Genomic DNA, 57,671 nt, shown 5'->3' with positions numbered 1-57,671 from the left:
AGGCCATGATGTGGCTCGACGACGTAGCAACCATTCAGGCCTCACGCGGCTTCCGCAAGGTGCTCGAAGCCCAGGCCGACTCCCCCGAAGGACGCGACGCCGTCAGGCAGTTGTCGCTGTTGGATAATGCCTGAATCTGGCCATCTCCATCGCGACCACGGTCGCTCCTACACATTGGCGGTGCCCCATTTTCCTGTAGGAGCCGCCGTGGCGGCGATCCGGCCGTCAGGCCGGCTTAGGTGGCCCATTCATCGCGCCCACGGGCGCGCCTACACATTGGCGGTGCCCCATTGTTCTGTAGGAGCCGCCGTGGCGGCGATCCGGCCGTCAGGCCGGCCTGACGGCCGGATCGCGCAGAAAATCTGCGCTCCCACCCACCCCCGCAATGTTCCAATGTCGTGGGAGCGCAGCTCCGCTGCGCGATGACGTTGGCGCCATTCGAGAATGCCGGCATTACCCCAGAAACCTCCGCCCGCGGCGTAGATACGCTCCCTTCGGTTCGCTGATTGGCGCTTCGGTAGTCTCCAACGCCTCTTTGCGCAGCCAGCCGCGCTCGGCCAGCCATGCCGCTAGACACTCAGGCTCGAAACCTCGCTCCAGTTCCGCTCCGCTTGCGTCTACCAATACAGGGATCCGTTCACCGTAGCGCGCCATCAGGGCATCGTCGTCAGCGATTTCGACCCGTTCGAGGATGACCTCAGCCACACTCAAGCTGGCGAGATGGTGCTCGAGCTCGTCGCACAGATGGCAGCCCAAGGTGGTATACAGCGTCAGTCGGATCATGTCGCCTCTCGGTGGCGAATCAGGAAGCAATGATGCAGGTTGGGGCGGCGCGTGAAATCCGGATCGAAGGTCTTCGCCGAGATATCCTCCACCACGTAGCGCTCGACAAGCGCGTCATCGAGCTTGAAACGCCGCTGGTTATTGGAGAACACCAGCGTCCCGCCAGGAGCTAACCGAGCCATGGCCAGCTCGACCAAGCGAATGTGATCGCGCTGGATGTCCAGGGTTCCCTCCATGCGCTTGGAGTTGGAGAAGGTCGGCGGGTCGAGGAAGATCAGATCGAACTCGCTGCCGGCGGTTTCCAGCCAGTGCAGGCAATCGTCGCGCACCACGCGATGGCGGCTGGGGTCGAGCCGATTCAGGGCGATGTTGTCGCGCGCCCAGTCCAGATAGGTATTGGACAGATCGACACTGACACTGTCGCTGGCCCCCCCTTGCTGCTCGGTTCCCAGTGCCGCCTGGACGGTGGCGGCACCGGTGTAGCAGAACAGATTGAGAAAACGCTTGCCGGGAGCCATCTCGGCCAGCATCCGGCGCACCGGGCGGTGGTCGAGGAACAATCCAGTGTCCAGGTAATCGCGTAGGTTGACCCACAGCTTTGCCCGCCCCTCGCGCACCTGGTAACGCTCTCCACTGGTGGCCTGCTTCTGGTACTGCGCCTTGCCGGCCTGGCGCTCGCGCTGCTTGAAGTGGACGTGCTCGGCCTTCACGCCGAGCACGTCGGGAATCACACCCAAGGCATCGAGCAGGCGGCGCTGTGCCTGCGAAGGGTCGATCGATTTGGGTGGCGCATATTCCTGGACATGCACGCGGTCGCCATAGACATCGATGGCCAGGGCATACTCCGGCATGTCGGCGTCATACAGCCGATAGCAGCTCTCGCCGGATCGCTCGAGCCACTTCTTCAGGCGCTTGAGGTTCTTCTCCAAGCGGTTGGCGAACATCTGCGCTCCTTCCGAGCGCGCTGGCCGGGACGGAGCCTCGTGGTCCGCTTTAGCGGCCGGCTCGCCACCTGCATCGGGAATCTCGATCAACAGCAATTTGCAATCGAGCGGGCCGTTCTTGAAGGCGTACTGCTTGTCGGCACGCAGCCCGGTGCGATGACCAAGATCCGGGTTACCGGTGAACAGCGCCAGCCGCCAGCCGGGAAAATGTTGCCTCGTTCGAGCACCCAGATCGGCATACAGCGGCACCAGCCCCGGCAATTCCCCCAAGCGCTCGCCGTAGGGCGGATTGGTGATCAGCAACCCGTGGGCATCGGCGGGCAGGCTCTCGGGGCGTGTCAATTGCGCCACTGATGCTCCCTCGAGTTTGATCAGCGCCGGAATCCCCGCGCGCATGGCATTGGCCTTGGCGGCGGCGATCGCTTGCGGGCTCTGATCGAAGCCATAGAGACGCGCCTTGCAGCGCTTGCGACCGATGCTGGCTCGCGCCTCGGCCTCGCGCTTGAGCTCATGCCACAAAGCCGGCTCATGACCGGCCCAGCCGTGGAAACCGAAGCGCTGACGGGCGATATTGGGAGCCATGTCGGCCGCCATCAGCGCCGCTTCGATCAGCAGTGTCCCGGAACCGCACATGGGGTCGATCAATGCCTCGCCGGCCTTGGCACGCTCTGGCCAGTCGGCGCGCACCAGCAGCGCTGCGGCAAGATTCTCCTTGAGTGGCGCATGACCCAGTTCACGCCGGTAACCGCGCTTGTGCAGGCTATCGCCGGAAAGGTCGATGCCCAGCATCAGGCGCCCGCGATGCAGGTGAGCATAGAGCCGCAGGTCGGGATGGCGGGGGTCGATATCGGGACGCGCCCGCCCAGCGGCGCGCAGACTGTCGACCACCCCATCCTTGACTACCTGGGCACCGAAGCGGGTATGACGGATATGGTCCGACAAGCCATGAAAGTCCACCGCCATAGTGGTACCAGGACGCAAATGGTCGTGCCAGTCCAAGGACTGAGCGACATCCTTCACCTGTTCGGGCCGCTCCACCCCTTCCTCACGAGCCAGACACAGGATGAAGCGATTGGCCAGGCGTGACCAAAGACAGGCGCGGTAGCCGACCTCGAGAGTGGCCTGGAAGTGAACTCCTGCCACTGTGGTCTTGGTGGTCGTGCCACCCAAGCCTTCCAGCTCCGTGGCCAACAGCGTTTCGAGACCCTTGGGGCAGGTGGCGAAAAACGCCATGGAATCAGTCAATTGCTCATCACTCATAAGATTTTCGATCGGTGCGCACGCCTGACATATATCTGTAACTTCGTTTTGATAATGCCCTTATGCCAAATCGCTTGTCGACAGCAAGTGGCATTTTGCGCTAGATGTAAAAGGAGTAGCTACTAGTAACGCATGCGTATGATGTCCGCGGACGCCTCAGGTGGGCGAGGAGCAAGTGCTGCCGCTTGTTCGCCGTGTCACCTGCTTTCCAAAAACTGGTTTAGATACAACTGGTTCGTCAAAGAGGTCATCCGATGAAACGACAGAAACGTGATCGCTTCCAGCGTGCTTATGTTCACGGCTACAAAGCCGGTATTAGTGGCCGTTCCCGAGATGACTGCCCTAGTCAGGATGTCAATCTACGAGAATACTGGATGAGCGGTTGGCGTGAAGGTCGTGGGGATCAATGGGCCGGCATGACGGGTGTCTCCGGCATTCACAAGAACCCCATGGTGATGTGACCCTCGGCTCACCTTTCACCAATTTCTTTTGGTGAAGCCCCTCAAGGCCCGTGTCCCCCACGGGCCTTTTCAATTCCTTCCCGAATGTTCGTCCAGAACCTGGCGCCCTTCCAGCGCTTCGTGCTCCATACGTGCTGTCGCGTGCAGCGCCCGTGCGCACTCCCTGACCAGCGCAGGACCGCGATAGACAAAGCCCGAATAGAGCTGAACCAGGTCAGCACCCGCCTGACACTTGGCCACGGCGGTCTCGCCGCTTTCGATGCCGCCCACGCCGATGATCGGCATACTCGGCAGGTGACGGCGCAACTCGCGGATCACTGCGTTGGATGCCTCGAAGACCGGCGCGCCGGAAAGCCCGCCTTGCTCGTCGGCATGCGGCAAACCGGCCACGGCTTCACGCGAGACGGTGGTGTTGGTGGCGATCACGCCATCGATGGCGTTGGCATTGAGCGCGCGGGCGACCAAGACGACTTCGTCGGCGGTCATGTCCGGGGCGATCTTCACCGTCAAGGGCACTCGTCGCCCACTATTCCGATCCAGCCGCGAGGCTTCCTCGCGTAGCGCGCCGAGCAGCTCATCCAGATGCTCGCCGAACTGCAGGTTACGCAGCCCCGGCGTATTGGGGGAGGAAATGTTCACGGTAATGTAGTGAGCATGCGCATGTACCCGGTCAAGACAGATCAGGTAGTCGTCCACCGCCCGTTCCACTGGTGTGGTCAGGTTCTTGCCGATATTGATACCGATCACGCCGTCATAGCGACTTTCTCTCACCCGCGCGACCAAGTGGTCGACGCCGGCATTATTGAAGCCCATGCGATTGATGATTGCCCGGCGTTGGGGTAACCGGAACAGCCGCGGCCGAGGATTGCCATCCTGAGGCCGGGGGGTGACGGTACCGACCTCGACGAAGCCGAAACCGAGCGCCCCCAGCGCATCGAGATGGTCGGCGTTCTTGTCCAGCCCCGCCGCCAGCCCCACCCGGTTGGGAAAGCGCAGCCCCATCAACTCAACCGGGTCGTCGACCCGCGTGCCTCCAGCCAAACGCGCGACCAGTCCCAACCGGTGAGCCGTATCCAGCGCGGAGAGCGTCACGCCATGGGCGGTTTCCGGATCGAGTCGAAACAGTAGGGATCGGGCCAGGGCGTACATGGGACTCCTCAAAGATGGGGGACGGCAAAGCGTAAGCATGGGGCGGCGATTATAGCGCAAGCCAGCCCTCAACGACGAACTCCGCCATGCGGCGGAGTTCATCGTTCCCGGTGAGAGGGACGAAGGTTCAGCCTTCGCTATCGCTTTCAGCCAGATCGACCAGTTCGCGAATGGCCACGGCGAACAGCGGGTAGCTGCCCTGGGTACCGGAACGCAGCTCGGAAAGCAGGCCACACCAGCGCCGATAGAGGACGCTGTGGCGCTCGATCCAGTGCTCGACGCGAGCTTCCACCTCGCGTGGCGCATCGTCGAGCTTCAGCACGCCCACGGTCAGCGCCAACTGCTGGCGGTCGAGATCGTCGCGGAAGGTTTCTCGCGCCTGTGCCTGCCAACTGTCGCGCACCTCCAGCAAATTGATCCGCTCGATCACACCCGGCAGCTCGAGACGATGACCGACCTCGTAGAAGACCTCGGCGACCCGTTGGATCTTCTCGTCCGACTGCTTGGCCGCTTCGATGATCCCGAGCCCCGCGTACAAGCTGTTGGTGGAGGCCACGGCGCTGGCCAATGCCTCGGGTACACCGGCCGCGGTGAGCTGGTCGCGGCGAGCGTCCCACGCTTCGCGCTCGTCGCCACGCAGGCGCTTGCCGAGACTTTCCTGGAGCTGGGCCAAACGCGGTGCGAAGTGACCGATGCAGTCCTTGACGGTCATGCCGGCACGGTGGCGCAGGAACCAGCGCGTCGCTCGGCGCAGCAAGCGCATCAGATCGAGCATCATACGGTATTGGATGCGACTGTCGACTTGATTGTCGAGCGCTTCGATCTGCTGCCACAGGCTGCTCAGATTGAAGCTGTCGCGAGCGATGATATAAGCTCTGGCGATCTCCGCCCGGCTGGCCCCGGTAGTGTCGATCAGGCGACGCGCAAAGACGATGCCCATATGATCGACCATGTCGTTGGCGATCTGGGTAGCGACGATTTCGCGCCTGAGGCGGTGCTCGTACATCTCGGTCTTGAAGCGTTCGACCAGCACCTTGGGGAAGATGCGTTCGAGATGCTGCTGGATGTAAGGGTCGTCGGGCACGTCGGAGACGATCAAGTCACCCTTGAGCACGCTCTTGGCGTACGAGATCAGTACCGACAGTTCGGGCAATGTCAGCCCTTCACCAGCATTACTGCGCTCCAGTAGTTCCTCGTCGCTGGGCAGGAACTCCAACTCGCGATCGAGCTGCCCGTTGGCTTCCAGCTCGTTGATGAAACGCCGATAGGGGCCCAACCCTTCCTTGGAAAGGATCTCCGATAGCGACAGCGCCTGGGTCTGGCGATAATTACTGATCAGCACCAGCTTGGCGACATCGTCGGTCATCCTGGCCAGCAGTTGATTGCGCTGCTTGTCGGTCATGTCGCCACGCTTGACGATATCATCGAGCAGGATCTTGATGTTGACCTCGTGGTCGGAGCAATTGACGCCTCCGGCATTGTCGATGAAGTCGGTATTGACGCGCACCCCCTTGCGGGCGGCTTCCATACGACCACGCTGGGTCAAACCGAGATTGCCCCCCTCGCCGACCACCCGGCAATTGAGATCGACGCCGTTGATACGCAGCGCGTCGTTGGCCTTGTCGCCGACCTCGGCATCGGTCTCCTCCGTGGCCTTGACGTAGGTGCCGATGCCGCCGTTCCAGATCAGATCGACCCGCGACTTGAGCATGGCTCGGATCAAGTCGTTGGGCGCAAGCTTATCTTCCTTGATGTCGAAGACAGCCTTCATTTCCGGGGAAATCGGAATCGACTTGGCACTGCGCTTGAAGATTCCACCGCCCTTGGAAATCAGCTTGGTGTCGTAGTCCTCCCAACTGGAGCGCGGCAACTCGAACAGACGCTTGCGTTCGGCGAAGGACGCGGCAGCGTCCGGATCGGGATCGACGAAGATATGCAGGTGGTTGAAAGCGCCCACCAGACGAATCTTGTCGGACAGCAACATGCCGTTGCCGAACACGTCGCCCCCCATGTCGCCGATGCCCAGTACGCTGAACTCGTCGGCTTGGGTATTGATGCCCATCTCGCGGAAGTGACGCTTGACCGACTCCCAGGCACCCTTGGCGGTAATGCCCATCTTCTTGTGGTCGTAGCCATTGGCGCCGCCTGACGCGAAGGCGTCGCCCAGCCAATGCCCGTACTCCAGCGAGATCTCATTGGCGATATCGGAGAATGTCGCGGTGCCCTTGTCGGCGGCGACCACCAGGTAGGGGTCGTCGTCGTCATGGCGCACCACGGCCTTCGGCGGCACCACCTCGCCCCCCTCGAGATTGTCGGTGACATCCAGCAGGGCGCGAATGAAGGTCTTGTAGCAGGCGATGCCCTCTTGCTGGATGGCATCGCGGTCGCCGCCTTCCGGCAGGCGTTTGCAGACGAATCCGCCCTTGGCCCCGACCGGCACGATCACCGCGTTCTTGACCTGCTGGGCCTTGACCAGGCCAAGGACCTCGGTGCGGAAGTCCTCGCGGCGATCCGACCAGCGCAGGCCACCACGGGCAACCTTGCCACCACGCAGGTGTACCCCTTCCAAACGCGGTGAATAGACGAAGATCTCGTACATCGGGCGCGGTTTGGGGATATCCGGCACGCGTGCGGGGTCGAGCTTGAAGGCGAGATACCCCTTGAGCTCGCCGTTGGCGTCAGGCTGATAGTAGTTGGTTCTCAGTGTCGCCTGGATCAATTCGATGTAGCGGCGTATCAGCAAGTCGTCGTTGAGGCTCGCCACACCATCGAGCTGGCGATGCAAACGCTCGAGACAGCCCTCGATTTCGGCATCGCGGTTGCTTTGCTCCGGATCGAAGCGCAACTCGAACAGGGTCACCAGTTCGCGAGTGATCTCGGGATGCTCGGCCAGGGCGGTAGCGATGTAGAGCTGCGAGAGCCCGAAACGAATCTGCTTCAGGTAACGGGCATAGGCACGCAGCATGGCGACTTCACGCCAGCTCAGGTTGGCGCCGATGATCAGCCGGTTGAAGGCGTCGTTTTCCGCCTCGCCGACCCAGATGCGCTTGAAGGCGTCGACGAAGGATTCGCGCATCTCCTGCAGGTTGACGATCTCATTGGCATGATGCTCGAGATCGAAGTCGTGGATCCAGTAGCTTCCGTCACTGCGCTCGACCTCGTAGGGGCGTTCGCCGATCACTCGCAAACCAAGGTTCTCCATCACCGGGAGTACATCGGAAAGCGGAATAGGGCTGCCCCTGTGGAACAACTTGAGGTTGACGCCGTCGGCCTCTTCCTCCACCAGACGGTACAACGACACCGCCACCGGCGCACCATCGTCCAGCTCGCTGATATGGTGGACATCATAAACGGCGGTGCGAGCCGAGAAATCCTCGCGATAGCCAATGGGGAAAGCGTCGCGGTAGAGATCCATCAAGCGATTGGCCTGTTCCTCGCCGAAGCCCTCGACCATCGCGTTCTGCAGGTCATCGCGCCAGTTGCGTGCCAAGTTGGCGACTTTCTGCTCGATGCGCTTGAGGTCGTATTCAACCGGTTCGTCGCGATTGAAACGCAGGATCAATTGGATGCGTGCCAGCACCGACTCCGACAGATAGGTATTGAAGTCGCCGAAGGTCGCATCGAGTTCCTCGCACAACAGGTTCTGGATACGCACGCGCAGATCGGTGGAGAACACATCGCGCGGTACGAATACCAGGCATGAATAGAACTTGCCGAAGCGGTCCTCGCGAACGAATAGCCGCACCCTGCGCCGCTCGCGAATATTGAGAATGCCGATCGCCGTGCGCGTCAATTCGTCGGTGGGTGTCTGGAACAGGTCATCGCGCGGATAGACATTGAGGATCTGCCGTAGCTGGTTGGCGTCATGTCCATGCGGATTGACCCCGGCGGCCTCCATGACCGCCTGGATCTTGCGCCTGAGCAGCGGAATGTGACGCGGCGAATCGTTGTAGACATTGGCGGAATACAGCCCAATGAAACGCCGCTCACCGATCACACGCCCCTTGTCGTCGTAACGATCGATGGAAATGTAATCCGGATAGGTGGGGCGATGCACCCGGGCATGGTAAGCGCTCTTGGCGAACGACAGCAGCTCGGGCACCAGTACGTAGTGGTCGCCATCGATGCCCTGGTCGTTGCGGATACGTTCGCGATAGCGGGGCTGGTCGAGCTTGAACACGCCCAGTTCGCTGCCGGGAATCTTGCGCAATTCGTCGTGGCCACCGATATCGACCACTTCATATTCGTCATAGCCCAGGAAGGTGAAATTGTCGGCAATAAGCCACTCGAGGAAAGCGATGGCTTCCTTGTGGTCCCCACTGTCGACCTGCTTGGGACGCTTGGCCTTGAGTTCCTTGAGCGCCATGTTCACCTTGTCGCGCATAGGCTCGAAGTCAGCCACGGCGGTACGCACGTCGCGCAGCACATCGTGCAGGCTGTTCTCGATGTCTTCCAGTAGCTCCGGATCGGAATGGCGGTCGATCTCGATGCAGATCAGCGACTCCCGCCCTTCGGGCGCATGCTTGTCATCGGGACGCGCCAGCTCTACCAGGTGATGCTTGGTATCGCGCCGGGTTGCCAGTACAGCGTTATGGATGGCATGCACGGTGATTCCGCGACGGTTGAGTTCGATGCGCACGGAGTCGACCAGAAACGGCATGTCCCGGTGCAGCACCTCGACCTGCGTATGGGTCGACTGCCAGCCATGTTCTTCGAAATCCGGGTTGTAGACGCGGACCTTGGGCGACGCTGGGTCATGGGTCTGGAAGAAGTGCCAGACGGCAAGCAAGGATCCATAGATATCGTCGAGGCGGCGTTCGGCCAGATCCTCGATGGACGCCCGTGAATAGAGAATGGCGGCGAAGGCCATGACCGACTCGACCTTGTCGCCGGGAAGCCGCTTCACCAGTTGTTCCTGGAGTTGGGCAAGAAGCTCCTGCTTGCCATCGATCGCAACGTGTTGCATCAATCACCTCGGCTCGAGCCGATCGCCCCCTGCGACCGGCGGGATGTTGAACGGTGTGGCCTTTTGCCACCACGCCCGCGCCAGCTTACTGCAGCTCGGCCCTCACCCCTACCGAATTGACCCTTTGACATGGAGCATGTCAGTTGTGCATTGCCTCTTGACTCGGTGAGCGCCGCTCCAGCAGAACGCCGCACTCGCAGTGATGCGTCCAGGGAAACTGGTCGAACAGCGCGAAGCGCGTAATGGCGTGAGTGCGTCCGAGGCGCTCCAGGTTATCCTCCAGCGTATCGGGGTTACACGAAATGTAGACGATACGCCGATAACCGCTGAGCTGTTCGCAACTATGCGCATCGAGACCGGCACGCGGCGGGTCGACCAGCACCGTAGAGAAATCGTAGTCGTCCAGCCCCATCTCGGCCACTCGCCGTCCCCCCTTTTCGCCCTTGAGCGCCGCGGAGAACTCTTCAGCGGACATGCGCGCCACCGTCACGTTGTCGATACGATTGGCCGCCAGATTGGCCTTGGCCGAGGCCACCGACGTCCGCGAGATCTCGGTGGCCAGCACGCGCCGGAAATTCTCGGCCAGGGCGATGGTGAAATTACCGTTGCCGCAATACAGCTCGACCAGGTCGCGATCCCGGCTATCGCGAGTCACGTCCCGCGCCCAGGCCAGCATCGCCTTGCAGATCTCGGCATTGGGCTGGGTGAAACTGTTCTCGACCTGTTGGTAGGCGAACTCGCGTCCTTCCACTGTCAGCCGTTCCCAGACGTGGTCACGCTCCAGTACTCGACGCTGCTTGCGCGAGCGACCGATGATCGACGCTCCGAGCTCGCTCTGCAGGCGACGGGTCTCGACTTCCCACTCGTCGTCCAGCGGGCGATGATAGATCAGGGTGATCAGCGCCTCCCCGGACAATGTGGTCAGGAACTCAGCCTGAAACAGCTTGCGCCGCAGCGTCGGGTTGTCACGCACCGCGTCCAGCAGGCGCGGCATCAGTTCGTTGATGCGCCGGCTGGCCACCGGGTATTCGTCGACACGGATCACGCGTTTTTTCTTCGGGTCACCGGGGTCGATCTCGAACATGGCATAGAAGAGATCGTCGCCCTCATGCCAGACCCGAAACTCGCAGCGCTGCCGGTAATGGCTCGCCGGCGAGGCATATACCTCCAACGGCGGCGGGGCAAAACGCGCGAACTGCGTGGCGAGGCGCGCGCGCTTGGCCTCGAGCTGCTCGTCATAGCGGGAAGGTTCGACTACGGGTACGGCCACGGGGTCTCCTTGCGATTGGAATCTGGCGATCAGTGGAATGTCGATGAATCATCCGGTATCGGCACGCTCTGCCGACCCGGCAAGGGTACGTCGAGATGTCGGGGCATGGCGAAGCCGTACCTCGCGAGCACCGGCGCCAACCGCGCCCGCGAGCCAGTGACCCAGCCTGGCCCCGGCCCGACGAGGGGGGCCGGCTCGACCACCACCTGAGCGACCCGACGCGCGATGGCATCACCGGAATCGACCCAGGTGATCGGCCATTGCGCAACGGCCTCCAGAACCTCGCGCAACAGCGGGAAGTGGGTGCAGCCCAACACCACGGTATCGAGTTCGGCATCGTCCCACAGCGGCGCCAAGCAGTCCGCTACCACGTGGCGATCGACCGCGTTTCCGGTCAGCAGGCGCTCGGCCTGTTCGACCAGCGGGTCGGCAGCCAGGCGCAGCACCTGGCAGTCGGCGGCGAAATCAGCGATCAATGCCTGGGTGTAGGGACGATTGACGGTCGCCGAGGTCGCCAGCAACGCCAGGTGGCGACTACGGCTTAGCCGCGCGGCCGGTTTAATTGCCGGCACGGTCCCCACCACCGGTACCGTGATCCGCGCGCGCAACGCGTCGAGCGCCAGGGTGCTGGCAGTATTGCAGGCCACCACCAGGGCACAGGCTCCGCTCTCGCGCACTGCCGCTTCGCATACCGCGACGATGCGAGCCACCAGCCAGTCGTCGTTCTTGGTACCGTAAGGCAGCATGCCGTCATCGCAGACATAGGCCAGTGCCGCCTCTGGCAGCCGTCGCCGCATTGCCGCCACCACCGACAGTCCGCCGACACCGGAGTCGAAGATCAGAATCGGTCCGCTCATATCCCTTGCTCCGTGAAGTGCGACATCAGGGTGTCAATCAGCACCCGCAGCCGTGCCGGCATCAGCTCACGCTCGGCATACAGCAGGTATACCCCCATTGGCGGGGGACTGAAGGCTTCCAGCACTCGTACCAGACGCCCGCGAGCCACTTCCGGCTCACCTAGGAACGCCGGCTTCTGCACCAACCCCATGCCTCGCGCCGCAGCCTCGGTCAGGGCTCGGCCGTTGTTGCAGGTCAGCACCGGACGATAGCGGATGCGCTCGGGTTTTCCATCGACCATCAGCATCCAACTCGGCCCATTGCGTTGCAGGCTGTAATGCAGACAGCGATGCTGCGTCAGGTCATAGGGATGATTCGGCACGCCGTAACGCGCGAGGTAGTCTGGTGAGGCATAGACATACATCGGCATCGACATTAGCCGTCGAGCAATCAAACTGGAGTCTTCCAGCTCGCCGATACGCACCACCAGGTCGAAATCCTCCGCCAGAAGGTCGACGCGGCGATCTTCCAGGACTACGTCCAGCGCCACCGCCGGATGCGCCTGTTCGAAGGCCTGCAGCGCCGGGATCAACTCGCGCACCCCGAAATCCAGTGGTGCCGAGAGCCGCAACCGGCCACGGACCTCGCCTCGTTGTTCTCCCAGGCCAGCCTCCAACTCGTGCAATTCGTCGAGTAGTCGCCCGGCACCTTGCAGATAGCGCTCGCCTTCGGCGGTGAGCTGCAAACGACGCGTGGTACGCACCATCAGCCGCACCCCCAGTTGTTCCTCGAGGCGTGCCACCTGCTTGCTGACCATGGCGTTGGACAGCCCCAGCTTGCGCGCGCCGCCGGCGAAGCTGCCTGCCTCGACCACGGCCCGGAAGATATGCATCGCCTGCAGCCGATCCATTGTCGTCGTGTGTCCTCACTGTGCGTGCACTGCGCGCATTCTACCTCAACCGAGGGTGCGACCCGAGTCATGCTTGCTCATTGGCCAAATACTGTTTATTTTTACAGTAATCTGTTTTTTGCTCCGCTGGAGACCGCGATGCGCATGATGTCCCCCGCTCCACTTTTGCCACCAGCCCCCTTGAAGCGTGGCGCCAGCGGTTTTCCCTCGCCCGCCGACGACTACCTGGATACGCCGCTGGATCTGCACCGCCACCTCGTCCCGCGACCATCCTCGACCTTTTTCATGCAGGTGGAAGGCAATGCCCAGGCCCACGCCGGTTTTCATGACGGCGACTTGTTGGTGGTGGATCGCTCGCTGGCGACCCGCCCCGGCCACTGGGTAATTGCCGTTATCGAGGGCGAACTGTGCCTGCAGCGACTGGCCGGCACGAGCCGGTACCTGTGGTTGTGTTCGGCCCACCCGAACCAGTCGCGGCTGCCGCTGGAGGCCGACGGCGACTGCCGGCTGTGGGGAGTGGTCAGCCACGTGATCCACACCCTGCATGCCACGGACCGGGAGCGCTGAAGATGTTCGCGCTGGTCGACTGCAACAACTTCTACGTGTCCTGCGAGCGGTTGTTCGCGCCACACCTAGAGGGGCGGCCAGTGGGCGTAATGTCCAACAACGACGGCTGCGTGATCGCCCGCTCCGAGGAATTCAAGGCGCTGGGCATCCCGATGGGCATCCCCACTCACAAGATCGCCCCGGAGCTGCGCCGTCGGATCACCCTGTGCTCGTCCAACTACGCTCTCTACGGTGATCTGTCGGCACGAGTACAGTCAGTGCTGGAGGCCCGGGTTCCGGGGCTCGACCCCTACTCGATCGACGAGTGCTTTCTCGACCTGCGTGGCCTACCAGACGATCTCGAAGCATTTGGGAGGGAACTGGCCACAGCCGTGGCCCACGAAGTAGGATTGCCGGTGTCGGTGGGCATCGCCCCTACCCGAACGCTCGCCAAGCTGGCCAACCGACGCGCCAAACGTCAACCGGTCCGTCCCCAGGTATGCGTGTGGTACGACGCTACGACCCCAGAACTCGAGACAGTGCTGCGGGAACTGCCCCTGACCGGTATCTGGGGCATTGGTGAATGCCTGCAGGCACGCCTGGCCGGTCAGGGCATCGTCACCGCCGCGGCCCTGCGCGATGCTCCCCGGGACTGGCTCCAGCGCCGTTTCAGCGTGGTAGTGGCACGCACAGCCAGAGAACTCGCCGGTATTTCCTGCCTGCCGCTCCACGCCCTGGAAACGCCTCGGCGCAGTGTGCTGTGCTCACGCTCGTTCGGCAGACCGCTCGGCGATCTCGACAAGATCCGCACCGCCCTGCGCCACCACTGCCAGCGTGCGGGGGAGAAGCTGCGACGTGATGACCTTCAGGCCTCCACGGTGGGTGTCTTCCTACGCACCAGCCCCTTTCTCGGCGCCTCGCAGGAACGTTCGAGCGCGTGGGGCGAGTTCCCTTTCCCCAGCGCCGACACCTTGTTACTCAACCGACTCGCCCAAGCACTGGTGGTACACCTGTGGCGTCCCGGAACGGTCTACCACAAGTTGGGCGTGATGCTCGGCGATCTATCGCCGCGTCGTTATCATCAGCCCTCGCTGTTCGACGGCTGCGATTCCACGCGCCAGGAGCGCTTGATGATGGCGTGGGACGCCATTCGCCAGCGTTTCGGGCACGAGGCACTCACGCTCGGCGTACAGTCGGCCACTGCCGACTGGCAGATGCAGAGCCGGCGGCGTTCGCCGCGCTACACGACACGCTGGCGGGAATTGCCCAGGGTCGGCAGCCGCTAGAGTATTAGTATTCCTAGCTCAGCTCAGGCTCGGGAGCGGCACGCAATTCGGCATAGAGCTCCGGATAGCTTTCCTGAAGATACTCGAGCTTGGCGGCCGCACCTTCGGGAAGCGCCTTGGCCAGACGCTCGAGGTCGTCATCGTCGAAATGTTCGCGAATCAGAGGAAAGAGTTCTTCCCGTTCATCGCGCAAATAGGCACGATGAGCATCGAGATAGGCCTTCAAGTCATCGGTGAAACGATCCATCGGCACCACGGCATCCATCAGGATCATGTCGAGATCCTGGGATAGACGCATCAGACGTTCGTGCAGGGCATGATAATCGCTGGCGAGGCGACAGCTTAGTTCCTTGGCCTGAGGAGCCTTGGCCAGCAACTGCTCACCGCAGATCCGCTCCAAGGGGACAGTGAAACCATCCATGTAATCGAGGATATAGTCCACCACCTCACGAATGAGCTGGAAATCAGGACGCTCACCGGCGGCGAGCGTCTTCTGCTTGAGTTGCAGGACATGCAACAGGCGAGCCATGTTGGCATGATCCAAACGCAGTTGAGTCAGCATGGGCATGGCAAGGCCTCCTCTGCTGGCAGAGCAAGAGCGAACGGCGACAAGAGCTTGGATTCGCCCGAGAAGCTCAGGTTCAACGGCAGTAACAAAAGTCTACGCTCGTCGTTCCATAAGCCTCGGTTGTATAACCCTAGTGCCAAAGCCGTCATTCCGCCATCACCGAAAGTCGTAGACAGTACCCGGAGTCGAATACATGGACCTCTTCAGCCAGCAACAATCACAGGACAGCGCCCCCCTGGCCTTCCGCATGCGTCCACGGCGGCTTGCCGATTATGTCGGGCAGCAAGCCTTGGTCGGTCCGGGCAAGCCCTTGCGGCGCATGGCGGAGACCGCCACGGTACGCTCGATGATCCTGTGGGGTCCACCAGGAGTGGGCAAGACCACACTGGCAGAGATCCTCGCCAACGAGTCCGGGGCCGAACTCGAGCATATGTCGGCGGTGATGGCCGGAGTCAAGGATATCCGGGCGGCGGTCGAACGCGCCCGTCTGGCCCAGTCCCAAGGGCGCGGTACCCTATTGTTCCTCGACGAGATCCATCGTCTCAACAAGAGCCAGCAGGATGCCCTGCTGCCCCACGTGGAATCGGGGCTACTGACGCTGATCGGCGCTACCACCGAGAATCCCTCGTTCGAGGTCAACTCAGCGTTGTTGTCGCGGGCCCGGGTCTATGTCCTGAAAGCGCTCGACGAGGAAGAGCTACGCCAGGTGATGCGCCAGGCTCTCAGCGATCATGAGCGCGGCCTGGGAAGCCGGGAGATCCAGGTCGATGACGAGGTACTGGCCATCCTGGCCCGCGCCGCCGGTGGCGATGCTCGGCGCGCGCTGGGCTTGCTCGAGACCGCCTGCGACTTCACTACGCCGGCGGGAAAGGGGGAGCGGTTGCCACGTGAAGCACTGGACGAAGTGCTGGGCCACCAGGCCAGTGCCTTCGATAAGCAGGGCGACCATTACTACGACTTGCTCTCGGCAATCCACAAGTCGGTGCGCTCGTCACGTCCGGACGCAGCACTGGTGTACATCGCCCAATTCGTGCAGGGCGGCGGTGACCCCCTCGATGTGGTACGCCGCCTGAGCGCCATCGCCTCGGAGGACGTCGGCAACGCCGATCCCCGCGCCCTGCCACTAGTGATGGCGGCCTGGGATGCTTTCCTGCGCCTGGGAGACTACGAAGGCCAGCGTGCCATCTCCCACGCTGCGATCCACCTGGCGGTGGCGCCCAAGAGCAACGCCATCGACCGCGCCTGGAAACAGGCCAAGGCCTTCGTCGCCGAACATCCCAATCTCGAGGTACCCACCTACCTGCGCAATGCGCCGACCAAGCTGATGGAGTCGCTGGGCCACGGTCATGGCTATCGTTACGCCCATAACGAGCCCAACGCCTATCCCGCAGGCAGCGCGCACGACTGCTGGCCCGAGAACCTGCCCAAGGTCGATCTCTATGTGCCCAGCGAGTATGGCCAGGAAGCGCGTTTCAAGCAGATCATGGAGTGGCGGACCGAACTCGATGCAAAGGCAGACCGAAGTGAGGGAGGCGGTTGAACCCAGCTACCTGCCCACCGTCATCGCCCAGCGAAGCTGGGCTCCCACAAAACCACCGGTTGATGCCGTTGTGGGAGCTCAATTCATTGAGCGATTGGCGCCACCAGGCGCCCCGATGCAGGCTCAACGCGCTCCACCATCGCCCAGCGGAGCTGGGCTCCCACAAAACCACCGGTTGGTGCCGTTGTGGGAGCTCAATTCATTGAGCGATTGGCGCCGCCAGGCGCCCCGATACAGACTCAACGCGCTCCGCCATCGCCCAGCGAAGCTGGTCTCCCACGGAAAACGGTGTCAGAAGACGTGCTCAATAACTTTCACGAATCACATCCGCCCCATCGGGAATCTCGAAGGTGAAGCGGGAATCGTCGATGGAGGGGTTGTACTGCACATCGTCGAAACGGATGGCGGTACGCTGGCCCGTGCTGTCGGTCATCTGCAGCATGCCCAGCCGTTCGCTGTAGAAGGTCATCTTGAGTTCTTCGAACAGGGTATCGGCATCGCGCGGTGTCAGGGTGAAGGTTTCCGCTGCCCCCTGCTGCTGGCGGTCCACCTCATAGCTTTCGGTCAGTTCGGAAGCACTTCCCGACAACAGCAGGGCCGGTGTGTGCGTCACCCGGGTATCGAGCGGCTGCACCGTGACCTGCTCGAGGTCGGGGTCGTGCAAGAAGACCTCCTCGCCATCGGAAACCACGATCTGACGATAGGGGGCGTCGACTTCCCAGCGAAACTTGCCCGGCCGCGACAGCCACATCTGCCCATGCACTTCCTGCAGACGTTGCCCGCTGCTATCGAGGATCTGCTGCTCGAAGTCAGCGGCATAGGTCTGCAGCGGTTCGAGAAGGCGCGTCAGGCGCTCCGCTCCTTGATCGGCAATTGCCGCGACCGGCATCACCAGTGCCAGCGACAGGCCCAACAGCGACGTCATCGGTTTCATGCTCACTCCCTAATTCGGTATGCCCGAAAATTGATTCCCGAGGCATGGACCTCGGCCGGGGCCGCAGGTTGCACCCGCGGCCCCGGTTTCCTCGATTGCTGCATATTGCGCGGACTCAGGGTGCCGTCAGTCTCCGACGGGCGGCGGTGCCAATACCTCGCGGCTGCCGTTGGAGCCCATCGACGACACCACGCCGGCGCTTTCCATGGCTTCGACCAGGCGCGCGGCACGGTTGTAGCCGATCTTGAAGCGGCGCTGCACAGCCGAGATCGAGGCCCGGCGCGACTCGGTGACGAACATCACCGCCTCGTCGTAGAGGGCGTCCTGCTCAGTGTCATCGCCATCGCCGCCGCCTTCGGCCTCCAGGCCGGTCAGTGCCTCGGCGGAGACCCCGCCGGAGAGGATCTCATCGATATATTCCGGCTCACCGCGACGCTTCCAGTCCTCGACCACGCGATGCACTTCGTCGTCGTCGACGAAGGCGCCGTGTACCCGCATTGGCAGCCCGGCACCTGCGGGCAGGTAGAGCATGTCACCGTGCCCCAGCAGGTTCTCGGCGCCGCCTTGGTCGAGGATGGTGCGTGAATCGACCCTGGACGAGACCTGGAAGGCCATGCGCGTAGGAATGTTGGCCTTGATGAGGCCGGTCACCACGTCCACCGAGGGACGCTGTGTCGCCAGGATCAGGTGAATGCCGGCTGCGCGCGCCTTCTGCGCCAGGCGGGCGATCAGTTCCTCGACCTTCTTGCCGACGATCATGAACATGTCGGCGAACTCGTCGATCACCACCACGATATAGGGCAGCTTTTCCAGCACCGGCGGCGACTCGTGCATCTCCCAGGGCTGCGGCTCCCACAGCGGGTCCGCGACCTGGGCACCGGCCCGCTTGGCCTCGTCGAGCTTGCCATTGAAGCCGGCAATGTTGCGCACGCCCATGGCGGCCATCAGCTTGTAGCGCCGTTCCATCTCGGCCACACACCAGCGCAGGGCGTTGGCAGCCTCCTTCATGTCGGTGACCACCGGGGCCAGCAGATGCGGAATACCGTCGTAGACCGACAATTCCAGCATCTTGGGGTCGACCATGATCATGCGCACTTCGTCGGGCGTGCCTTTGAGCAGCATCGAGATCAGCATGGCGTTGACCCCGACCGACTTGCCCGAGCCGGTGGTCCCTGCCACCAGCAGGTGCGGCATCTTGCCCAGATTGGCGACCACCGGTGCACCACCGATGTCCTGGCCCAGCGCCAAGCTCAGTGCCGAGTCGGCCTGTTGGTAGCGGTCGGAGTCGATCACCTCGCGCAACCGAATCATGGCCCGTTGCGGGTTGGGGATCTCAATACCCACGGTGGGCTTACCAGGGATGATCTCCACCACGCGTACGCTCTTGACCATCAACGAACGCGCCAGGTCCTTGGCCAGGTTGCTGATCTTGGAAACCTTCACCCCGGCTGCCGGCTTGATCTCGAAGCGGGTGATTACCGGCCCTGGCCAAGTTTCGACTACCTCGGCCTTGACACCATATTCGCGCAACCGGGTTTCCAGCAGTTCGGCCATGCTGGCCAGCTGTTCGGGCGTGTAGTTGGGTTGATGTGCCTCAGCCGGGGTCAGCAGGCGCAGGCTTGGCAGGTCACCATCCGGTTCCGGCAAGTCGTCGAACAAGGGACGCTGACTCTGCAGGTGCTCCACGGTCCACAGGGTGGGCCCGTCGGGCTCCTCGGCGGCCGGCCGCCCCTGCTCGGACGTGGCGAGTCGGCCGGCTCCGGACTCGGTGACATTGCGCGACGGCTCATCGACTCGCGAATCGTTCTTACGCTGTTCAGGCGCAACGGCCGACGGCTTGTCGTCGTTGTGTGCCAGGTCCAGGCGTGGCTCGTCGTCGGGTTCCTCCTCGTCCCAATCGGCATCGTTCCAGCTCACCAGGCTCGGTTCATGCTTGCCGCTGCGTGCCGGTGAATGCGGCGAAGATCCCGACGAGGCCCAGGCGACCGGGGTAAGCTCCTCCTGTGACGCCTCGGACTCATCACCGGACGCTTCCTCTGGCGCACGCTCCGTGGACGCCTGGGTTTGCTCGGGCATGATCCCGTCATCGCGCTCGGCGCGCAGCGACATGCCCGCCCAGGCCGGCTCATCATCGTCCGGCAACACGGGATCGGGAATGGTTTCCGGCACCCGGCGGGTATTGGGTTCCGGTACCGAAGCAATGTCGGTGGGCTGGCGAACCTGTCGCTCCAAGCGCTCGACTTTGTGCTGGCGGTCGTAGGCGGCTTCGGGGTGCGCCTTGGCCGACGGTGTCCGCGCCGGAACTTCCCAGGGAATGTCGGTCCCGCCGTCGGCCTCGAGTCGAGGCTCATGGCGTCGTTCGCCGCGTCCCGGAATTTCTTCGTCCAAGTCGAAGGTCGCCGCCTCGCGACGCCGCCATGGTATCAGCCGCTGCCACCAGCGCGGCCTGTCGCTCTCGTCATCGAGTGGTACGTCCGCCTCACCGGGCGGCAAGGGTGCCTCCTCTTCATGGCCTTCGCGTGACTCGCGCAAGCCACCCAGTTGCCCCCAGATCCACAGCAACAGGCGATTGACCCGATGACCTATCTCGTCCATGACCGTCAGCCAGGAAAGCCCCGAGAACAGCGGAAAGCCGCACAGCAGGGCGACCAGTGCCAACAACGTAGTGCCATGGGAACCCACCAATGGACGCAAGCTGGCCACCAGCCCTTCGCCGAGAATTCCCCCGGCGGCATAAGGCAAGCCGCTTTGTGGATTGTAGAAATGCAAGGCGCCGAGAGTCGTGGTGCCCAACAACAGCAGCAGCAACCCTCCTGAGCGCACCGCCAGCGCCGTGGCATCCCATTCGAAGTGCACCTGGCGCGAGCGCATCAGGCGCCAGGCGGAAAACCCCAGCATGCCGGGCCACCACAGCGCACTGGCACCGAGCAGGGAATAGAGCACGTCGGACAACCAGGCACCGATCGGCCCCATCCAGTTGCCGACCCGGGTTTCCGGGCCACTATGCGACCATCCCGGATCCCCCGGCTGATAACTGAACAGGGCCAGCAACAGGAATACACAGCCTGCCAGCAACAGAATCACCACGCCCTCGCGGGAAGCTCCTTGCAGGCGCAAACCGAAGCGCTTGGCTCGCTCCTTGGCTTGAGCCGCCGATACCCGGCGTCCCGTGGTCTTCTTCTTGACACTCAAGTGGCCATCCCCCTTGCGCCACAAAGGCGTCTTCCATGGTCCATCAGGCGCCATCATACCGGGGCTTTGGCTTGGGGCACAGGGGCTCGGATCTGCTTGAGACACCGACCAAAGGCGGTCACACTAGCTTTGTTCCCACGATGACGACGATGCGATGCTACCTTGGCTGCCTCCGGACCATGTACAGTTTCCCGATGTCGAGCAGGCACTGGATGAACCCGATGGCCTGCTAGCGGTCGGCGGCGCCTTGACCCCCGACTGGCTGCTGGGCGCCTACCAGCGAGGCATCTTCCCCTGGTTCAGCGAAGGCCAGCCGATCCTGTGGTGGAGCCCCAACCCCCGCATGGTGCTGTTCCCCGAGGAGATACGCATTCGTCGCAGCCTGGCCAAACGCCTGCGCAACGCCGGATTCCGGGTCAGTATCGACCATGACTTCCCTGCCGTCATCGATGCCTGTGCCACTAGCCGAATCCATCAGGAAGGCACCTGGATCACTCCCGAGATGCAGGCCGCCTACCTGACATTGCATGACTTGGGCCATGCCCACTCGGTGGAGGTATGGCGGGATCAAATGCTGGTCGGAGGCCTCTACGGTGTCGCTCTGGGCAACATGTTCTTCGGGGAATCGATGTTTTCCCGCGTAAGCGATGCTTCCAAGGTCGCGCTGGTGTATCTGGCCCGCCACCTCCAGGCGCGTGGCGGCGGACTGATCGACTGCCAGATGCATACCCGCCACTTGGCACGAATGGGTGCTCGGGATATCGCCCGTCGCGACTTCATCGACTATCTTGACAGGTATGCCCAGCAAGGGCCTCGAACCTTCGTGAAGATATCGGGTGGGAGCCTGGCTAAGTATTCCGGTGACACACGCCACCACCCAAGGAGACGGTAATAGTGAGCAGTAGGGCTCCGCAACAGCCGGTGCGGGATCTGCGCTTCTTCCTGACGGTCCCCCATGCCTGTAGCTACCTGGAGGGGCGCGAGGCCACCACGCTGTTTCTCGACCCCCAGGAGTCTCCCGGCCAGGGCGTCTACGACGCTCTATCACTACTCGGCTTTCGTCGCAGCGGCCGGCATCTTTATCGCCCGCATTGCGAAGGCTGCAATGCCTGCGTCTCGGTGCGCATCCCTGTCGCCGACTTCCAGCCCAGTCGCAGCCAACGACGGGTGATCAAACGCAACACCGACCTAACGGTCCATGAGCGTCCGGCAAGCTTCTTCACCGAACATTACGAACTCTACGCGCGCTATATCCGTACCCGCCATGCCGACGGCGACATGTACCCCCCCAGTCACGAGCAATACCGGACTTTCCTTACACTCGATCACCCTTATGCCCGCTTGCTCGAATTCCGTCGCAACGACCGGCTGCTGGCCGTGGCCGCCATCGACGTCCTGGGTCACGGGTTGTCGGCAATCTACACGTTCTTCGACCCGTCTCCCGAACTCAACCGGCGTTCGCTGGGTACCTACGCGGTACTCGAGCTGGTGTCACTCGCCCAAAGGCGGGGATTGCCCCATGTCTATCTGGGTTATTGGATTCGCGAGTGCCGCAAGATGAATTACAAGCGCGACTTTCAGCCGCTGGAATATCTCGATGGTCGCCATTGGCGCCGATTGGTACCGTTATGAGCGAGGTTTTTGCCTTGGCGGCCGGCATGCGGCACAATAGCGCGCTATCTTGAGTAACGTCTTATCCTGACGTTAACGATCGACATCATCGCGTAACGAGGAATCGCCTATATGGCACGTGAAGATCATATCGAAATGGAAGGCGTCGTCGTCGACACGCTTCCCAATACCATGTTCCGCGTCGAGCTGGAAAACGGCCACGTGGTCACGGCCCATATTTCCGGCAAGATGCGCAAGAATTACATCCGCATTCTCACCGGCGACAAGGTCAAGGTCGAGCTGACTCCCTACGACCTGTCCAAGGGCCGCATCGTCTATCGCTCACGCTGAGCCTTCCCGCCTTTCTTCCGCCTGGAACCAACAAACAAAAAAGACGCCCCGTCATCGCAGACAGGGCGCCATGGGGTTTAGCTCGCGCAAGCGGAGCAATCAGGCCATTTCGGCCTCGGTAGCCAGGTGCAACTCGTTGCCTTCCACGGTGACATGCACCACGCCGCCGTGCTCGGCCAGCTCGCCGAACAGGATAAGCTCCGCCAGCGGCTTCTTGAGCTTCTCCTGGATCAGGCGAGCCATGGGACGCGCCCCCATCTCGGGGTCGTAGCCCTGCTCCGCCAACCAGGCTCGCGCCTGTTCGTCGACATCGAGCTGCACGCGTTTCTCGTCGAGTTGGGCCTGCAGTTCGACCAGGAACTTGTCGACCACACTGCGCACCACCGACGGCTCCAGGCTGTGGAACTGAATGATGCTGTCCAGGCGGTTACGGAACTCAGGCGAGAAGGTCCTGCGAATCACTTCCAAGGCATCGGTGGAGTGATCCTGGGGCTGGAAGCCGATGGAGCGTCGCGCAATCTGATCTGCCCCGGCATTGGAGGTCATGATCAGGATCACGTGGCGGAAATCCGCTTCACGGCCGTTGTTGTCGGTCAGGCGGCCGTGATCCATCACCTGCAACAACAGGTTGAAGACTTCCGGGTGCGCCTTCTCGATCTCGTCGAGCAACAACACGGAATGCGGCTGCTTGGTGATCGCTTCGGTCAGCAGACCGCCTTGGTCGTAACCGACGTAGCCCGGAGGCGCGCCGATCAGCCGCGACACGGTGTGCCGCTCCATGTACTCGGACATGTCGAAGCGTAGCAGCTCGATCCCCATCAAGGCGGCCAACTGACGGGCCACCTCGGTCTTGCCGACCCCGGTCGGGCCAGAGAACAGGAAGCTGCCCACCGGCTTGTCCGGTGACTTGAGACCAGCCCGCGACAGCTTGATCGCCGCGGCAAGGCTGGTGATGGCTTCGTCCTGGCCGAACACCAGCATCTTGAGATCGCGCTCGAGATTCTCGAGCAGCTTGCGATCAGAGCTGCTGACACTCTTCGGCGGAATCCGTGCAATGGAAGCCACCACGGCTTCGACCTGCTCGACATCGATGGTATCGACCCGCACCTCCGGCGGCAGTAGCCGCTGGTGGGCACCAGCCTCATCGATCACGTCGATGGCCTTGTCCGGCAGATGGCGATCGTTGATGTAACGGTCTGCCAAGCGCACCGCGCTCTCCAGTGCGCCGTCGGTGTACTTGAGACGGTGATGCTCCTCGAAACGCCCGCGCAGCCCCTTGAGGATGCGGATGGTGTCGTCCACCGAGGGCGCCATCACGTCGACCTTCTGGAAACGCCGCGCCAGCGCCCGGTCCTTCTCGAAGATGCCGCGGAATTCATGGAAGGTGGTTGAACCGATGCAGCGCAGGTCTCCGGACGAGAGCAATGGCTTGAGCAGGTTGGAGGCGTCCATCACGCCTCCGGACGCTGCCCCGGCACCAATCACGGTATGTATCTCGTCGATGAACAGAATGGCATTGGGCTGCTTCTTGAGTTCGGCCAACAGACTCTTGAGGCGCTTCTCGAAGTCACCACGGTACTTGGTGCCGGCGAGCAAGGCGCCCATGTCCAGCGAGTAGACCATGGCATCGCCGATGACGTCGGGCACATCCTCTTCGACGATACGCTTGGCCAAGCCTTCGGCAATGGCGGTCTTGCCAACACCGGCTTCGCCTACCAGCAGCGGGTTGTTCTTGCGCCGTCGGGCGAGGATCTGCACCACCCGTTCGAGCTCGTGATCGCGGCCGATCAGGGGATCAATCTTGCCCAACCGCGCTTGCTCGTTGAGGTTGGTGGCATACCCGGTCAGCGGATGGGCACTGCCTTCGCTGACGCCATCCTCGGCATCCTCGGCGTCCGGCGAGGGCGATGACGGATTCTGGCCATGCCCCGACACCTTGGAAATGCCATGGGCGATGTAGTTGACCGCATCCACACGAGCGACGTTCTGTTGTTTGAGGAAGTAGACCGCTTGGCTTTCCTGCTCGGAAAAGATCGCCACCAGCACGTTGGCCCCGGTCACTTCGCTCTTGCCGGAAGATTGGACATGGAAGACCGCACGCTGCAGCACCCGCTGGAAGCCCAGAGTCGGCTGGGTCTCGCGATCGCTTTGATCCTCGGGAATCAGCGGCGTGGTGGAGTTGATGAAATCCTGCAGGTCCGTGCGCAGCTTATCGAGGTTGGCCCCACAGGCACGCAATACATCCGCCGCAGAGGCATTATCCAGCAGAGCCAACAGCAGATGCTCCACGGTCATGAACTCATGGCGCTTGGAACGTGCCACGGTAAAGGCCGTGTTCAGGGTCAGTTCAAGTTCTTTGCTCAGCATGGCAGTCCCCTTCTAGCCGCCTACGGCATCGGTCGGCACTTTCAAAAACCGGCATTCTCACCATCGGGCACAATTGCGGGTTTGGCAAGCCGCTCTTGTGCCGGCCACTCGCCCTGACATGCACCATGCCAGGCGTCAGTCGGCCTTGTCGATATCGCACAGCAGCGGATGCTGACACTCTCTGGCATATTGATTGACCTGATGGCTTTTGGTTTCCGCGATGTCGCGAGTGAAGATCCCACAGGTCGCCTTGCCTTGGGTGTGCACCGCCAGCATCACCTGTACCGCCTTCTCGCTATCCATATTGAAGAAGATTTGCAGCACTTCGACCACGAACTCCATGGGCGTGAAGTCATCGTTGTGCAGCACGACCTTGAACAACGGTGGCTCTGCCAACGCCGGGTCGGCGGGATCCACGGCTATTTGACCGTCATCATCCTCTTGTGGATCCGTGGGTCGTGTCATGCCCGCCGTCACCCATATCAAATCGGGCTCGTCTATCTTGAACATAAGAGGCACTATCCATCTTCACAAGCCGGTTGATACCCCCGGCATCAACTCTGGTTCGACGCCTGATGCCTCACAGGGTTCATTACTAACAAAGATGCGTCCACCGTCGCGACTCTGCAAGCCCTCTGAACACGAAAAGCCCCCACCCGCTTAACGGGCGAGGGCTCGAGCATCGTGACGCGCGACTTACATGTTATCGGCGACGGCCTTGCCGAACTCGGAGCACTTCAACAGCACGGCATTTTCCATCACGCGGTGGAAGTCATAGGTGACCTCACCCTTGGAGATCGCCTTCTCCATGCCCTTGAGCACCAGGTCGGCGGCCTCGATCCAGCCCATGTGGCGCAGCATCATCTCGGCGGAGAGGATCAGCGAGCCGGGGTTGACCTTGTCCTGGCCGGCATACTTGGGCGCGGTACCGTGGGTGGCTTCGAACATGGCCACGTTGTCGGACATGTTGGCGCCCGGTGCGATACCGATACCGCCCACTTCCGCCGCCAAGGCGTCGGAGAGATAGTCGCCGTTGAGGTTCAGGGTGGCGATCACGTCATACTCGGCCGGACGCAGCAGGATCTGCTGCAGCATGGCGTCAGCAATGACGTCCTTGACCACGACCTGCTTGCCAGTATTCGGGTTCTTGAAGGTCATCCAGGGGCCGCCGTCGAGCAGCTCGGCACCGAACTCATCACGCGCCACCTGGTAGCCCCAATCCTTGAAGGCGCCTTCGGTGAACTTCATGATGTTGCCCTTGTGCACCAAGGTCAGCGACTCGCGATCGTTGTCCACGACATACTGCAGGGCCTGGCGCACCAGGCGCTTGGTGCCTTCCTCGGAGACCGGCTTGACGCCGATACCGCACATTTCGGGGAAACGGATGTTGGTGACACCCATTTCCTCACGCAGGAACTTGATAACCTTGTCGGCTTCCGGAGTGCCAGCCTTCCATTCGACACCGGCGTAGATGTCCTCGGAATTCTCACGGAAGATCACCATGTCGACGTCGGCGGGATTCTTGACCGGGCTGGGCACGCCTTCGAACCAGCGCACCGGGCGCTGACAGACATAGAGGTCGAGCTTCTGGCGCAGAGCCACGTTCAGGGAACGGATGCCACCACCCACCGGAGTGGTCAGCGGACCCTTGATGGACACCACGTAATCCTTGACGGCTTCCAGGGTCTCATCGGGCAACCAGGTGTCGGCGTCGTAGACCTGGGTGGCCTTCTCGCCGGCATAGACTTCCATCCAGTGGATCTTGCGCTCGCCGTTGTAGGCTTTCTGCACAGCCGCGTCGATCACGATCTTCATCGCCGGTGTAACGTCGACACCGATACCGTCACCCTCGATGAACGGGATGACCGGCTCGTTCGGCACGTTCAGGGTGTTATCGGCATTGACGGTAATCTTTTCGCCGCCTTCAGGGACGACAATTTTCTGGAACCCCATTGAGAACTCCCCTGTGGTGTGTTCAGTGGAGCGCGGAGTATAGCATCCAGCCCATCGTTCAGAGTAGGCTTGAAACAGGATTTGTCGACAATCATTGGTACAAGACCAAGCCCCATGAGTTCGCTGTATCTCCTTCACAAGCCCTATCACATGCTGTCGCAGTTCACCGATAGTGACGGTCGAGCCACCCTGGCCGATATCATCGAGGTCCCGGGCATCTACCCTGCCGGACGCCTCGATTACGACTCCGAGGGCTTGCTGCTACTCAGCGACGATGGCGAACTGATCCACCGCATCGCCCATCCACGCCACAAGCAGCCCAAGACCTATTGGGTCCAGGTGGAGGGCGAACCTGGCGACGACGCCTTGAACGCCCTGCGCCAAGGGGTGATGCTCAATGACGGCCCGACCCGTCCGGCTCAGGTACGGCGGCTCACCGCTCCACGAGTCGCCGAACGCCAGCCGCCGGTGCGGCATCGCCAGCACCAGCCCACCGCCTGGCTGGAGCTGACCATAAGCGAGGGCCGCAATCGCCAGGTGCGACGCATGACCGCCCATGTCGGCCACCCCACGTTACGCCTGATCCGAGTGGCCATCGGACCTTGGCGCCTGGATGGCCTGGCCCCTGGGCAATGGCGTCGGGAAACACTGCATGCGCCTAGTGCCAATGGCCCTCGCCGAGGCCGCCACCCATCTTCTGCTGGCCGGAGACGCCGATGAAACGCTGGACCCCTAGAGTCACCGTGGCCACCGTGGTCGAACGTGCCGGACGCTACCTGCTGGTCGAGGAGGATAATGGTGGCCCCTTCACGCTGTTCAACCAGCCGGCCGGTCACCTGGAACCCGGCGAGACGCTACTGGAAGCCGCCGAGCGCGAGGTACGCGAGGAGAGTGCCTGGCGCGTCGGCATCACCGACTACCTGGGCCTGTACGTCTACGAAGCGCAAGCCGGGCTGACCTTCCATAGCCACAGTTTCGTGGGCATGGCACTGGCGCATCTCGGCAATGACCTGGACCCGGACATCCGCGCCATCCACTGGCTGACTTTCGATGAGATCGAAGACCTGGAACGGGCCGGGCGCCTGCGCAGCCCGCTAGTGTTGCGGCGTGTCCGTGACGCCCGCCTGGGCAGGGTGTTTCCCATGGACGTGATCCACGAGCGCTAAGCTTACGGCTACGGGCTACGGGCTACGGGCTACGGGCTACGGGCTACGGGCTACGGGCTACGGGCTACGGGCTACGGGCAGTCTCCTATTACTCCAGGCTTGCAGCCAACTGCTCGAAGCTCGAAGCTCGAAGCTCGAAGCTCGAAGCTCGAAGCTCGAAGCTCGAAGCTCGAAGCTCGAAGCTCGAAGCTCGAAGCCAAGATAAGGTATAATTCTGCCCCGTTTAGCTGTCACCCGATCCGAGAACGTCTATGTCATCCACGGGCAAGGTCATCGTCGGCATGTCCGGCGGTGTCGACTCCTCCGTCTCCGCCCTGCTGCTGCTCGAACAGGGCTATCAGGTCGAAGGCCTGTTCATGAAGAATTGGGATGAGGACGACGGCACCGAATATTGCACCGCAAAGGAAGACCTGGCGGATGCGCAAGCCGTGTGCGAGAAGCTCGGTATCAGGTTGCATACCGCCAACTTCGCGGCCGAATACTGGGACAATGTCTTCGAACACTTCCTGGCCGAATACCGTGCCGGGCGGACGCCGAACCCCGATATCCTTTGCAACCGCGAAATCAAGTTCAAGGTGTTCCTCGAGTACGCCGAAATGCTCGGTGCCGAGAAAATCGCCACCGGGCACTACGTACGTCAGGGCCTGCGTAACGGCCGCCCGCGGCTGCTCAAGGGCCTGGATGCCAACAAGGACCAGAGCTATTTCCTGCATGCGGTGCCCGAGTCGGCCATCGCCCGCACGCTGTTTCCGGTCGGTGAACTGGACAAGAGCGAGGTGCGCGCCATCGCTGAGCGTCATGGGTTGGCAACCGCGCGCAAGAAGGATTCGACCGGCATCTGCTTCATCGGCGAGCGGCGCTTCCGCGATTTCCTCCAGCAGTATCTGCCAGCCCAACCGGGCGTGATCGAGACCCCGGATGGAGACGTCATCGGCGAACACATGGGGCTGATGTACTATACCCTCGGCCAGCGCCAAGGGCTGGGTATCGGCGGCCTGGCCGACTATCCGGAAGAGCCTTGGTACGTCGCCGCCAAGGACCTCGATCGCAATGTGCTGGTCGCCGTGCAGGGCAAGCATCATCCCCTGCTTTACAGTGACGCCCTGGTCACCGAGCCGATGGACTGGGTGGCTGGCGAGGCACCGGCGACCGAGGCCAGCCTCACCGCCAAGACTCGCTATCGACAGGCCGACGTCGCCTGTCGAATGCACACTACCCCTGAGGGCGGCGTGGAAATCATCTTCGACGAGCCACAGCGCGCGGTCACCCCTGGCCAGTCGCTGGTACTCTATGATGGCGAGATCTGCCTGGGCGGCGGGGTGATTCGCGAGACTTGGAAACGTTCGGAGCCCATTGAATGACCACTACCCCGATTCATCGCGCCCCGGACGATCCGGTTTCGCGTCAAGCTCTGGCCCTGGCTGGTGTCTTCCAGGCTGCCTGCGTGGTCGATGACCTCGCGCGTCATGGCCAAGCCGACGAGCGAGCCTGGACCACCCTTATCCGCGCCACCGTCGATACCAACCCGGAAAGCTTTGAGGCGATCTACGGCGGCCACCCCAATTACATGCGCCAAGGTCTCGACCTTCTCGATGCCGTGCTCGGCCGCAAGCAGACCAACCCCGTGGTACTGCGCTACGGTTTCTCGCTACTACTATTGATGCAGAAGCTGCGCAAGAACAGCGACATGATGACCACCCTCGGCACGCGCTTGACCCGAGTCCAGGGCCAGGCCGAGCATTTCGGCGACACTCACGAGAACGTGGTGGCGAGCCTCGGTGAGCTCTACCAGGACACACTCTCGACCTTCAAGTACCGCATCGTGGTGCAGGGCGAACCCTCGCTGCTGCAACAGCACATGATGCCCGAGCGGGTACGTGCCGCGCTGCTCGCCGGCGTGCGCTTCGCTCTATTGTGGCATCAGCAAGGCGGGCGACGTTGGAAGCTGATCTTACAGCGCAATGCGCTCAAGAAGGCGCTCGACCAGTTGAACCACGGCTGACTCTTTTATCGTTACGCGATCACCCACGGAAACCTCGACCATGCAGCTCTCTTCATTGACCGCCCTTTCCCCCGTCGACGGCCGCTACGGCACCAAGGCCGCAGCCCTACGCGAGCATTTCAGCGAGTTCGGCCTGATCCGCGCCCGCGTCACCGTCGAAGTACGCTGGCTTGAAGCGCTGGCCGCTCACCCGCAGATCACCGAAGTGCCGCCGCTGTCCGCCGAGGCCACGGCGTTTCTCGATGCCCTGGTGCGTGACTTCTCCGAGGCCGACGCGGCACGCATCAAGGAGATCGAGCGCACCACCAACCACGACGTCAAGGCAGTGGAGTATTTCCTCAAGGAACACATTGCCGAACAGCCCGAACTGCACGCCATCAGCGAGTTCGTGCACTTCGCCTGCACCAGCGAGGACATCAACAACCTGTCTCATGGCTTGATGCTCAAGGACGGCCTCGGCGTGCTGCTGCCGGTGATGCGCGAGTTGACCGAAGCAGTGGAGACACTTGCCCACGAACACGCCGCCGTGCCGATGCTGTCGCGTACCCACGGCCAGACGGCAAGTCCCACCACCCTGGGCAAGGAGATGGCCAACGTCGCCCACCGCCTGCGTCGCCAGTTGAAACAGATCGAGTCGGTGGAGATCCTCGGCAAGATCAACGGCGCGGTGGGCAACTACAATGCCCACCTGGCGACCTACCCCGAGATTGACTGGGCGGCCAATGCCCAGGCCTTCGTCGAGCGCCTGGGGCTGACTTTCAATCCCTACACCACCCAGATCGAACCCCACGACTACATCGCCGAGCTGTTCGATGCGTTCTGCCGCTTCCATACCATTCTGATCGACTTCGATCGTGACGTGTGGGGCTACATTTCTCTGGGCTACTTCAAGCAGAAGACCGTCGAGGGCGAGATCGGCTCCTCGACCATGCCGCACAAGGTCAACCCCATCGACTTCGAAAACTCCGAGGGCAACCTAGGACTGGCCAACGCCGTTCTCGGCCACCTGGCTCAGAAACTGCCGATCTCACGCTGGCAGCGCGACCTGACCGACTCCACGGTGCTGCGCAACCTGGGGGTTGGCCTGGCTTACGGGTTGATCGCCTACCAAGCGTCGCTCAAGGGCATCTCTAAACTCGAGGCCAACCCGCAGCGCCTGGCCGAAGACCTCGACGCCAATTGGGAAGTGCTGGCCGAGCCGATCCAGACGGTGATGCGCCGCTACGGCATCGAAAAGCCCTACGAGAAACTCAAGGAACTGACCCGCGGCAAGCGCATCGACCAGGCCGGCTTTGCCGCGTTCATCGACACCTTGGCGCTGCCGGACAACGTCAAGGCCGAACTCAAGGCGTTGACGCCGGCGACCTATATCGGGAATGCCGAGGAGCAAGCGAGGAAGCTTTGACCATGCCTTCCCATACCCCGCTGCAACTGCTTGGCAGCCTCTCTGCCAGCGAATTCCTGCGCGACTACTGGCAGAAAAAACCGCTGTTGATCCGTGGTGCTTTCCCGAACTTCGAAAGCCCGCTCGATCCTGACGAACTGGCGGGGCTGGCCTGCGAGGAAGGCGTCGAGGCGAGGCTAGTGGAAGAGAAGGGTCCCGACGGCCCCTGGCAAGTGAGCCACGGCCCCTTCGATGAAGCCACCTTCGCGCGTCTGCCCGAGCGCAACTGGACGCTGCTGGTGCAAGCGGTGGATCACTATGTACCCGAGGTCGCCGCACTGCTCGAAGAGTTCACCTTCCTGCCGCGCTGGCGGCTCGATGACATCATGATCAGCTACGCTCCCCCGGGTGGCAGCGTCGGCCCCCACGTCGACCAGTACGATGTCTTCCTGCTGCAAGCCAGCGGCCAGCGACGCTGGCAACTAGGCGGCAAGGTGCCCGACGATGCGCCGATCCTGCAAGGTATCGACCTGCGCATCCTCGAACGTTTCGAGGTAGAGGGCGATCAGGACTGGGGTCTGGAACCCGGTGACATGCTCTATCTACCCCCGGCCTGGGCCCACCACGGTATCAGCCAATCCGACGACTGCATGACGATCTCGGTGGGCTTCCGCGCCCCTTCCGCCGACGAAGCCATCACTTCCTTCGCCGATTACGTGGGCGAAGGGCTGCCGCCCTCGCTGCGCTTCGCCGACGCCGGCATGGCGTCGCCCGACGACCCGGGCGAACTCGACGATGCGGCCCTGGAACGCATGCGAACGCTGATCCTCGATACCCTCGACGACCCCGACCAACTCGCCCAATGGTTCGGCCGCGTGATGACTCAACCCAAGTACGTCGACCAACTCGTCCCCAACGATATCCCAACCGACGTCGAGGCGCTTGTCACCGAACTACAGGCCGGAGCCGAACTGGAGCGCACCCTTGGTTCGCGCTTCGCGTATTGCCCTCTGGGCGATGGCCAAGCCACCCTGTTCGTCGATGGCGACGGCATCGACTGCTCCCTGGAACTGGCCCGCACCCTGGCCTCCCGCAGCCCCATCGGCGCCGAGTTGCTTGCCTACCCCAATGCTACCGAGCTGCTGGCTCGATTGCTCGACCGTGGCAGCCTGAGCTGGCCACTGCATGACGATGAAGAACTGGACGACGAGAACACACCATGAACTCGACCGATGCCATCACGATCCAGCATGGCGACTGGGCCACGCTAGGCCCGGTGGCCAGCGAAATTCGACGAGTCGTCTTCATAGAGGAGCAGGCCGTCCCACGGCACGAAGAGTGGGACGGTCGCGACGACGACTGCGTCCACTTCCTGGCCTGGCAAGGGGAACGCGCCATTGGCACTGCCCGGCTGCTGCCTGACGGTCATATCGGCCGTGTCGCAGTGCTGATCGAGGCTCGTGGACTGGGCGTGGGCCGGCAATTGATGCAGGCCGCAATCGAGGTCGCTCGCCAACGTGGGCACACCCACGTCGAGCTCGCCGCCCAGACCCACGCCCTGGCGTTCTACGAAAGCCTGGGGTTCGAAGCCTTCGGTGACGAGTTTCTCGATGCTGGCATACCGCACCGCAACATGCGGCTTTCGCTAGCCGGTTGATTCATCAACAATTATCCCACGCAACGAAAACTGACTACATTTCCGGGGCCAAAATGGCCCTTCTTGTAGTCAAACTACAACCCTGCCTGCCCCAAAGTAATAATTGTTCCCCCCCGCCATCATGGGCGATAGTGCTTAACAAGACAGGATTAAAACAAACGTTTTAGACCAAACTTGTAGTCGGCGGCAACGAATACGGTATTCCTGATCCTGTCTAATCTAGAAGCACTTACTTCCCTACCAATGAAGGATGGCCCCATGTCAGCTTATCAAGACGATCTCAACGCGATAGCCCAGTTGCGCGAAGCCCAGGGTGGCAAGTGGGACAACATCAACCCCGAATACGTCGCCCGCATGAAGGCCCAGAACCGCTTCAAGACCGGTCTGGACATCGCCCGCTATACTGCCGGCATCATACGCCGGGACATGGCCGAATACGATGCCGACACCAGCCAGTACACCCAATCGCTGGGCTGCTGGCACGGCTTCATCGGCCAGCAGAAGCTGATCGCCATCAAGAAGCACTTCGGCCATACCAACAAGCGCTACCTGTACCTTTCCGGCTGGATGGTGGCAGCCATGCGTTCCGAATTCGGCCCGCTGCCCGACCAGTCCATGCACGAGAAAACCGCCGTGCCGGCGCTGATCGAGGAACTCTATACCTTCCTGCGTCAGGCCGACGCGCGGGAACTCGGCCATCTGTTCCATGAACTCGACGATGCTCGCGCCAAGGGCGACCAAGTCGCCGCCAAGGCGGTTCAGGCACGGATCGACGATTTCGAAACCCATGTGGTGCCGATCATCGCCGATATCGATGCTGGTTTCGGCAACGAGGAAGCAACCTATCTGCTGGCCAAGAAAATGATCGAGGCCGGGGCCTGCTGCATCCAGATCGAGAACCAGGTCTCCGACGTCAAGCAGTGCGGTCATCAGGCCGGCAAGGTGACCGTGCCCCACGAGGATTTCCTGGCCAAGATCAACGCCGTGCGTTATGCCTTCCTGGAACTCGGTGTGGACGACGGCGTGATCGTCGCGCGTACCGACTCGCTGGGTGCCGGACTGACCCAGAAGGTGCCGGTTTCCAAGGAGCCAGGCGATCTGGCATCGCAATACAACCGCTTCCTCGAAACCACGCCAGTTGCATCGGCTGGCGATGTCGCCGAAGGCGACATGGTGATCAAACTCGACGGCGAGCTGAGAAAGCCGGTACGCCTGCCCAACGGCCTCTACAAGTTCCGTCAGGGAACCGGTGAAGATCGCGTGGTGCTCGACTGTATCACCAGCCTGCAGAATGGCGCCGACCTGCTGTGGATCGAAACCGAGAAGCCGCACGTGGGCCAGATCGCCGGCATGGTCAACCGCATTCGCGAAGTCATCCCCGACGCCAAGCTGGTCTACAACAACTCACCGTCCTTCAACTGGACCCTGAACTTCCGCCAACAGGTCTTCGATGCCTGGAAAGAGGAAGGCAAGGACGTATCCGCCTACGACCGCGCCAATCTGATGAGTGCCGAGTACGACGACACCGAGCTGGCCGCCGTGGCCGACGAGTGGACTCGCAACTTCCAACGCGACGCCTCGCGCGAGGCGGGGATCTTCCATCACCTGATCACCCTACCGACCTACCACACCGCGGCACTGTCCACCGACGAACTGGCTCAGGGCTACTTCGGTGGCGACGGTATGCTGGCCTATGTCGCTGGCGTCCAGCGTCAGGAGATCCGCCGCAGACTGGCATGCGTCAAGCACCAGGACATGGCCGGCTCAAACATCGGTGACGACCACAAGGAGTATTTCTCCGGAGAAGGCGCGCTGAAGGCCGGCGGCAAGGACAACACCATGAACCAATTCGGCTGATGGCAATTGCCGTGACGTGAACGACCATCTAGCGGGGAGGCTTCGGCCTCTCCTCTTTGCATTGCCTTTTCCTTATTGTTTGCTATTTGCTCGCGCTACACTGAGGGCACTCAGCGACCAACCACTGGTCCTAGGGGACAAGAGCCGCTAAACTATTATAAAACACCGTTTCCTAACGATAGAATCGCTTGGCAGTGCGCCAAGTTGCAGGAGGGTTCCATGAAGCGTCTTCTTCCCATTGTGGCTATTGGCCTGTTGACCTTGGCGGGCTGTGCCAACACTGCCCCCTATTCCGGCGATGTCTACCGCGGCAGCCAAGCCCAGACCGCCCAGACGGTCAACTACGGCACCATCGTCGCGCTGCGCCAGGTACAGATCCAGGCCGACAGCCCACAGGGCAACGTGGTTGGTGGTCTCGGTGGCGCGGTGATCGGTGGCCTGCTGGGCAACCAGATTGGGGGCGGTTCGGGCCGCAGGCTGGCCACCGCCGCCGGTGCCATCGGCGGTAGCGTGGCTGGCAGCAAGATCGAGGATTCTGCCAACCGTACACGCGCCTGGGAAATGGAAATTCGACGCGATAACGGGCAAAGCGTTGTGGTGGTTCAGAAAGCCGACCGCAACTTCGAGGTCGGCCAGCGCGTCCGCCTGATCGGCAGCGGCGCCAACCTGAGCGTCGCACCCTACTGAACCGATCGCGCCAGCAGCGACAAGGCCCGCGAATTATCTCGCGGGCCTTGCACTTTTCCGGGATCCGTTGGCATCACACACTCAGGGATGCTTGTCCTTATTTGAGGGCCCACCCCAGGATCTTCTTGCCCAGCCAGACCACCAGACCGACCACGATCAGGGTCATCAGCATATCGACCGGGCGCACGATGTAAGTGGCCCCCAGTACTGCGATGGCGGGACACCATATCCAGCGCTCGTCACCTTTGGACTTCAGCAGTTCCGGCATCTTGCGCTCGAAGAAGGTACCCAGCGCTCCATTCCATCCCTTGAGGGTTAGATACAGGATCACGGCGAAGGCGATCAGCCAGATCAGGGTCACGGTCATAAGGGGCGCTCCGTAATATGGATGGGTCGCAGGCAACCAAGGCCCGGCTTGCAAGATTGTCTGGTAGGGTATCCCTGCCCCGAAACCTACGCAACCACTGTCATATCGGTTGAACCAACGTCATGATTGGCATGGCGAAAATGAAAAATTCCTCGTCGCCCCTGACAGCCCCCATGGTGGCACGTTACCATGGTAATGACATGCACTCACCGAAAGGTCCCTCAATGCAAATTGCGCAGAACTCCGTTGTCGCGTTCCACTACACCTTGACCAACGATGCAGGTGAAGTGCTGGACAGCTCGGAAGGTCGCGAACCGCTGACATACCTCCATGGCGCCGGCAACATCATCCCGGGTCTGGAGAAGGAACTGGAAGGCCGTGAGAGCGGCGACAAGCTTCAGGTCACCGTCACCCCCGCCGAAGGGTATGGCGAAACCCAGCCTGCCCTGGTTCAGGAAGTGCCCCGCGATGCCTTCCAGGGTGTCGAAGAAGTGCAGCCAGGCATGCAGTTCCAGGCGCAGACGCAAGGCGGCCCCTTGATGGTTACCGTCACCAAGGTCGAGGGCGATACCGTGACCGTGGATGGCAACCATCCGCTGGCCGGTCAGACCCTGAACTTCGATGTCGAGATCAAGAGCGTTCGCGAAGCCAGCCAGGAAGAGCTCGAGCACGGCCACGTGCATGGCGAAGGTGGCGTCGAACACTGAGAACTCGCCGATGCCTTGCCGCAATCGCGACAGAGTCATGACGACCGGCAAGGCATCAGCAGGCGCCTATTCCGACGCCTCCTCCTGCACCTGCACCTGCACCTGCACCAACTGATCGTAGCGAACGCAGCGTTCGGTTGTGACTTCGGCCGAGAAGTCCTGCAGTTCGCTCGCCTTTCCCTTGAGTACCGCCACTTCCAGGCAACTGTCATGGTCGGGATGCACGTGTAGCATCGATACCGTGAACCAGTTTCATGCCTTATCGCTGCGTCCACGCAGGCTCTCGCGGACCTCCTCGAGCGGCCCACCGCGCCGCCGCCAGGCAAAGTAACGCGCAAGCCAGCTCAGCACCCGTTCAGGCTTGTGAGCATTCTTCCACACCCCGGCCGTGGCCTTGGCAGCCTCCGAGAAGGTCGGATAGGGATGGATGGTTCCCAGCAGCTTGTTCAGGCCAATGCCCTGAGTCATCGCCAAGGTGAATTCGCCTAGCAGTTCACCGGCGCCATGACCGACGATGCTCACCCCCAGCAGGCGGTCCTTGCCAGGCACCGTCAGCACCTTGATGAATCCCTGGGTGCGACCGTCGGCGATGGCACGATCGAGCTCGCCGAGATCATAACGTGTCACTTCGTACTCGACTCCTCGAGCCCTGGCTTCGCGTTCGTTGAGCCCCACGCGAGCGACCTCGGGTTCGGTAAAGGTCACCGCCGGCAGGTTGCGGTAGTCAACGGCAAAGCGCTTGATCTCGCCGAACAGGGCATTGACCGTAGCATGCCAAGCTTGATGGGCACTGGCATGCGTCAACTGGTAGGGGCCGGCAACATCGCCACACGCCCATACATTGGGATGCAGGCTGCGCAACGTCTCGTCGACATCAAGGGTGCCATCGGCGCGAGTCTCGATGTTCAGCGCCTCGAGCCCCAGCCCCTCGACCACCGCCTCGCGCCCCACCGCGACCAGCAAGCGGTCGAACACCACCCTCTCCGTCTGGGTACCTTGCTCGCCATCGCGCTCGATCACCAGCACTTTGCCCGCATCGCCGTGGCTGGGGCCAGACTCGACACGCAGCGCCCGCGCACCGAGATACAATCGCACCCCTTCGTTTTCCATGCGCAAGGCTAGCTGAGCGGCAATATCGCGGTCCTCACGCGGCAGCAGTTGAGGAGCCATTTCCACCAGCGTCACGCGGCTGCCCAGGCGGGAAAAGCTCTGGCCCAGCTCACAGCCGATGGAACCACCACCTAGCACCACCAGGCGCTCAGGCAACGACTCGAGTTGCCACAGGTTGTCTGAAGTCAGCACCTCGATTTCATCCAGCCCCGGCAACTCGGGCACCTTCGGTCGCGCCCCGGTGGCAATGATCACATGGCGCGTGGTGAGTACCCGTTGACCGACCCGCACTTCCCACGGGGTAAGCAGCCTGGCCTCGCCCTGAATCACCTCCACCCCCAGATGACGATAGCGCTCGGCGCTGTCATGCGGCTCCACATCGCGCACGGCCTGGTGCACATGGTCCATGACCGCGGCGAAGTCGATGCGCGGCTCCTTGGTTTCGATACCGAAGCGCTTGGCATCGCGCACCTCCTGAGCCAGCCGCGCGACACGTATCAAGGCCTTGGAAGGCACGCAGCCAGTGTTCAGGCAATCGCCGCCCATTCGATCACGTTCGACCAGTGCCACCTTGGCCTTGAGCGCGGTCCCTATGTAGCTGGCGACCAGCCCCGCCGAGCCTGCACCGATCACCACGATGTCATAGTCGAAACTTGCCGGCTTACCGTATTGGCGGGCCATGCGCCGGCGTTTGGCATAATCCACTCCGCGCCGGGCCAGAAGCGGGAAGATGCCGATCAGCGCGAAAGAGACGATCAATCCCGGCGAGAGGATACCGCCCAGCGACTCGAGCTCACCCAGTTCGCGCCCGGCGTTCACGTAAACCGCAGTGCCAGGCAGCATCCCGAGTTGACTCACCCAGTAGAAGGTCCAGGTGCGCATGCGGGTCAGTCCCAGCACCAGGTTGATGACGAAAAACGGAAACAGCGGGATCAGGCGCAAGGTGAACAGATAGAAGGCGCCTTCGCGAGCGATGCCACGGTTGACGCTCTCGAGTTGGCGAGAGAAGCGCTGCTCTACTAGGTTTCGAGCCAGGGTACGAGCGATCAAGAACGCCAGGGTGGCGCCCAGGCTACTGGCAAAGGAGATGATCAACAGTCCCCAGCCCAGTCCGAACAAAGCGCCACCCAGCAACGTCATCAAGGTGGCACCAGGCAGCGACAGGGCCGCCATGATCACATAGAGAACGAAGAAACCGCCCGCCACGGTGAACGGCGCCTCGGCGAACCAGGCCTGGAAACGCACCTGTTCGGCCTTGAGGTTATCCAAGGTCAGGGTTTCGTGAGCCCCACTGGCGAAGAATACCGCGACCACCACGGCGATAACGGCAATGATGATGAGTCGTTGGCGCTTCAAGACAGACACTCCCTTGATCGAACTGGGGCGACACCCCGGAAATCCCGAGCCAGCTTGCACGGGTCCGTTCCTTGAGTCACGTTTTCGTGACGATCCTTACTCGACATGGCCGTGGAACCTATCCTCCCCACCACCATCCAATTATTCAATTTCCTATATCCTTACAACATTCCCCGGCAAACAAGGTAATCGACATGTTCCACCCCGGTTCACGTTTCGCCCCACTAATGCCACTGTGCGCTGCGCTACTGCTCATCTCAGCTGTTAGCCATGCCGCGGATCAGGAAAGCAAGACAGAGACACAGGAAGCGTATTTCGCCGGTGGTTGCTTCTGGTGCATGGAAGAGGCATTCGATCCGGTAGAAGGCGTGATCTCCACCACCTCAGGCTACACCGGTGGCGATGTTGACAACCCTACCTATGAGCAGGTCAGTGCGGGAGACACCGGCCATGCCGAAGCGGTGAAAATCGAATATGACCCGACGCAGATCGATTATGCCGAGCTGTTGCATGTCTACTGGCGCAATATCGATCCTTTCGCCGAAAATCGCCAATTCTGCGACGCCGGCAGCCCCTATCGCAGCGCCATCTTCTATCGCAACGAAGAAGAGCGTGAACTCGCCGAAGCGACTCGCGACGAACTGGCCGAACGCTTCGGGAGCGAGATCGCCACCGAGATCGAGCCCTTCGAGACGTTCTACCCTGCAGAGGAATATCACCAGAACTACTATCAAACCAACGCGATGCGCTACCGCTTCTACAAGTCAGCCTGCGGTCGCAAAGAGCGTCTGGAAGAAGTGTGGGGCGAAGAAGCCGGAGGCTTGGAAAAAACCGGATAGCGGCTTTCTTGAATAAAGGCGTTTCTGCCGCGGACGACGAGCCTAGTGCGTAATGTTGGGGGTGGCCAGTGCATGCTCATGCTGCCGCAGCCAGGCTGCAAGCATCAGGGTCCCCAGCAATACCAGCCAACTGGCGATGGCCACGCCCCACCAACCAGCCACTTGCCAGAATGGTTCCAGATAGACACCACCCAAGCTCGCTCCGAGGTAGTAGAACACCAGGTAGAGCGCCGAGGCGCTGCCTCGCGACACCTTGGCATGGCGCCCCACCCAGCTCGACGCCATGGAATGGGCAAAGAAGAAACCGAAAGCATTGACGGTTAAGCCGACGAGGATCAACGGCAAGGCCGTCGACAGCGTCACCAGCGTACCGGCCATGAAAACCGTCACCCCAAGCATCATACAGGCCGGCTGCGACAGGCGCTGCGCCACCCGCCCTGATAGCGCGGAGCCGAGAGTTCCGCCCAGGTAGGTCAGGAAGATCATGCCCAGCCACTGGGTGCTCAGACCATATGGTGCCTCGCTCAAGCGAAAGGTGATATAGCTGTACTGGTTGATGAAGATCAGAAAGTTCAGGCCACCGAACAGGTAGGCACCGAGCAGCATGGGATTGCGCAGGTGCCCCACGATAGCGGAAAACGCCGTGCTCAAGCGGAAGGGGGTCGGCTGGAAATGCCGCGAAACCGGCAGCAGCTTCCAGAATACCGCCACGCACACCAGGCTGACCATCCCGACCACCAGGAAGCTCGTCTGCCACCCCCCGAACTCGGCGGCCACGCCGCCCATGATCCGCCCACCGATGCCCCCCAGGGTGTTGGCACTAATGTACAGCGCCACCGCCAGCATCAGGGCGCGCTTGTCGAATTCGTCACCCATCCAGGCAATCGCCACCGCCGGCAATCCCCCAAGCACGAAGCCTTGCACGACGCGTAACACCAACAAGGCCTCGAAGGTCTGCACCAGTGCCAATCCCAAGGTACATAGCGCGGTCAGCAACAACGTGACACGCATGATCACACGTCGACCCACGGCATCGGACAGGCTGCCAAACACCAGTAGCGCCGCCGCCAACGCCAGAGTCGCCACCGACATGATCAGCCCTACCGCCAGGGTCGAAACGCCGAAGGTATGGCGTAGCTCGGGCAGCAGCGGCTGTGGGACATAGAGATTGATGAATACGGTGAAGGAGCCCAGGCACAGGGCCAGGGTCGCCCGCCACCAATCGCGACTATGGGCTTCGATCATGGGGCCTCGTCGGCATTGCTTGACAAGGCATGATCGCTTGCGCAGCTTTATAAGCCAAATAGAACATCAAGATACTAGCCATCGGATTAGCTTATGAGCTTACCCTTCGACCTACGTGCCCTACGTGTCTTCTTGACGGCTGCCGAACAGGGTGGGTTCAGTGCCGCCTCCCGAGAACTCCACGTCGCCCAATCGGCGGTCAGCCAGACCATCGCCAACCTGGAGAAACGCCTGGAGCTACCGCTGTTCCACCGCCACGAGCGGCGTATCAGCCTGACGCCAGAGGGCGAGACCTTGCGTGACCATGCTCGCGAGTTGCTGGACCATGCCCAGGCCGCTCATCTGGCCATGCGTGAGTTGCACGGCCTGGTCAAGGGTGAGGTGCGCATCGGCATCCCCTCGATGCTGGGTTCGTATTACTTCCCCCCCTTGCTGATGGGCTTCAAGGCACGTCACCCGGGTATTCGGTTGACGGTGGTGGAGGCCGGCACGCGGCGTCTGCAGCGCATGATTCACGATGGAGAACTGGATTTGGGTGTGGTGATTGACGACCCCGAAAGCCAAGGGCTGGAGCGGCGTCGCTTCTTGCGTGAGGAAATGGTGGTGTGCGTGCCCGTGGATCACCCCTTCGCCCGGAGCCAAGCGATTACCGCCGAGAGTTTTTTCGGCGAGCCGCTGGTGCTATTCCAAGATGGCTATTTCCATCGCGAATTCGTCGATGCCCTGGCTCAGCGGACGGGGCACACCGCCGACGTGGCCTTTCAGTCAAACCTGATTCCGCTGACCAAGGCGATTGTCCGCCAAGGCTTCGGCATCACCACTTTTCTGCGCCGGGTGGTCGACGAACCGGAACTCGCCGCGGTGTCCTTCGCCCCCGCCGCCTGGCTCGACCTGTCGCTGGCCTGGGCGCGCGGTAGCTTTCTGTCACGCGCCGAGCAGGCCTTCGTCGATTTTGTCCTGGAAAATAGCAAGACATTCCAAGGTTCTGCCTTAAAAGTCGGCGAGCGAAGGCCAGGCAAGGCAAAAATCATCGAGAAAGCGGAGTTTACGTCGGGGTAAATGAGCATTTCGAGATGATTTTTAACACCGCATGGGCAAGCGCAGACAGTTTTCAGGTAGAACCCTAGCCTCCCGAGCTCAAAGCAGCACGCAGTGCCAACTGGGTCTGCTCCATGGGGCGGCGCGACTGCCAGTAGTAGCGCCGCCAGTATACATTATCCAGTTCGGAGAGAATCACGCCCTGGGAAGTGGAAGCGTGAAGGAAGTAACCGTCGCCGACATAGACGCCAACATGTCGATAGGGCCCCGGCGGGCGGAAGAATACCAGATCGCCGACCTTGAGTTCGCTGCGGTCGATGCGCCGGCCTTGCAAGGCTTGTCCTTCGGTGGTCCGCGGCAGGTCGACGCTGAAGCGTTCACTGAAGATATTCTGCATCAGCGCCGAACAATCGATGCCTGTGAACCCCTCGCCCCCCAGGCGATAAGGGGTACCGACCCAGCGCTCATGCTCGGCGAGCAGCACCTGGCGGATCAGGGTCGGCGGCGGTGTATGAAAGCCATGCATCTCGCGGACTGGATTGTCCACGGGAGACATCGGCAAGGCACCGGGCCGGGACTTGGTGAAGCTGAAGGGTTCAGCGGAACCCGGATTGTCATTTTGCGAAGTTCCCGCACAGCCAGCCAGCAGGGCCAGCGTCAAGCACAATCCTGCGACACGAAGCATTCTTGCGACCTCGTTCAACATCCCTTGAACCGCGCCTACCCCCGAGACGGCGCAAGAGGCCCGTTACCAAGGGAAGGGGTGTCGCTGTGGCAGTGATGCCCGAGGCCCCGATGCGACCTTGCCGGTACCACTGCCATAACGACCTGTCAGCGATTCGGTCCGGCTCCTGACAGGATGAGCCTTTTCAGCAAACGGCCTGACTATAATCGATTCTCGATATGCTTGGCGACCCCCAGGGAGCGCTGAGTAAACCGACGAGCATGCTCAAGCGCAAGGCGCCCGGAGCACAGGAACCGGAGCATATGGGGTATATGTGAGGATTCCGAGCACCGCGCAACGCAGCGATTGAGCAGCACAGACGTTTAGTCAGGGTTTCCTCAATGTAAGGTGCGCACGTCTCCCGGCAACGTATCGATATGCAATGGCGCCCAGTGGCGCGGCCGCGCACCGGGAAAGTCGAGGCTCGCCCAAGCGCCGGCCAGAGGTGGCGCGCCAGTCAGCCAGGTGACCAAGCCTTCGCGGAAGCTGCTCAGAAAGGCGTCGCGCTCTTCGGTTTCCGCCATGAAGAAAGCGAATCCGGCATACAAGCCCCGGGCATAATCCGACCAGCCGGCATAATGCGTTTCGGCCAAAGCCAGGGCCGTATCCAGAGTCGTCGAAAAGAGCGATTCGCTGAGCCAGCCGAGCTGACGGCCGGCGATCGCCAGATCCACCGCCTGGGCTATGTCCCAGGCTGCCATGTCCACCTCATTGCAACCAGCATCATTGTCACGGACCCGCTTCAGGCGCAGCAGGTGGTTCCGCTCATCCTCTTCGCATATGTCGGATTCGAGAATCGCTATCTCTTCCTTTAAGCGCGCTGAGTTGAGAGTGTAGGGCGCATAGTTGATCTGATAGTCTTGGCGGTCACCGGCCTCGAGCAGGAAGGTCAGGAATTCGCGCAACCCTTCCGCGTCATGCAGTCCGTAGTGTCCATCGATCCATTCACGAATGGCCTCGCATTCGTGCTCGCTTTCGCGCAACGGCTCCCCCCAAGCACCGGCATTCAGTGGGCCGACAAGAGACAACGCCGTGAAGCGCGTCAGCGTTGGCCGCGGCCCCGGCTCCTTCCAGGCACCGGGCTGCCAATCCAGCCAATGGAAAGGACTACCAGGATCCTCGCGGTGCCAGCGAATCTCGTGTACCAACGAAGGTTGGCCGTTTTCGGGTAGCGCCTGCTCCCAGGCGGCCCAGGCGTCGAGCAGGCGGCGTGGGCCGGAGTAGAAACGGCACAGCACACCGCGCAAGGACTCGGCCAATAGCGCCAAGCCCTGAGCATCGAAGTCACCGCTATCCACGGCCATCTGCAGGTAAAAAGCGTACTTCTCGGCCATATGAATGGTGGCGGCATGTCGGCTGCACGGTTTGAGCCCGTCACGCTGGAGGACCGCCGCCTCGCTGGGCTTACCAAACGGGGTGGCAAGTGGCGGTAATGCATCGTGAGCGGCATCCGCCGCCAACTGATTGAGGTGGTGTGCCTGAGCAGGCAGCCAATAGCGCGACAGGCCGGCGATCCCATCGTCGGGATACAGGCCCAGGGTCTCACGGAGGTAACCCTGAGCATCCTGGCGTCGCGCCTGATCGATAGGCGCTTCCGGCCCCTGGCGCTGCAACAGGTCCGGCTCACGCACCGACGCCAGCGCCAGTAGCCAGTGTTGCGCATCGCCTCGCCAGGCACGGATCATCGCCTGGGCGGTGTGCCGATCGCTTTCATGAAGTAGCTCATGCAGGGGCCTGCTCCAAGGGCTCGCTGGCGATTGCAACAAGAGCCCCCAGTCGCGCTCGACATGCTTCATGCCATCGCGGCCCTCGAACAGACTGCGTCCGCGCTGGTAAGCATTCACCAGCGCGACCCAGTCGCTGTAGCGTCGTGCCAGGAGATCCGCGGCATGGGCGGCAAAACCGATCGCCTCCTCCTCGGACAACCAACCCCGGCAACGTCCGGCATAAGCCAGGTCGACCAGCCGGACCCAATCCCAAGCGCCCCACTCCAACGGCTCACCCCGGTTCAGGAACTCCAGCATCACCCGACCATAAGGTTCAGCACTATCGAGGCTCTCCAGCCACTCACGACGCACCTCACGATCCTGATCGAGCAAACGAGCGGCATCCAGATCCCAACCGTAACGATCACCCTGCCCGGCCAACCACAGCATCACGCGAATCAATTCATCGCGATCATGCACTTGCCAGACGTCGGCCAGCCAGCCGCCCACTGCCGGCCAGTCTCGAGTCTCATCGGGAGGCAGCGCCAATACCGGGGCGAACGCCGCGCGCAGGCGCCATACATCCTGGCCGCCTCCTTCGGGCCACAGCGCTCCTGCTCGGTTTCGACGAGACAGATGCTCGGTAAGCACCTCCCAGGTAATACCCTCACCATCGTGTTCCAGGGTCGCCAGCGCCTCGCATGCTTCAAAGAAGCCATCGTCACCGCGCACCCAGCCTTCTTGACCACGCGCATGCAGCAGCGCGTTCAACCAATCGTCGAGCTGGCCGTAATGCAGCGTGATGTCGGTGGCCACACGCTGCACCCAGGCGTTGGCCCGGGTTTGTGGCATCCAGCCGCCAGCAGTGGCAAGCGCCAGAAGTTCCAGTGCCGAGAGTTGCCGCAATGGATCCGAGGCGCCCGGCATCAAGGCTTCGATCAACCGCCACCCAAGCTCGCCGCGATCGATGACGCCCAACTCGACCAGGCGTGTTACTGCCAGCTCGGCTTCCACGGCTGTTGGATCTGGCTCGAAGGTCCAGTCGCATAGAACCAGTTGCTGAGCCCACCAGGCATTCAAGGGATCGACCAAGGCGCACCTCGTCACTTGGGAAGAAAATCGGCGCACTAGTGTAGCGGAAAGCGACGGCCACGCCGATGCTCCATGCATCACTACTCCACAGGTTCGCTGACCCTTGAACCCATGACAAGCACAGCGAAAGTGCTTGGCGCAACGTTTTAAATAATGCACACTGCGTCAAACATGATGGCCATAGGCTTCCGGCCGACGACTTCAGGAGACCACCATGCCGTTACTTCCCGACTTGCTGATTCCCAAGGCCTACATCGATGGCCAGTGGCGCGATGCACCACGGCATTTCGCCGTCACCGATCCCGCTACCGGGGATGTGCTGGCCGAGGTCCCCGACCTGGGCGGCGATGACGCCCGCGACGCCATCGCCGCCGCCGAAGCCGCCTGGCCCGCCTGGCGCAAACGCCCAGCCAAGGAGCGCTCGGCACTGCTGCGTGCCTGGTTCGATGCCATCATGGCTCACCAGGAAGAGTTGGCACGGCTAATGACCCTGGAGCAAGGCAAGCCGTTGGCCGAATCGCGCGGCGAGGTGGCCTACGGTGCGGCATTCGTCGAGTTCTATGCCGAAGAAGCCAAGCGCATGGCCGGCGATACCCTTCCCAGCCATGGTGCGGACAAGCGTATCCTGGTGTTTCGAGAGCCGGTCGGCGTGGTCGCCGCCATTACCCCTTGGAACTTCCCACTGGCGATGATCACCCGCAAGTGCGCCCCGGCGCTAGCCGCCGGTTGCCCGGTGGTGATCAAGCCTGCCGAGGCCACACCGCTGACCGCCCTGGCATTGGCCAGACTTGCCGAGCAGGCAGGCCTGCCGGCCGGTGTGCTCAATGTCATCACCGCCGAACGCCCCGCCGAAATCGGTGAAGTGCTGACCACCGATCCGCGCGTGCGCAAGGTCTCGTTCACTGGCTCCACTCCAGTGGGTAAGCGCTTGCTCGCTCAGTGCGCCGGTACCGTCAAGAAAGCGGCCATGGAGTTGGGCGGCAATGCTCCCTTCATCGTCTTCGACGATGCCGATCTCGATGCTGCTGTGGAAGGGGCCATCGCCTCCAAGTTCCGCAATTCCGGCCAGACCTGCGTGTGCACCAATCGCTTGCTGGTCCAGGCCAATGTGTACGACGCTTTTATCGAGAAACTGGCCAAGCGCGTCGCCGAGCTCAAGGTCGGCAATGGCCTGGAGGATAGTGTGGTCCAGGGCCCGCTGATCAATGCGGCAGCGGTGGACAAGGTGCAGTCGCACATCCGCGATGCCCTGGACAAGGGCGCCCGACTGGTCTGTGGCGGCGAACCCCATGCGCTCGGCGGCACCTTCTTCCAGCCCACGGTGCTCGCCGACGTCACGCCCGAGATGCGCGTGGCCAGGGATGAAACCTTCGGTCCCTTGGCGCCGGTGTTCCGCTTCGATACCGAGGAACAGGCCATTGCCATGGCCAATGCCACCGAGTTCGGTCTGGCCGCCTACTTCTACGCCCGCGACTACCGGCGTATCTGGCGTGTCATGGAAGGCCTGGAATATGGCATGGTGGCCATCAACGAAGGGCTGCTCTCGACCGAGCTGGCGCCCTTCGGCGGCGTCAAGGAATCCGGCCTGGGACGCGAGGGTTCGCACCACGGGCTAGAAGATTTCACTGAACTAAAATACGTGTGTGTCGGCGGCCTTTGAGTGCCAATCGTTCATTCGACAGGAGCAACCCCATGAACAATGCCCAACTCAACGAACTCAAGAAACGCTACGTCGCCAACGGCGCCGCCAGCCCCGCCACCCAGTTCGCCGACAAGGCCGAGAATGCCTTGGTCTGGGATGCCGACGGCAACCGCCTGATCGATTTCGCTGGCGGCATCGGCGTGCTCAATATCGGCCACCGCCACCCCAAGGTCGTCGAGGCGGTCAAGGCCCAGCTCGACAAGGTGATGCACACCTGCCAGACGGTGATGCCCTACGAGGGCTATGTGAAGGTGGCGGAGAAACTCAGCCAGGTCACGCCAGTCCGAGGTCACGCCAAGGTCATGCTGGCCAACTCCGGCGCCGAGGCCCTGGAGAACGCCGTGAAAATCGCCCGCGCGGCCACCGGCAAGACCAATGTGATCTGCTTCGACGGCGGCTATCATGGCCGTACCTTCATGACCATGGCCATGAACGGCAAGGTCAACCCCTACCAGACCGATTTCGGCCCGATGCCAGGCACGGTCTTCCGCGCGCCCTACCCGGTGCCCTATCACGGCGTTAGCGAGGACGAAGCTTTGCGCGGCCTGAAGATGGCCCTCAAGACCGACGCCAATCCCAAGGACACCGCGGCGATCATTCTCGAGCCGGTGCTTGGCGAGGGCGGTTTCTATCCGGCGCCGGCGAGTTTCCTCAAGGCGATCCGCGATATCTGCGACGAGCACGGCATGCTGATGATCGTCGACGAAGTGCAGAGCGGTTTCGGGCGCACCGGCAAGATGTTCGCCATCGAGCACAGTGGCGTCGAGCCGGACATCATCACCATGGCCAAGAGCATGGCGGACGGTATGCCGATCTCCGCCGTGGTCGGCACCGACAAGCATATGGATGCCTCCGGCGGTAACTCGCTGGGTGGTACCTACACCGGCAGCCCGGTCTCCTGTGCTGCGGTCCTGGCAGTGCTCGAGGTATTCGAGGAGGAGAATATTCTCGAGAAGAGCCAGGAGTTGGGCGACAAGCTGGCCAAGCGCTTCGCCCAATGGCAGCAGCAGTTCGAGTGCGTCGACAACCCCCGCAACACGGGCGCCATGGCTGCCTTCGACCTGGTCTCCGACAAGGCCGCCCACACCCCGGACGCCGACCTCGCCGGAGCCTTGTGCAAGAAGGCCCGCGAGAAGGGGCTGATCCTGCTCTCCTGCGGCATGTACGGCAACTCCATCCGCTTCCTGATGCCGGTGACCATCGAGGACGAGGTGCTCGAGGAAGGTCTCAGCATCATCGAGGAAACCCTGACCGAGCTGGTCGGCACCAAGTCCGCGGCCACTGCCTGACGCCATATCGCGCGCTCACGGCTAACGAAGCACCCCGCTGTCTGCGACAGCGGGGTGTTTTCTTGCCTATGCGATGGCCCACTCTACCTTAGCCTTCCGGTAGTCAAAACGTTCATTCAGTGTTTCCTTAGAGATTCACAGCCTGCATATAAGGAGAGCTACTGACATGATGAACCTCTTGCACTGGCGGCTGCTCGTTGCCGTTGCCGACGCCGGCAGTGTGTCGAAAGCCGCTGAACGCTATGGCATTACCCAGTCCGGCGCGAGTCAGGCGATTACACAGATGGAAGAGAGCCTCGGCATCAAGGTCTTCGTGCGAGAACGCCGCCAGACGTCCGTTACCGCCGTAGGGCAACAGGTATTGGACAGAGCTCGTCAGATGCTGGCTGAGCTCGAATCGATCCAGAACCTGGCAGATTCCGCCAAGGAGTGGGATAAGGGAAGGATCACGCTCGCAAGCTTCCCTTCAGTCTTCGCCTTAATGCTTCGACCGCTCATCAGTTCGTTTTCCCGAATACATCCTGGTATCGAAGTGGTCCACCTGAATGGTACGGATAAAGAGGTTGAAGAATGGCTGGCCAATGAAAGCATCGACCTAGGCGTCGTCATGAACCCCGCTCCCCACCGACAGGCGATACCTCTCGGTAGGGATGCCTGGGTAGTCGTGATGCCCTCTGCACACCCCTTGGCCCGCCGATCATCTTCAAAAGGCGTCGCACTCCACGAACTGGTGGACGAACCCTTTATCGCCGCAACGGGCGGTTGTCATTTACATGGCCAGGAAATCGCCTCTCAGCACGGAGTAGACCTCAAAAATGTTCGCATTTCCGTGCAGGACTGGGATACGGCCTATTCACTAATCAGGGAAGGGATGGGGCTTTCCGTGGTGCCGTTCTCGACCGTTCCGGACGACATTCGTGGCATTCGCGTCATGGAACTGGCTGAGTCTGTATACCGTGAGTTCGGTTTGGTACTTGCAGCCTCCAATCACAAGTCTCTGCCCGTCACTGCGTTACTCGATCACATTCAAAATGTCGCTGACACATTATCCAGAAAGCCATAAAGCAGCTCCCAGAAGCGCCCATTCCATATAGGACAACGCATCATTAGGACAGCTTATGTCAGAAACATGAATTGTGATTTTACCTACCAAGATCAGCTTTGTAGCATACCTCGTAGGTTTACGGCACCAATGCCGAGTATGGAAAGGCCCACTCAACACTTACGGAAATACCTACCAAGAGGCAGTATGAAGCTATATTTCGCCCCCAAGGCATGCTCACTTTCCCCTCATATCCTCATGCGGGAGCTTGGGCTTGAATTCCAACTGGTCCGAATCAACAACAAGACCAAGAAGACTGCAGAAGGCGGAAACTTCCTGGAAGTCAATCCAAAGGGGTATGTTGCCGCCCTTGAGTTGGACAATGGCAAGGTGCTAACAGAAGGCCCGGCCATTGTGCAGTATCTCGCTGATTTGGTACCCGATGCCGAGCTGGCACCTGCCAATGGAAGCTGGGAGCGAGTCCGCCTGCAGGAGTGGCTCAACTTCATCACCTCTGAAATCCATGGCGGTAGCAATCCGCTATTCAACGACGAGATTCCTGAAGATGTGAAAGACATTTTCAAGAAGAAGCTCTTCAAGCGATTCGACTTCCTCGTCAACACTCTTGAGCACCAGGACTACCTGATGGGGACTTACAGCATAGCTGACCCTTACCTCTACACTGTGCTCACCTGGATGCCCAACTTTTCGATAGATATCAAGGATTGGCCTACACTTCATCGTTATATGCAACGGATTGAAGCTCGCAAAGCCGTTCAAGAGGCCATCAAAGCAGAAGCCGAAACAGATCCGGTCTAGCTCAACGCTTCGTTACCATTGTCACTTCCACTTGGGGAGAGCACAGAAGTTGCTGCTGCGCTCCTCGTGGGATTCAGTGTACAGGTCGCTGGCGGCTTCGAAGTGGATGGCGCCGCCGCTGGCCAGGGTCAGGTCGTTACCGGACTCGAGGCGGGCACCTTGGTAGCGTTGATCGACGCCGCTGGCTAGGTTGCCTTCCATTGCCTTACCGTTCACTGCTGCTTGAACAGCCGTGAACATTGCCTTCCTACCCACCAGCCAAACACAGCAGCGAGCACGATGACAAAACTTCTCAGCACGTCACTCATCCCGTCTTCTGTTAATGCGGGCATGTGTTTGGTCACTAAGATAATGCTCAATAACGACCCGAATATCCCAGAGAGCCCAAGCTTATCCATCAGCAAACCGATCGGTGGTATTTCTTCATTCGCCTGCCTGTTCTTCTCAATAGCTGCTGGAGTAATAAAATCACCCCATCGAAACGGGGTATTTTGCTCAAGATACTGCTTCACCGCCTGCTCAGACTCAAACTTCTCTATGCGGTCTTCCTGCTGAACATCCTGCCCCGTTTGGCTCAGCCGCAACGCATAACCCTGCTCCGTCTTACTCAACTCAGCGCGATGCACGATATCGCCTGCAGCAGTTGGTTCGATAAAGGAGGCGCGCATTGGTGAATTTTGGGCCTCATAGGTCTTCTCATTTTTCCGCTCTTCTTGCCTCTTCCTTAATCTACTTGCTTCTTCAGGATGTTTTCTGTAATACCACATATTGAACAGCCCGATCATTAGACCGAATAGATACATGGCAACGAAGCCTACCGCCCATACACGATGCCAACGCTGTTGTGGAGGACCGTAACCTCTCAGCTCAGCACCAAAAAGGGCATACAGCCACTCCCCAATAGCCACACTATTCCAGAAAAAGAGAAAGGCGACGACAGCAAGCAAGCTGTACTTTAAATGGTAGAGCAAAAACTCTGGCCATGTCCTATCCTTAACCCACTGCCTATTAGCACTTCTTTTATCAAGTTTCGGCATCACTGCGTCGTCTCCTTATCTCTCAACATCAGGAAGGTTAATCAGTGCCGGCATATTACTGATCATTGTCTGGGTGGCATTACCCAAGGATTCCGCGGATGGCAATGGGATGGTAATGGATGCTGGCGTCTGGAAGTAAGGCAAACTTATCTGGCGGGGAATACCTTGAGTTTCTCTTGCGACAACCCCACCAAACAGAGTACCGAGCCCACCGGCACCTGCACCAAAAAGCGCACCTATACCCACCGACTTGTTCTCATCATACACCCAGTTATTAGCAGCGGTGCTCGTCCCCCCTGCAACAGCACCCACAGCGGCATTGCCCAGTATCCCCCCACCCGCCAGTGGCCCATAGCCCAATGCAGTGATGCCAGCCATCAGCGTCTGGCCGGGGCGGTATTCGCCCCCTTGCGCATACTGTCCTAGTGCGTCGAAACCTGCACCGGTGGCGAATAAGCCTGCCGCTGCACGAGCCGTCAGATTGGCTGCCGCATAAGGGCCGGTCACCGGGAGTGCCGCTAGGCTGGCGATACCACGGGTGAGTGCTTCCTGGCCTTGTTTGATCTCCGCCCATGGCCGGCTATCGGTCTGATTGAGGTTGTAGGGTAGCCCAGCCGCCATGGCGATGCTGCCCGGGAAGCGTAGTTTGGGCTCGGGACGAGGGCTCGGAGTAGGAGATACCATCGCACGATAGGAAGACGATACTCCCCCTGTCTGCTCGATAATGTAGTCGACCAGTTCCGGCGACGTATCCGTTGGTACCATCTGGACGAGATAACGGGTGTTACCGTCGCCCCCAGGGGTAGCGAGCCATTCACCATCGAAGTCATAGTAGCTGGCATCAATGGCATCGAGGTCGTGCAGATCCACCACGACGTTAGACCCCGGCGACTCTCCCAGCTCATCGTTAAACATTCCGCGCAGAGCTTGCTCAATTTCTTCAGCTATGTACTTGCCATCACTTTGCTCAGCAAGTTGTTGAGCGATCTCTTTCTCATGGGCGTGCGCTTGGCGGTTGTAGCTTTCCGCCTGCCCCGCAATCCAGGCACCTTGCTCCACATCGCCACCGACAAGACCAGCCGCCGCGATACCGACGAGTTGGGCCACGGTGTTGGACAGGAGGGGATTCTCTTGGGCACTCTCGACCAGTTTGTCAGCTAACGCCTCGCTGGCCCCTGCTGCCAATGCGCCGGTCTTGAAATCTCCGCCCATGGCTTCGGCAACCGCACCGCCGGCCAGCGCATGCAGCGCGATTTTCTCTGGGCTGCCTTCCGCCCATTCCTGGTCGACGGCATAGTCGCCCACCGCATGGAACAGCACGCCAGAGACCACATGCGTCAGCGCGTCTTCGAGGCCAGCCTCGAGGTTGTCGCCCAGGCTGCCGCCCTCGATGGCGGTGCTGACGCCGGCGTGGATGGCCGTTTGCGCGGCGCGCTCGCCGGCGAAGCGGGCGACGTCACTGGCGTTGCTGAAGTCGAGTTGGGTGGTGTCGGTGGACTCGCCCATGACGCCCTGGGTGATCCCGGCACTGGCCGCCGCCACCGCGTAGCCTTTCAGGGCGTCGCTGGAGAAGGTGTCGTCGAGGGTGTCACCGAGATCGCCACGGTTGTTGATGGCACTCACCGCGGCGGTGCTGGCCATGCTGGTCAGCGCGGCCGTGGCCGCGACGTTGGCCCAGCCCGCGGCGGCGCCGGCCGACGCGGCAGCCCAGGCACTGCCGGCGGCGGTGGAGGCCCCCGCCGCCGAGGCGCCACTGGCCACCAGGCCACTGGCGGCGCCGGCGGTGAAGTAGGCCACGACGATGGCGACGACCAGTTGGGCGACGCCACTCAGCCCGGAGTGCTCGTACTCCCAGCTGTCGTGGATCTCCTTGACCCGCCGCCAGTCGATGTCGCCGCGTTCCTCCATCTCCTTGAGCCAGGCGAGATCGGGGTCGGCCTCGACCATGGCGTCGATGGTCTGGCTGACGGTTTGTTCGTTGATCTCGGGCACCTCGGCGACGATGCCGTCGGCGGCCTGGATGACCCGGTTGCCCTTGGCGATCAGTTGGCTCTGGCGCAGGGTTTCGTCGGTGCGGCCTTCGCCCCGCGACGATTGCCAGGCGATGTTGCCGCTGCGCTTCTCGTGGGCTTCGGTGTGGACGTCGCTGGCGGCTTCGAAGTGGAGGGTGCCGCCGCTGGCCAGGGTCAGGTCGTTGCCGGACTCGAGGCGGGCGCCTTGGTAGCGTTGATCGACACCGCTGACCACGGTGAGATCATTACCGCTTTCGAGCCGGCTGCCCACGGCGCGAATATCGTTGATTTCGTCGCGCTGGTAGCGACTGCTGAACAGGCCGCTCTCTTCCTTTTCGTAGAGGGAGTAGTCCTGATCGTTGGCGGCGAGCAGTTCGACGTCGCGACCGGCGATCAGGAAGGCGTCGTCGCCGGCCTTGGCCTCGCTGGCGATCAGGCGCAGATCGCGCCCGCTGCGCAGCGTGAGGGTGTCGCCGGCCAGCAGTTCGCTGCCTTGCTGGCGCACCCGGCGGCTGGTCCAGTCGGTGGTGGCGGTGTGGGATTCGTGGTGGCGAACGTTGGCCGCCGAGGCCAGGGTGAGGTCGCCACCGGCGTCGAGTGCCAGGTTGCCGCCGGCTTCGGCGCGACTGGCGATGGCGGTGATGTGGCGCTGCGCCTGGAGGGCGACGTCTTCCCTGGCCTTCAGTTCGCTGCCGGCTTGTTCGACGCTGCGGGTTTGCGAACGGCGGAATGGCCCGGTGCGGGTCTGGGTTTGGCTGGTGTTCTCGGCGGCGTCGAGGACGATGTCGTTGCCCGCGGCGATGGCCAGGCCCGCGCGGCTGTCGATCTCGCTGGCCGCCAGGCGCACGTCGCGCCCGGCGCTGAGGTGGGTGTCGCCGCCGCTGCTCAGTTGGCTGCCGACCTGGTTAACGGATTCCTCATCGGTGCGCTCCTTGGCATACCACCGGCGGCTGTCGGTCTCCCCCCAGTCGTGGGTGGTGTCCTCGCCGGCCTCGAGGCGGATGTCGCGGGCCGCCGCCACGGCCAGGGCACCGTCGGCGTCGACCGTGCTGGCGGTGAGCCTCACGTCACGGCCGGCGATCAGCGCGGCATCGCCCCCTGCCGTGAGACTGGCGCCGAGTTGCGTGGTGCGCTCGCTGCCTTCCCCGACACCCGCTTCATAGCCGCTGACCTGGCGGCGGACATCGGCCACGGCGTCGGTGACGATATCGCGCCCCGCGAGGAAGGCGACGTCGCCCTGGCTTTCGATCTCGGCACGGTTGACGATATCGCGCCCGGCATTCAGTTCCAGGCTGTCGCGGGCGCGGATCAGCCCGCCTTGATCGAGATAGGTGTCATAGGCACGCGCGTGGCCGGCGGTGACCGCGGTGCGGTCGTTGACGATGTCGCCTTCGCGCGCCAACAGGCTGACCTGGCCGCCACGAATCTCGCCGGCCAGACTTTTGTGGGGGCCCTGGCCAGCGAAGTGAATCCCGCCACGGCGGACCAGGGTTGAAAAGCAAATTGTTAAAGAGCCGTGTGAGGTGTTGCAGCTACTCTCCTCACAATCAAACTATTCTACCGAAGTGCCTTCATCAGTCATGGCAGGCTTTGGCAGGACAAAAATTGCGATGATGAGTGAAGAAAATGCCCCCATAAGAAACGCCCAAGGAAACTCGAATATCCTCTCCATCCAGTTCAACACTAGGATGAACATCCCCCCCCAAACCTGCGCACCAACACCACCCGCAATGAAAACGAGAAAATAATTCTTTAGGGACTTACTGAGCTTTAGCGAAGCATAGAGTAGTGCAAGCAGGAAGGCTGGAATCCCATAAAAAACCATACCCCCCGCCGACACTACCCACAATATCATAAAAAATTCGGAGAAAAGCTCTGTCCAATTTTTACTCAACAAAAATTTGGGAAGAAGATGGTAAAAGAGTTCAACACCAGCCCAAAACGACGCTACGACAGCGGGACATAGCGTAAACCCAAAAATCACCTTTCCCCGAGGATATTTTATCTCGAAACTCATGGACTACATCCTTGAGCTGCATCGTAGCCAAGCAACTTGCACCCGTATTCAATACGAGAGTCATAGTCTAGGATATCAACCCCTCCTGACATCTGCTTCATATCATCCCTCAAAAACCGTGATGTTACATACGAGTCAGAGTCCGTGGCCCATTTTCCGGCCCCAGCAAACCAGTCCCTATCTTCCAGATATGCCTCATGAATAGGCTGCAATATCCGTTGCTCATTCTTAAGCTGGTTAATATCCCACGCCACTGAATCAGCCTCGGGGTTATTATATAGTGTCCTGAAGTTATCGAACCCTCCCTGCATCAGTGTCTCTCCTGCTTCGGCGCGCCAGTCATAAATATCCCCGACATGCCAACCTGCAGTAAGAAGGGCGCCTGCTGGGAAGGTGTAATCTGACCAATCTTCCTTCGCCCCAAGACCAGTCCACCTGGCCCGCGACACAAACTTCGCCCCGCCGAACCACTTCGCACCAGCTCCCAGATTTTGCTCATACCGGTCACTAGCACCAAAGAAGTCCGCCCGATTGTCGATGGTATTGTAATATAGGGAGAAGCGATCCTCGGCGCCATCGCTGTTGTATACGTTGTCGAACAGATTCCGCGAGGAACGACTGACATCGCCTTTCATCACCGCCCAGGCATCCCGCATCGCCGCATATTGCGTGGCGGCGTTGATAGCCGTGCGACATGCATCGCTCGTCGGGTTCTGTTGGCAAAGCCCATTCATTTCCTCGTCCAACATTTGGCTAAGCTGCTCGGCCTCGGCCAGCATTTTCTCCTGCTGTTCTTCGCTGGAACAGGTCGCTCCACTCAGGCAGTTCTTCACCTCATCCACCTTCTGGTGGGAAAGGTAGTTGTACTGCGTCGAATACCCGGCAATCTCGGCGCCTTGATTCACATCGCCGTCCGTCAGTTCGGCGGCGATGATGCCGGTGATCTGCGAGGCGACGACCAGCAGCTGCGGGTCGTCGTTGACCAGCTCGGCCAGGTGCTCCACCAGCGCTTCGTTGGCGCCGGCGGCCAGCGCGCCGGTTCGGAAGTCGCCGCCCGTGGCTTCGGCGACCGCGCCGCCGGCCAGGGCATGCAGGGCGATCTTCTGCGGGCTGCCATGATCGAAGTGGCCTTTGGCATAATCGCCCACCGCGTCGAACAGCACGGCGGCGACCACTTCGGTCAGTACGCCGTCGAGGCCGGCCTCGAGGTTGTCGCTGAGGCTGCCGCCCTCGATGGCGGTGCTGACGCCGGCGTGGATGGCCGTTTGCGCGGCGCGCTGGCCGGCGAAGCGGGCGATGTCGCCGGCGTTGCTGAAGTTCAGGCCGGTCGTGGTGGTTTTCCCCATCACGCCCTTGGTGACCCCGGCGCTGACGGCGGCGGTGGCCGCGCTACGCAGGCTGTCGCTGGAGAAGGTGTCGTCGAACACATCCCCCAGATCGCCGCGGTTATTGATCGCACTGACTGCGGCGGTGCCGGCCAGCGAGCCGACGGCGGCACCACCAGCAGCGGCCACTGCCCCAGTGCCCAGCAACGGCCCGACGTAGTATTGGCCGGTGGCAGCAGCAACGATGGCGACCGCCATCGCCAGGCCACCTCCCAGCCCGGACTGTTCGTATTCCCAGCTGTCGTGGATTTCCTTGACCCGCCGCCAGTCGATGTCGCCGCGCGCTTCCATCTCCTTGAGCCAGGCGAGGTCGGGGTCGGCTTCGACCATGGCGTCGATGGTCTGGCTGACGGTTTGTTCATTGATCTCGGGCACCTCGGCGACGATGCCGTCGGCGGCCTGGATCACGAGGTTGCCCTTGGCGATCAGTTGGCTCTGACGCAGGGTCTCGTCGGTACGCCCCTTGCCCCGCGCCGATTGCCAGGCGATGTTGCCACTGCGCT

The 57,671-nt window shown here is 61.6% G+C and carries 48 protein-coding genes (1 of these 48 running past the window's edge); 24 read left to right on the top strand and 24 right to left on the bottom strand.

Features of this window, described 5'->3' with window-relative positions; genetic code table 11:
- Window positions 1-134, top strand: partial view of a hypothetical protein gene (locus IE093_RS18380; RefSeq protein WP_189471760.1) — the end only. It extends 148 nt beyond the left edge of the window; only the last 134 of its 282 coding nucleotides appear in the window; its start codon lies off the left edge, out of view; its stop codon occupies window positions 132-134.
- 319 nt (window positions 135-453) lie between these two features.
- Here IE093_RS18380 and IE093_RS18375 read toward each other — a convergent pair whose 3' ends face one another.
- Both IE093_RS18375 and rlmKL read right to left on the bottom strand, forming a co-directional pair.
- A complete protein-coding gene (locus IE093_RS18375) occupies window positions 454-783 on the bottom strand; it encodes a glutaredoxin family protein (protein ID WP_189471758.1) in 330 nt (109 codons plus the stop codon).
- A complete protein-coding gene (rlmKL, locus tag IE093_RS18370) occupies window positions 780-2,987 on the bottom strand; it encodes a bifunctional 23S rRNA (guanine(2069)-N(7))-methyltransferase RlmK/23S rRNA (guanine(2445)-N(2))-methyltransferase RlmL (protein WP_189471756.1) in 2,208 nt (735 codons plus the stop codon). Before rlmKL ends, IE093_RS18375 begins: the two co-directional genes overlap by 4 nt.
- A 254-nt stretch (window positions 2,988-3,241) precedes the next feature.
- On the opposite strand from rlmKL, the gene rmf reads away from it, so the two are divergent.
- Window positions 3,242-3,448, top strand: coding sequence for a ribosome modulation factor (rmf, locus tag IE093_RS18365; protein ID WP_043527245.1), 207 nt, complete (start codon window positions 3,242-3,244; stop codon window positions 3,446-3,448).
- Between the two features lie 69 nt (window positions 3,449-3,517).
- On the opposite strand, the gene IE093_RS18360 is transcribed toward rmf, so the two are convergent.
- The 5 genes from IE093_RS18360 to IE093_RS18340 form a co-directional block, all read right to left on the bottom strand.
- Window positions 3,518-4,597: a quinone-dependent dihydroorotate dehydrogenase gene (locus IE093_RS18360; RefSeq protein WP_189471754.1), complete on the bottom strand. Its 1,080-nt coding sequence runs from the start codon at window positions 4,595-4,597 to the stop codon at window positions 3,518-3,520.
- Window positions 4,598-4,724: 127 nt separating this feature from the next.
- Window positions 4,725-9,563: an NAD-glutamate dehydrogenase gene (locus tag IE093_RS18355; protein WP_189471752.1), complete on the bottom strand. Its 4,839-nt coding sequence runs from the start codon at window positions 9,561-9,563 to the stop codon at window positions 4,725-4,727.
- Window positions 9,564-9,702: 139 nt separating this feature from the next.
- The gene (trmA, locus tag IE093_RS18350) at window positions 9,703-10,833 is read right to left on the bottom strand and encodes a tRNA (uridine(54)-C5)-methyltransferase TrmA (RefSeq protein WP_189471750.1); all 1,131 of its coding nucleotides are present in this window, start codon (window positions 10,831-10,833) and stop codon (window positions 9,703-9,705) included.
- Between the two features lie 29 nt (window positions 10,834-10,862).
- Window positions 10,863-11,690, bottom strand: coding sequence for a glutamate racemase (gene murI / locus IE093_RS18345; protein WP_189471748.1), 828 nt, complete (start codon window positions 11,688-11,690; stop codon window positions 10,863-10,865).
- Window positions 11,687-12,580, bottom strand: coding sequence for a LysR family transcriptional regulator (locus IE093_RS18340; RefSeq protein WP_189471746.1), 894 nt, complete (start codon window positions 12,578-12,580; stop codon window positions 11,687-11,689). The genes murI and IE093_RS18340 overlap by 4 nt, the downstream gene beginning before the upstream one ends.
- A 138-nt stretch (window positions 12,581-12,718) precedes the next feature.
- On the opposite strand from IE093_RS18340, the gene IE093_RS18335 reads away from it, so the two are divergent.
- Window positions 12,719-13,147, top strand: coding sequence for a LexA family protein (locus IE093_RS18335; protein WP_189471744.1), 429 nt, complete (start codon window positions 12,719-12,721; stop codon window positions 13,145-13,147).
- A gap of 2 nt (window positions 13,148-13,149) precedes the next feature.
- Complete coding sequence (locus IE093_RS18330; protein ID WP_189471742.1) at window positions 13,150-14,412, top strand: Y-family DNA polymerase; 1,263 nt, start codon at window positions 13,150-13,152, stop codon at window positions 14,410-14,412.
- 13 nt (window positions 14,413-14,425) lie between these two features.
- On the opposite strand, the gene IE093_RS18325 is transcribed toward IE093_RS18330, so the two are convergent.
- Complete coding sequence (locus IE093_RS18325; protein WP_189471792.1) at window positions 14,426-14,974, bottom strand: hemerythrin domain-containing protein; 549 nt, start codon at window positions 14,972-14,974, stop codon at window positions 14,426-14,428.
- A gap of 199 nt (window positions 14,975-15,173) precedes the next feature.
- Between IE093_RS18325 and IE093_RS18320 the strand changes: the two genes are divergently transcribed.
- Complete coding sequence (locus tag IE093_RS18320; RefSeq protein ID WP_189471740.1) at window positions 15,174-16,520, top strand: replication-associated recombination protein A; 1,347 nt, start codon at window positions 15,174-15,176, stop codon at window positions 16,518-16,520.
- A gap of 304 nt (window positions 16,521-16,824) precedes the next feature.
- On the opposite strand, the gene lolA is transcribed toward IE093_RS18320, so the two are convergent.
- Both lolA and IE093_RS18310 read right to left on the bottom strand, forming a co-directional pair.
- Window positions 16,825-17,445, bottom strand: a complete 621-nt coding sequence (gene lolA, locus IE093_RS18315) for an outer membrane lipoprotein periplasmic chaperone LolA (RefSeq protein WP_422730996.1) — start codon at window positions 17,443-17,445, stop codon at window positions 16,825-16,827.
- Window positions 17,446-17,580: 135 nt separating this feature from the next.
- Window positions 17,581-20,646: a DNA translocase FtsK gene (locus tag IE093_RS18310; RefSeq protein WP_229803729.1), complete on the bottom strand. Its 3,066-nt coding sequence runs from the start codon at window positions 20,644-20,646 to the stop codon at window positions 17,581-17,583.
- Window positions 20,647-20,800: 154 nt separating this feature from the next.
- Here IE093_RS18310 and aat point away from each other — a divergent pair, with 154 nt between their 5' ends.
- The 3 genes from aat to infA all read left to right on the top strand — a co-directional run bounded on the left by aat (window position 20,801) and on the right by infA (window position 22,608).
- Window positions 20,801-21,538, top strand: coding sequence for a leucyl/phenylalanyl-tRNA--protein transferase (gene aat, locus IE093_RS18305; protein WP_189471736.1), 738 nt, complete (start codon window positions 20,801-20,803; stop codon window positions 21,536-21,538).
- Window positions 21,539-21,540: 2 nt separating this feature from the next.
- The gene (locus tag IE093_RS18300; protein WP_189471734.1) at window positions 21,541-22,278 is read left to right on the top strand and encodes an arginyltransferase; all 738 of its coding nucleotides are present in this window, start codon (window positions 21,541-21,543) and stop codon (window positions 22,276-22,278) included.
- 111 nt (window positions 22,279-22,389) lie between these two features.
- Window positions 22,390-22,608: a translation initiation factor IF-1 gene (infA, locus tag IE093_RS18295; RefSeq protein ID WP_013332816.1), complete on the top strand. Its 219-nt coding sequence runs from the start codon at window positions 22,390-22,392 to the stop codon at window positions 22,606-22,608.
- Window positions 22,609-22,707: 99 nt separating this feature from the next.
- Here the strand turns inward: infA and clpA are convergent, their stop codons facing one another.
- The 3 genes from clpA to icd all read right to left on the bottom strand — a co-directional run bounded on the left by clpA (window position 22,708) and on the right by icd (window position 26,928).
- The gene (clpA, locus tag IE093_RS18290; RefSeq protein ID WP_189471732.1) at window positions 22,708-24,975 is read right to left on the bottom strand and encodes an ATP-dependent Clp protease ATP-binding subunit ClpA; all 2,268 of its coding nucleotides are present in this window, start codon (window positions 24,973-24,975) and stop codon (window positions 22,708-22,710) included.
- A gap of 135 nt (window positions 24,976-25,110) precedes the next feature.
- Entirely contained in the window at window positions 25,111-25,440 is a 330-nt protein-coding gene (gene clpS, locus IE093_RS18285; RefSeq protein ID WP_229803727.1) for an ATP-dependent Clp protease adapter ClpS, read from the bottom strand.
- Window positions 25,441-25,671: 231 nt separating this feature from the next.
- Window positions 25,672-26,928 (bottom strand): NADP-dependent isocitrate dehydrogenase, encoded by a 1,257-nt coding sequence (icd, locus tag IE093_RS18280; RefSeq protein WP_189471728.1) that lies wholly within the window; start codon window positions 26,926-26,928, stop codon window positions 25,672-25,674.
- A 114-nt stretch (window positions 26,929-27,042) separates the two neighbouring features.
- On the opposite strand from icd, the gene IE093_RS18275 reads away from it, so the two are divergent.
- The 9 genes from IE093_RS18275 (at window position 27,043) to IE093_RS18235 (ending at window position 35,681) form a co-directional block, all read left to right on the top strand.
- Window positions 27,043-27,648, top strand: a complete 606-nt coding sequence (locus tag IE093_RS18275; RefSeq protein ID WP_189471726.1) for a pseudouridine synthase — start codon at window positions 27,043-27,045, stop codon at window positions 27,646-27,648.
- A complete protein-coding gene (locus IE093_RS18270; RefSeq protein WP_189471724.1) occupies window positions 27,645-28,094 on the top strand; it encodes an NUDIX domain-containing protein in 450 nt (149 codons plus the stop codon). Before IE093_RS18275 ends, IE093_RS18270 begins: the two co-directional genes overlap by 4 nt.
- A gap of 251 nt (window positions 28,095-28,345) precedes the next feature.
- Window positions 28,346-29,455, top strand: a complete 1,110-nt coding sequence (gene mnmA / locus IE093_RS18265; RefSeq protein ID WP_189471722.1) for a tRNA 2-thiouridine(34) synthase MnmA — start codon at window positions 28,346-28,348, stop codon at window positions 29,453-29,455.
- Complete coding sequence (hflD, locus tag IE093_RS18260; RefSeq protein WP_189471720.1) at window positions 29,452-30,096, top strand: high frequency lysogenization protein HflD; 645 nt, start codon at window positions 29,452-29,454, stop codon at window positions 30,094-30,096. The genes mnmA and hflD overlap by 4 nt, the downstream gene beginning before the upstream one ends.
- Before the next feature lie 40 nt (window positions 30,097-30,136).
- Window positions 30,137-31,501 (top strand): adenylosuccinate lyase, encoded by a 1,365-nt coding sequence (purB, locus tag IE093_RS18255; protein ID WP_189471718.1) that lies wholly within the window; start codon window positions 30,137-30,139, stop codon window positions 31,499-31,501.
- Between the two features lie 2 nt (window positions 31,502-31,503).
- Complete coding sequence (locus tag IE093_RS18250) at window positions 31,504-32,703, top strand: cupin domain-containing protein (RefSeq protein ID WP_189471716.1); 1,200 nt, start codon at window positions 31,504-31,506, stop codon at window positions 32,701-32,703.
- On the top strand, window positions 32,700-33,137 hold the full coding sequence (locus IE093_RS18245; RefSeq protein ID WP_189471713.1) for a GNAT family N-acetyltransferase: 438 nt from the start codon (window positions 32,700-32,702) through the stop codon (window positions 33,135-33,137). Before IE093_RS18250 ends, IE093_RS18245 begins: the two co-directional genes overlap by 4 nt.
- 258 nt (window positions 33,138-33,395) lie before the next feature.
- The gene (locus IE093_RS18240; RefSeq protein WP_189471711.1) at window positions 33,396-34,994 is read left to right on the top strand and encodes an isocitrate lyase; all 1,599 of its coding nucleotides are present in this window, start codon (window positions 33,396-33,398) and stop codon (window positions 34,992-34,994) included.
- 219 nt (window positions 34,995-35,213) lie between these two features.
- Window positions 35,214-35,681: an outer membrane lipoprotein gene (locus tag IE093_RS18235; protein WP_189471709.1), complete on the top strand. Its 468-nt coding sequence runs from the start codon at window positions 35,214-35,216 to the stop codon at window positions 35,679-35,681.
- Between the two features lie 97 nt (window positions 35,682-35,778).
- Here the strand turns inward: IE093_RS18235 and IE093_RS18230 are convergent, their stop codons facing one another.
- Window positions 35,779-36,048 (bottom strand): hypothetical protein, encoded by a 270-nt coding sequence (locus IE093_RS18230; protein WP_189471707.1) that lies wholly within the window; start codon window positions 36,046-36,048, stop codon window positions 35,779-35,781.
- A 224-nt stretch (window positions 36,049-36,272) separates the two neighbouring features.
- Here IE093_RS18230 and IE093_RS18225 point away from each other — a divergent pair, with 224 nt between their 5' ends.
- Complete coding sequence (locus IE093_RS18225) at window positions 36,273-36,755, top strand: FKBP-type peptidyl-prolyl cis-trans isomerase (protein ID WP_189471705.1); 483 nt, start codon at window positions 36,273-36,275, stop codon at window positions 36,753-36,755.
- A gap of 66 nt (window positions 36,756-36,821) precedes the next feature.
- Here the strand turns inward: IE093_RS18225 and IE093_RS18220 are convergent, their stop codons facing one another.
- Together IE093_RS18220 and IE093_RS18215 are read right to left on the bottom strand one after the other, a co-directional pair.
- Window positions 36,822-36,989, bottom strand: a complete 168-nt coding sequence (locus IE093_RS18220) for a hypothetical protein (RefSeq protein ID WP_189471703.1) — start codon at window positions 36,987-36,989, stop codon at window positions 36,822-36,824.
- An 18-nt stretch (window positions 36,990-37,007) separates the two neighbouring features.
- Window positions 37,008-39,221 (bottom strand): FAD-dependent oxidoreductase, encoded by a 2,214-nt coding sequence (locus IE093_RS18215; protein WP_189471701.1) that lies wholly within the window; start codon window positions 39,219-39,221, stop codon window positions 37,008-37,010.
- Window positions 39,222-39,415: 194 nt separating this feature from the next.
- Here IE093_RS18215 and msrA point away from each other — a divergent pair, with 194 nt between their 5' ends.
- On the top strand, window positions 39,416-40,060 hold the full coding sequence (msrA, locus tag IE093_RS18210; RefSeq protein WP_229803725.1) for a peptide-methionine (S)-S-oxide reductase MsrA: 645 nt from the start codon (window positions 39,416-39,418) through the stop codon (window positions 40,058-40,060).
- Window positions 40,061-40,102: 42 nt separating this feature from the next.
- Here msrA and IE093_RS18205 read toward each other — a convergent pair whose 3' ends face one another.
- Window positions 40,103-41,305: an MFS transporter gene (locus IE093_RS18205; RefSeq protein ID WP_189471699.1), complete on the bottom strand. Its 1,203-nt coding sequence runs from the start codon at window positions 41,303-41,305 to the stop codon at window positions 40,103-40,105.
- 93 nt (window positions 41,306-41,398) lie between these two features.
- On the opposite strand from IE093_RS18205, the gene IE093_RS18200 reads away from it, so the two are divergent.
- The gene (locus tag IE093_RS18200; protein ID WP_189471697.1) at window positions 41,399-42,364 is read left to right on the top strand and encodes a LysR family transcriptional regulator; all 966 of its coding nucleotides are present in this window, start codon (window positions 41,399-41,401) and stop codon (window positions 42,362-42,364) included.
- 64 nt (window positions 42,365-42,428) lie between these two features.
- Here IE093_RS18200 and IE093_RS18195 read toward each other — a convergent pair whose 3' ends face one another.
- The gene (locus IE093_RS18195; RefSeq protein WP_189471695.1) at window positions 42,429-43,028 is read right to left on the bottom strand and encodes a C40 family peptidase; all 600 of its coding nucleotides are present in this window, start codon (window positions 43,026-43,028) and stop codon (window positions 42,429-42,431) included.
- 377 nt (window positions 43,029-43,405) lie between these two features.
- Window positions 43,406-45,865, bottom strand: a complete 2,460-nt coding sequence (locus tag IE093_RS18190; RefSeq protein ID WP_189471693.1) for a DUF1266 domain-containing protein — start codon at window positions 45,863-45,865, stop codon at window positions 43,406-43,408.
- A gap of 214 nt (window positions 45,866-46,079) precedes the next feature.
- Between IE093_RS18190 and IE093_RS18185 the strand changes: the two genes are divergently transcribed.
- The 4 genes from IE093_RS18185 to gstA all read left to right on the top strand — a co-directional run bounded on the left by IE093_RS18185 (window position 46,080) and on the right by gstA (window position 50,717).
- Complete coding sequence (locus tag IE093_RS18185; protein ID WP_189471691.1) at window positions 46,080-47,525, top strand: NAD-dependent succinate-semialdehyde dehydrogenase; 1,446 nt, start codon at window positions 46,080-46,082, stop codon at window positions 47,523-47,525.
- A 32-nt stretch (window positions 47,526-47,557) separates the two neighbouring features.
- Window positions 47,558-48,856 carry a 4-aminobutyrate--2-oxoglutarate transaminase gene (gene gabT / locus IE093_RS18180; RefSeq protein ID WP_189471689.1) on the top strand — a complete coding sequence of 433 codons (1,299 nt, stop codon included), beginning with the start codon at window positions 47,558-47,560 and terminating at the stop codon, window positions 48,854-48,856.
- Between the two features lie 166 nt (window positions 48,857-49,022).
- Window positions 49,023-49,919: a LysR family transcriptional regulator gene (locus IE093_RS18175; RefSeq protein WP_189471687.1), complete on the top strand. Its 897-nt coding sequence runs from the start codon at window positions 49,023-49,025 to the stop codon at window positions 49,917-49,919.
- Between the two features lie 186 nt (window positions 49,920-50,105).
- Window positions 50,106-50,717 carry a glutathione transferase GstA gene (gene gstA, locus IE093_RS18170; protein WP_189471685.1) on the top strand — a complete coding sequence of 204 codons (612 nt, stop codon included), beginning with the start codon at window positions 50,106-50,108 and terminating at the stop codon, window positions 50,715-50,717.
- 21 nt (window positions 50,718-50,738) lie between these two features.
- Here the strand turns inward: gstA and IE093_RS18165 are convergent, their stop codons facing one another.
- From IE093_RS18165 to IE093_RS18145, 5 genes are all read right to left on the bottom strand, one after another.
- Window positions 50,739-50,918 (bottom strand): hypothetical protein, encoded by a 180-nt coding sequence (locus tag IE093_RS18165; RefSeq protein ID WP_189471683.1) that lies wholly within the window; start codon window positions 50,916-50,918, stop codon window positions 50,739-50,741.
- A gap of 11 nt (window positions 50,919-50,929) precedes the next feature.
- Window positions 50,930-51,754 carry a hypothetical protein gene (locus IE093_RS18160; protein WP_189471682.1) on the bottom strand — a complete coding sequence of 275 codons (825 nt, stop codon included), beginning with the start codon at window positions 51,752-51,754 and terminating at the stop codon, window positions 50,930-50,932.
- A gap of 15 nt (window positions 51,755-51,769) precedes the next feature.
- Complete coding sequence (locus tag IE093_RS18155) at window positions 51,770-55,168, bottom strand: hemagglutinin repeat-containing protein (protein ID WP_189471680.1); 3,399 nt, start codon at window positions 55,166-55,168, stop codon at window positions 51,770-51,772.
- 150 nt (window positions 55,169-55,318) lie between these two features.
- Window positions 55,319-55,783, bottom strand: a complete 465-nt coding sequence (locus tag IE093_RS18150) for a hypothetical protein (RefSeq protein ID WP_189471678.1) — start codon at window positions 55,781-55,783, stop codon at window positions 55,319-55,321.
- The coding region (locus IE093_RS18145) for a DUF637 domain-containing protein (protein WP_189471676.1) at window positions 55,780-57,671 on the bottom strand (1,892 nt) is incomplete at its 5' end. The genes IE093_RS18150 and IE093_RS18145, both read right to left, overlap by 4 nt.

This window comes from Litchfieldella qijiaojingensis, assembly GCF_014651875.1.
In the GTDB taxonomy this organism is placed as follows: Bacteria; Pseudomonadota; Gammaproteobacteria; order Pseudomonadales; family Halomonadaceae; genus Litchfieldella; species Litchfieldella qijiaojingensis.
Note: the sequence above shows the minus strand (reverse complement) of the source record. Positions and strands in the feature narration are given on the sequence as shown.

What these genes read in the sequence shown, in the direction of transcription:
- icd (WP_189471728.1), bottom strand. Translation starts at nt 26,928, where the DNA reads ATGGGGTTCCAGAAAATTGTCGTCCCTGAAGGCGGCGAAAAGATTACC.
- IE093_RS18270 (WP_189471724.1), top strand. Translation starts at nt 27,645, where the DNA reads ATGAAACGCTGGACCCCTAGAGTCACCGTGGCCACCGTGGTCGAACGT.
- IE093_RS18230 (WP_189471707.1), bottom strand. Translation starts at nt 36,048, where the DNA reads ATGACCGTGACCCTGATCTGGCTGATCGCCTTCGCCGTGATCCTGTAT.
- gstA (WP_189471685.1), top strand. Translation starts at nt 50,106, where the DNA reads ATGAAGCTATATTTCGCCCCCAAGGCATGCTCACTTTCCCCTCATATC.
- IE093_RS18240 (WP_189471711.1), top strand. Translation starts at nt 33,396, where the DNA reads ATGTCAGCTTATCAAGACGATCTCAACGCGATAGCCCAGTTGCGCGAA.
- msrA (WP_229803725.1), top strand. Translation starts at nt 39,416, where the DNA reads ATGTTCCACCCCGGTTCACGTTTCGCCCCACTAATGCCACTGTGCGCT.
- IE093_RS18245 (WP_189471713.1), top strand. Translation starts at nt 32,700, where the DNA reads ATGAACTCGACCGATGCCATCACGATCCAGCATGGCGACTGGGCCACG.
- IE093_RS18330 (WP_189471742.1), top strand. Translation starts at nt 13,150, where the DNA reads ATGTTCGCGCTGGTCGACTGCAACAACTTCTACGTGTCCTGCGAGCGG.
- murI (WP_189471748.1), bottom strand. Translation starts at nt 11,690, where the DNA reads ATGAGCGGACCGATTCTGATCTTCGACTCCGGTGTCGGCGGACTGTCG.
- IE093_RS18325 (WP_189471792.1), bottom strand. Translation starts at nt 14,974, where the DNA reads ATGCTGACTCAACTGCGTTTGGATCATGCCAACATGGCTCGCCTGTTG.
- IE093_RS18150 (WP_189471678.1), bottom strand. Translation starts at nt 55,783, where the DNA reads ATGAGTTTCGAGATAAAATATCCTCGGGGAAAGGTGATTTTTGGGTTT.
- IE093_RS18165 (WP_189471683.1), bottom strand. Translation starts at nt 50,918, where the DNA reads ATGGAAGGCAACCTAGCCAGCGGCGTCGATCAACGCTACCAAGGTGCC.
- IE093_RS18275 (WP_189471726.1), top strand. Translation starts at nt 27,043, where the DNA reads ATGAGTTCGCTGTATCTCCTTCACAAGCCCTATCACATGCTGTCGCAG.
- IE093_RS18320 (WP_189471740.1), top strand. Translation starts at nt 15,174, where the DNA reads ATGGACCTCTTCAGCCAGCAACAATCACAGGACAGCGCCCCCCTGGCC.
- aat (WP_189471736.1), top strand. Translation starts at nt 20,801, where the DNA reads ATGCTACCTTGGCTGCCTCCGGACCATGTACAGTTTCCCGATGTCGAG.
- mnmA (WP_189471722.1), top strand. Translation starts at nt 28,346, where the DNA reads ATGTCATCCACGGGCAAGGTCATCGTCGGCATGTCCGGCGGTGTCGAC.
- lolA (WP_422730996.1), bottom strand. Translation starts at nt 17,445, where the DNA reads ATGACGTCGCTGTTGGGCCTGTCGCTGGCACTGGTGATGCCGGTCGCG.
- IE093_RS18200 (WP_189471697.1), top strand. Translation starts at nt 41,399, where the DNA reads ATGAGCTTACCCTTCGACCTACGTGCCCTACGTGTCTTCTTGACGGCT.
- IE093_RS18250 (WP_189471716.1), top strand. Translation starts at nt 31,504, where the DNA reads ATGCCTTCCCATACCCCGCTGCAACTGCTTGGCAGCCTCTCTGCCAGC.
- IE093_RS18160 (WP_189471682.1), bottom strand. Translation starts at nt 51,754, where the DNA reads ATGCCGAAACTTGATAAAAGAAGTGCTAATAGGCAGTGGGTTAAGGAT.
- IE093_RS18360 (WP_189471754.1), bottom strand. Translation starts at nt 4,597, where the DNA reads ATGTACGCCCTGGCCCGATCCCTACTGTTTCGACTCGATCCGGAAACC.
- IE093_RS18355 (WP_189471752.1), bottom strand. Translation starts at nt 9,563, where the DNA reads ATGCAACACGTTGCGATCGATGGCAAGCAGGAGCTTCTTGCCCAACTC.
- IE093_RS18340 (WP_189471746.1), bottom strand. Translation starts at nt 12,580, where the DNA reads ATGGATCGGCTGCAGGCGATGCATATCTTCCGGGCCGTGGTCGAGGCA.
- IE093_RS18335 (WP_189471744.1), top strand. Translation starts at nt 12,719, where the DNA reads ATGCGCATGATGTCCCCCGCTCCACTTTTGCCACCAGCCCCCTTGAAG.
- rlmKL (WP_189471756.1), bottom strand. Translation starts at nt 2,987, where the DNA reads ATGAGTGATGAGCAATTGACTGATTCCATGGCGTTTTTCGCCACCTGC.
- IE093_RS18225 (WP_189471705.1), top strand. Translation starts at nt 36,273, where the DNA reads ATGCAAATTGCGCAGAACTCCGTTGTCGCGTTCCACTACACCTTGACC.
- IE093_RS18175 (WP_189471687.1), top strand. Translation starts at nt 49,023, where the DNA reads ATGATGAACCTCTTGCACTGGCGGCTGCTCGTTGCCGTTGCCGACGCC.
- IE093_RS18220 (WP_189471703.1), bottom strand. Translation starts at nt 36,989, where the DNA reads ATGCTACACGTGCATCCCGACCATGACAGTTGCCTGGAAGTGGCGGTA.
- gabT (WP_189471689.1), top strand. Translation starts at nt 47,558, where the DNA reads ATGAACAATGCCCAACTCAACGAACTCAAGAAACGCTACGTCGCCAAC.
- rmf (WP_043527245.1), top strand. Translation starts at nt 3,242, where the DNA reads ATGAAACGACAGAAACGTGATCGCTTCCAGCGTGCTTATGTTCACGGC.
- IE093_RS18235 (WP_189471709.1), top strand. Translation starts at nt 35,214, where the DNA reads ATGAAGCGTCTTCTTCCCATTGTGGCTATTGGCCTGTTGACCTTGGCG.
- clpA (WP_189471732.1), bottom strand. Translation starts at nt 24,975, where the DNA reads ATGCTGAGCAAAGAACTTGAACTGACCCTGAACACGGCCTTTACCGTG.
- hflD (WP_189471720.1), top strand. Translation starts at nt 29,452, where the DNA reads ATGACCACTACCCCGATTCATCGCGCCCCGGACGATCCGGTTTCGCGT.
- purB (WP_189471718.1), top strand. Translation starts at nt 30,137, where the DNA reads ATGCAGCTCTCTTCATTGACCGCCCTTTCCCCCGTCGACGGCCGCTAC.
- IE093_RS18205 (WP_189471699.1), bottom strand. Translation starts at nt 41,305, where the DNA reads ATGATCGAAGCCCATAGTCGCGATTGGTGGCGGGCGACCCTGGCCCTG.
- clpS (WP_229803727.1), bottom strand. Translation starts at nt 25,440, where the DNA reads ATGACACGACCCACGGATCCACAAGAGGATGATGACGGTCAAATAGCC.
- IE093_RS18375 (WP_189471758.1), bottom strand. Translation starts at nt 783, where the DNA reads ATGATCCGACTGACGCTGTATACCACCTTGGGCTGCCATCTGTGCGAC.
- IE093_RS18195 (WP_189471695.1), bottom strand. Translation starts at nt 43,028, where the DNA reads ATGCTTCGTGTCGCAGGATTGTGCTTGACGCTGGCCCTGCTGGCTGGC.
- infA (WP_013332816.1), top strand. Translation starts at nt 22,390, where the DNA reads ATGGCACGTGAAGATCATATCGAAATGGAAGGCGTCGTCGTCGACACG.
- IE093_RS18185 (WP_189471691.1), top strand. Translation starts at nt 46,080, where the DNA reads ATGCCGTTACTTCCCGACTTGCTGATTCCCAAGGCCTACATCGATGGC.